This window comes from Streptomyces sp. NPDC051555, assembly GCF_044454405.1.
In the GTDB taxonomy this organism is placed as follows: domain Bacteria; phylum Actinomycetota; class Actinomycetes; order Streptomycetales; family Streptomycetaceae; genus Streptomyces.
Window position 1 is genome coordinate 522107 of record NZ_JBITDP010000003.1, and the last position, 42339, is coordinate 564445.

Genomic DNA, 42339 nt, shown 5'->3' on the forward strand with positions numbered 1-42339 from the left:
GGGCTTCACCGCCCCCGAGGGCAAGACCATGGGCCACGCCGGCGCCATCGTCTCCGGCTCCTCGGGCACCGCGCAGGCGAAGAAGGAGGCCCTCGAGGCCGCCGGCGTCAAGGTCGGCAAGACGCCGACCGAGACGGCGAAGCTGGCGCGCGAGATCCTGAACGCCACGGGCGCCTGATCCCAGCACCGGCAGTACGCGTACGGGCGTGGCCCGCACCCCTCGGGGTGCGGGCCACGCCCGTTTCCGCGTCCGCGAGGGCCGGCTGCCCCGTCGTTCGAGGCGCCCCCGGAGGGGTGCCGGATGGCGTGTGCGGCCGGTGTCGCCTCCGGCGGCGCCTCAAACGCCGGCGGGGCTGGATTCGCCCCGGCTCGGGGAAGCCGGCCCCCCCCCGGCGGAGCTGGATCTGCCCCGGCTATTCGCCCTTCGGGTGCAGCCGGTGGGGACCGGCCGCCGGCTCCGAGCGGAGCTTCTCGTGCAGTTCCCTGCTCGCGTCATTGAGCCGCGGCGGACCGTTGTGCGGGGCGGGCACGCCGGCGACCGTGGCCCCGGGGGCCGGCACCGGCTCGTACCGCGTGGGCGCCGTCACGGCCGTGTAGGCGGTCGCCGCCGCGATCGCCGCCGTCAGCCCGACGACCGCGCGGGTCCAGAAGCGGGTGCGGTGCTCCGAGGTGCGTCGGACGTCCACCGCCGGACGCGGTTCGAGGGACACGGCGGGCGCGAGCGAGCCCAGCCGTTCGCGCAGCAGCGCCGACTGCTTCTCCGGCGCTACGTCGACCAGCTCGGGCAACCGGTCGGCCAGCTCGGCATGCGCGTTGACCAGCCGGTTCCCGGCGGTCGGGGTGCTGGCCTCGGTCTCGGCGGCGGTGTCCGGGAGGTCGAGGCCGATGCCGTCGTAGAGCAGCACGGTGCGCCGGTGGGCCGGGGGCAGCGACAGCATCGCGTCCATGAGGATGCGGTCGGCGGGCTCGGCCGGGGGCTGGTCGGGGTGCCGGTGCGCCCGCCCGAGCCGGTGCCAGGGCGAGAGCGCGTGCTCGTACGCCGCCGCGCGCACCCACCCGACGGGATCGGGGTCGGTGGCGACCTCGGGCCACTGCTGCCAGGCCTGGTGGAAGGCGCGCTCGACGGACTCGCGGGCGAGGGTGCGGCGCCCGGTGAGCAGGTACGTCTGCCGTACGAGGGCGGGCGCGGCGTACCCGTAGAGCGCGTCGAAGGCTTCGGTGGGGGCGAGGGGCACCGGCTCCGGCCGGTCCCGGGCCTCGGGCGCGGCGGGGTCGGCGTCGGCTTCGGCGGCCTGTTCCGGTGCCGCTGCGGGCGCCGGGTCGGGTCGGGCAGCGGGAGCGGCTGTGGGAGGTGCCGGAGGTGCCGGAGGTACCGGCGTCGGGGGTCGGGCGGGGGCGGTCGGGGCCGGGTGGGGGGACCGGTGCCCGGTGGGGGCGGCGGCCCTGGTCTCGTGCCCGGGGGACCCGGCCGGGGGCTTCGCGGCCCGCTTGGCGGCGGCCTTGGGTCGGGTCTGGGCCGCGCCGGGCCGCGCAGCGCCGCCGGCCTTGGTGAAGGCCCGTACCGCCCCGGCGACCCGGAGGGCGGCGCCGGGCGTCCCGGCCGCGGAGTTGTGCACGGGATCGCCCGCGGCGCCGGTCACGGGGATGCGGGAGTCGTCGCCGTCGGCCACCTCGACCACCTCGGCCCCGTCCGCCCCGGTCAGCAGCTTGACGTACGCCTCGCGCTTGCGGCCCCGGGGGGCCGTGCGGCCGGTCTCCCAGGAGCGGACCGTGGAGGGGGTCACGCCGACGGCGGTGGCGACGTCGTCATGGGTCAGCTCGGCCGCCTCGCGCAGTCTGCGGCGTTCCTTCGGGGAGGGAAGGGCCAGCTCCGAGGTCGTCTCGATGCTTTGTGTCATGCCACACTCCCCGCGACCCGGCAGTCCTGGGCGAAAAAGTACATAAACGTATATTGAGCGACACCACGGGCATTCGCCTGTTACCCGCCCATAGCGCGTGTCGTTGGCACCATGGCGGGGTGACCCAAGTGACCGAACGCGGGACGTCCTTGCCGGCGGCGCCGCGGTCCGGCGGACGGCGCCGTTCCCCGGCGGCCGCCGCGTGCGTGCTGGGCGGGGCCGTTGCCGCCGGACTGGGGCTCGGCTGCGTCGCCGTCCTCGTCATCGTGCTGTGGATCAGCTCGCCGTACCCCGACAGCGGCCCCGGCGGGGCCCTGCACGTGGCGGCCGGGCTGTGGCTGCTCGCCCACGGGACCGAGCTGATCAGGTACGACACCTTGTCCGGGGTGCCGGCGCCGGTGGGGATCACTCCCTTGCTGCTGCTGGGCCTGCCCATCCTCCTCATGCGGCGGGCGGCGCGGCTCGCGACCGACGACGGGGGAGGCGGCGACGACGGCGCCGGCGCGGCCGGGGGTGAAGTGCTGTCCGCCGGCACGGTGTTCGCCGCGGTGCTCTGCGGCTACCTCGCCGTCGGGGCGGGCGCCACCGTGTACGCGGCCCGCGGGCCGGTGCCGGCCGATCCGCTCAGCGCGGCCTGGCACGTGCCGCTGGTCGCGGTGGTCTCGGCCGCCGCCGGGGTCTGGGCCGCCCGGGGCCGCCCGGGCGTGCGGTGGCCGGCCTGGGTGCCGAGGGGCGTGCGCAGGGCTTGCACGCGCCCCCGGTATGCGCTGGCGCTGCGGGCCGGGAGCGCGGGGGCGCTCGTACTCCTCGGCGGTGGCGCGCTGCTGCTCGCGGCCTCGCTGGCCTGGCACGCCGGGGAGGTCCAGACCTCGTTCCTGTCGCTGACCGGGGTGTGGTCGGGCCGCTTCGCGGTGCTGCTGGTGGCGCTGGGGCTGGTGCCGAACGCGGCGGTGTGGGGTGCGGCGTACGCGCTCGGGCCGGGCTTCGCCGTGGGCACCGGGGCGACCGCGACCCCGCTCGGCTTCGCGGGATCGCCCGCGATGCCGGGCTTCCCGCTGCTGGCCGGGCTGCCGCCGGAGGGGCCCGGCTCGCTGCTGACCTGGGCGGTGGGCGTGATCCCGGTGGCTGCCGGGCTGGTGGTCGGGTGGTTCGCGGTGCGGCGGGCCCGGGAGGTCTCCTACGCGGAGACCGCGCTGACCGCGGCGCTGGGCGGGGTGGTGTGCGGGTTGCTGCTGGGCGGGCTCGCGGCGATCGCCGGGGGGCCGCTGGGCTCGCGGGAGCTGGCCGACTTCGGTCCGGTGTGGTGGACGACCGGAGCGGCGGCGGCGGGGTGGACGGTGGGATTGGCGGTGCCGGTGGCGCTGTTGGTGCATGGGTGGCGCGAGCGTCCGGTGCGGTTGGCGCGGGCGGAGCGCGGGGAACGGGTGGGGCGTGCGGGGCGGGACGAGCCGGCGGGCAGCTGGCACGACAGCGGGGTGCGGGACCTCCGGTGGGCCGCCCTCCGCAAGGCCGCGGGCACCTTGGTCCCGGACTTCCCGGCCCCATGGACCCCACCGTCCCCGCCGCCTGCGTCGCCTGCGTCGTCCGTGCCTTCCGCGTTGACCGCGCCGGCGGGTGCGGTGGCCGGGCTCACGCCGGGTGCGGGTGCGGGTGCGGCTCCGGTGCTCCCGGCGGTTTCGGTGTCGGCGGTGGAGCCGGACCCCGTACGCCCCCCGGTACCGGGACCGCTGCACGGGGGCGACGTGGCCGCGACGCTGCGGGTGGCCCTGGAGGAACTGGCCGCCGACGCGGACCCGGGCGCACCCGATGGCCCGCGGGCGGTGGACCTGACCCCCGCGGTGGTGGGCGCACGGGTCATGACCAGGCGGGTGCCGCCGACGACCTAGCGGTGGCGGGCGGGCCCTGCGGGAGCTTTCCCCGACCCCGCCCCTTCCCGAAACCATGGGCTCCGCCCCTGGACCCCCGGCCCGTTCCGGGCGGGGTGCGTGGCCCCGGGCCCCGGCCCGTTCCGGGTCCCAGCCCCGGCCCCTGGCCCGTTCCGGGCAGGGCGTTTGGTCCCAGGCCCCGGCCCGTCCCGGGCCCCAGCCCCGGCCCCCCTGGCCCGTTCCGGGCAGGGCGTTTGGTCTCAGGCCCCGGCCCGTTCCGGGCGGGGTGCTTGGCGCCGGGCCCTGGCCCGTTCCGGGCCTCGGCCCCGACCCTTCCAGGTGGGGCCGGGGCCGAGGCCGGGGCCGGTTGGGCGTCGGTTACTGGGGGACCTTCAGGATGTCGCCCAGGAAGTTGTTCGGGAGCTGGGTGTTGCACTGGAGCTCGGCCGTGTGCGTGAGGGCGTCGTCGCGGCAGACGTAGAAGTCCTTGTACGCGATCTGCAGGCCGTAGGTGCCCAGGGCCAGGGCCAGCGCCAGCGTCGCGGTGACCAGGCCGCTGATCGCGGCCGCGCGCTGGGGGCGGGCCGCCGGGCCCAGGGAGGCCAGGCCGCTCTCGGCCGGGGCCGCGCCGGCCGCGCCGGTCGTGCCCGAGGCTTCGGCGGGCTCGGGGCGCTTGGCGCGCAGCGCGCTCACGCCCCAGTACAGCGCGAGCGCCCCCAGCAGCAGGCCCACCGACGGGATGCCGAACACGCCGAGGAAGAAGCCCCACATGCCCGCGAGCAGTGCGTACCGGGCGCGCCGCTGGACGGGGTCGGACGGGTCCCAGCGGGCCGGGCCGCCCCCGAGGCCGTCCGGTCCGCCGTCACCGCCGTCCCGGCCGCGGCGTTCCTGTTCGTCCGCGCCGCGCCTCGGCGCCCAGGGCTGGTCGGGGCGCCCCTCCGGGGGAGCCGCGAAGGGATTGTCCTGCTGGGGGGAGTCGTCGGGCGCGGACGGCGGTGTGGGAGAGGAGGGCTGACGGCGGTCCGGCATCGGGTGCGTTTCTTCCCCTGTGTGGTGGTGTGGTGGGAGGCATGTGGCTGCTGTGTCCGGTGTAAATGACCGTGAACGGCTTGTATGCCTGACGCTACCTGCCGGTCGTCCCCCCGTCCCTCGGGGGCCGTCCGGTGTGCCGGTATCGTTGCAGGCGGTCGGTGGCTTCGTATGGTCCCCCGTATATCGGGGTGCCCGAGTTTCGTACGACCGTACAAAGACGAAACCCGCATTCCGCAAGAAAGGGCCTCCCCATGGCCTCCTCCCGCCTGGTCGTGCTGGTCTCCGGCTCCGGCACCAACCTCCAGGCCCTGCTCGATGCCGTCGATCTGGGCGCCGAAGTCGTCGCCGTGGGGGCCGACCGCGAGAACATCGTGGGTCTGGAGCGGGCCGAGAAGGCCGGCATCCCCACGTTCGTGTGTCCCGTCAAGGGGTACGCCAGCCGCGCGGAGTGGGACGCCGCCCTCACCGAGGCCACCGCCGCCTTCGAGCCGGACCTGGTGGTCTCCGCCGGGTTCATGAAGATCGTGGGCGAGCGGTTCATCGACCGCTTCGGCGGCCGGTTCATCAACACCCACCCCGCCCTGCTGCCCGCCTTCCCCGGCGCGCACGGCGTACGGGACGCCCTCGCGTACGGCGCGAAGGTCACCGGGTGCACGGTCCACTTCGTGGACACCGGCGTGGACACCGGTCCGATCATCGCCCAGGGTGTGGTCGAGGTCCTGGGCGGGGACGACGAAGCCGCTCTCCATGAGCGCATCAAGGAAGTCGAGCGCACGCTGCTCGTCGATGTCGTGGGGCGCCTGGCCCGGCACGGCTACCGCATTGAGGGACGAAAGGTAACAATCCAGTGACCGCCGTAGAGACCGCAGAGAGCAACGACCCCGTGACGACCCAGCGGCCGATCCGGCGCGCCCTCGTGAGCGTCTACGACAAGACGGGACTGGAAGAGCTGGCCCGCGGCCTGCACGAGGCGGGCGTCACGCTCGTCTCCACCGGCTCCACCGCCTCGAAGATCGCCGCCGCCGGGGTGCCCGTCACCAAGGTCGAGGAGCTCACCGGCTTCCCCGAGTGCCTGGACGGCCGGGTCAAGACCCTGCACCCCCGCGTGCACGCGGGCATCCTCGCGGACCTGCGCCTGGAGGACCACCGCCGCCAGCTCGCCGAGCTGGAGGTCGAGCCCTTCGACCTGGTGATCGTCAACCTGTACCCCTTCCGCGAGACCGTAGCCTCCGGCGCCGACCCCGACGAGTGCGTCGAGCAGATCGACATCGGCGGCCCCTCGATGGTCCGCGCCGCGGCCAAGAACCACCCGTCGGTCGCCGTGGTGACCAGCCCCGGGCGCTACGCCGACGTCCTCGCCGCGGCCCAGGGCGGCGGTTTCGACCTGACCGCGCGCAAGCGGCTGGCGGCCGAGGCCTTCCAGCACACCGCCGCCTACGACGTCGCCGTGGCCTCCTGGTTCACGAATGCGTACGCTCCGGAAGAGGGCGCCGTGCTCCCCGAGTTCCTGGCCGGCGCCTGGGACCGCAAGGCGAGCCTGCGCTACGGGGAGAACCCGCACCAGGCCGCCGCGCTGTACACGGACGGTCAGCCGGGCGGCCTCGCCAACGCCGAGCAGCTGCACGGCAAGGAGATGTCCTTCAACAACTACGTCGACACCGAGGCCGCCCGCCGGGCCGCCTTCGACCACGACGAGCCCTGTGTCGCGATCATCAAGCACGCCAACCCGTGCGGCATCGCGGTCGGCGACGACGTCGCCGAGGCGCACCGCAAGGCGCACGCCTGCGACCCGCTCTCGGCCTTCGGCGGCGTGATCGCCGTCAACCGTCCGGTCACCGTCGCGCTCGCCGAGCAGGTCGCGGAGATCTTCACCGAGGTCATCGCCGCCCCGGCGTACGAGGACGGCGCGCTGGAGGTCCTCGCCAAGAAGAAGAACATCCGCGTCCTGAAGGTGGACGGCAGCCCGCACCAGCCGGGCGACCTCAAGCCGATCAGCGGGGGCGCGCTGCTCCAGCACTCGGACCTCTTCCAGGCCGAGGGCGACGACCCGGCGAACTGGACCCTCGCCACCGGTGACGCCCTGTCGGCGACCGAACTCGCCGAGCTGGCCTTCGCCTGGACGGCCTGCCGCGCGGTCAAGTCGAACGCGATCCTGCTGGCCAAGGACCGCGCCTCGGTCGGCGTCGGCATGGGTCAGGTCAACCGCGTCGACTCGGCGAAGCTCGCCGTCGAGCGGGCCGGAGCCGAGCGCGCGCAGGGTTCGTACGCCGCCTCCGACGCCTTCTTCCCCTTCCCCGACGGGCTGGAGATCCTGACCGCCGCGGGCATCAAGGCCGTGGTCCAGCCGGGCGGCTCGGTCCGTGACGAGCAGGTCATCGAGGCCGCGCAGAAGGCGGGCGTCACGATGTACTTCACCGGGACGCGCCACTTCTTCCACTGATCCCGGGAGAAGTGAGAACGGCGAAGGCCGCGACCCGCAGCGAGTGCGGGTCGCGGCCTTCGCCGTGTGCGGATCAGCCGGAACGCGTCAGAAGTTCCTGGGCCGGTTGAACCAGGCGGCGCCGTCGGCCTTCGCGAGGAAGACGATGATCAGGATCGACAGGATGGTGTGCACCAGGCCGATCAGGATGAACGGGTAGATGCCGAGCAGCGCCGTGATCGAGGCGAAGACGATGCCCGTGATGCGGATGGCGTTGCCGCCCTTGCCGAACTTCGCGCCGAGGAAGATGGCGACGATGCCCCAGATGAGGATCGCGACCGCGAAGCCGTACAGGGCCCCGGTCGGGAAGTCCTTGAGGGCGTCGAACTGGCTGTCCGCCTGGATGGTCGGGTCGTTCTTCGCCTTGTCGACGGCGGCGGCGGCGAGGATGAAGATGGCCGCGCCGATGACCTGGAACGCCGCGATGATGAAGAGCATGATGCGCGCGCCGGACACACCGCCCGGCATCGTCTGCGGAGCGCCCGAGTAACCGCCCGGGTACGCCGGGGCGCCACCCTGCGGGTAGCCGTAGCCGCCCTGCGGCGGGACGCCCTGAGGGGCCTGCTGCGGGTAGCCGTAGCCGGGCTGGCCGCCCTGCGGCTGCTGCTGCTGGCCGTACGGGTTGTTCGGGTCGCCGAAGCTCATGTTGGGGTGTTCCTCCGTAGAAGTGCGGGGACGCGTGGTCAGCACGGAGGAACTCTTGCGAATGCGGTCCGCCCCCCGGCACTGCCCGCGGCACTATTGCCGCCATCGTGGTCGGGTCCGGCCCGCATTGTCCAGTCGATTGGCGCTTGAGCACGCCACTTGTTGTGCAAGTGCAATGAACCGGGCACTGATGCGGGCGTCTTGGCCGGTCATCACGAGTGGTGCGAGTGGAACCGGGGGCGGTCCATCCGGGAGGATGGGTCCATGACCGCCCAGATTCTCGATGGCAAGGCCACCGCGTCCGCGATCAAGTCCGAACTGACGGCCCGCGTGGCGGCCCTCACGGCCCGGGGCATCACCCCCGGCCTGGGCACCCTGCTGGTCGGCGATGATCCCGGGAGCCGCTGGTACGTCAACGGCAAGCACAAGGACTGCGCCGAGGTCGGCATCGCCTCGATCCAGCGCGAACTGCCCGCGACCGCCTCCCAGGAGGACATCGAAGCGGTCGTCCGTGAACTCAACGCCAACCCCGAGTGCACGGGGTACATCGTCCAACTGCCGCTGCCCAAGGGCATCGACACCAACCGCGTGCTCGAACTGATGGACCCGGCGAAGGATGCCGACGGCCTGCACCCGATGTCGCTGGGCCGGTTGGTCCTGGGCGAGCCGGGCCCGCTGCCCTGCACCCCCTACGGGATCGTGGAACTGCTGCGGCACCACGGCGTGGAGATCAACGGCGCGCACGTGGTGGTGCTCGGCCGCGGGATCACCGTCGGCCGGTCCATCGGCCTGCTGCTGACCCGCAAGTCGGAGAACGCCACCGTGACGCTGTGCCACACCGGTACGCGCGACCTGCCGGCGCTGCTGCGGCAGGCGGACATCGTGGTCGCGGCCGCGGGCGTGCCGCACCTGGTCAAGCCACAGGACGTGAAGCCGGGGGCGGCGGTCCTCGACGTCGGCGTCAGCCGGGACGAGAACGGGAAGATCGTCGGGGACGTGCACCCGGGGGTCGCGGAGGTGGCCGGGTGGCTGTCCCCGAACCCGGGGGGCGTCGGTCCGATGACGCGGGCGCAGCTGTTGGTGAATGTGGTGGAGGCGGCGGAGCGGCTCGTTCCGGCGGCGGAGACCGCGTGAGCGGGGCGGACCCGCGGGGCAGCGGCAGGACCCGGGCGAAGCCGCCGACCGCGCCCCGGGCCCAGACGAGGGCCCCGGGCCCCGGTGACACCTCGGGCAAGGGCGAGGGCCCGGCCAAGGGCAAGGGCCCGGCCAAGGACCGGGCCGACGGCGACGGCTCCGCCGGGACGAGTGCCGGGGGCAGCGCCGAGCCCAAGGCCAACGCCAAGGCCGACGCCAAGGCTGAGCCCAAGGCCGAGCCCAAGGCGGTCGCGGAGCAGGGCGCCGCGCGCCCGTCGCGGCGGCCGCCCTCCGTCACGCGCGACACCGCCCGGCCCGAGGGCGGCGGCCGGGCGGCGCCCGGCGGCGCGCCCGCGCCGGCGCGCCAGTGGCCGATGCTGAGCGTGCTCGGGGCCACCGCCGCCGGGCTGCTCATCACCGCGTTCGGCTACTCCCGGGTCGGCTGCCTGTTCATCGGGGTGGCGCTGGTCGCCGCCGCGGTGATGCGGCGGGTGCTGCCGTCCGTGGGGATGCTCGCGGTGCGCTCCCGCTTCACGGACATGGTCACCTACGGCGTCCTCGGCGTCGCGATCATCCTGCTCTCGCTGGTGACGGAGCCGAAGCCGTGGCTGGAGATCCCGTTCCTGACGGACGCCGTGCGCTTCACGGTCCGCTGAGCCCGGCCCCGCCGGCGTCCTGAGGACCCGACGCCCGGCCGCCGCTGGGCGCCGGGGCGCCGAGCGCCGCCAGGGTCGCCAGGGTCGCCGCGATGGCGGGCTGCGCCTTGGCGCCCGTACGGACCAGCGCCTCGATGGTCCGGCCGCGTCCCGGCAGCGTGAGGATCGCGGTGCCGGGCGGCGGACCGTCGCACAGCAGCTTGGGCAGGATCGTCACCGCGTGCCCGGTGGCGACCAGCCACAGCGCCCCGCGTAGATCGCCGCAGTCGTGTTCGATCCGCGGGGTGAAGCCGGCGTTGCGGCACGCGTGCAGCAGCATCTCGCGGCAGCTGCTGGGCGCCGGCGCGGAGATCCACGCGTGGTCGCGCAGCGCCGCGAGCCCCTCCCGCGCCACGGCCGGCCGCAGTGCCTCCGGCAGCGCCAGGCAGAGCGGATCGTCGAACAGCGGCACCGAGGTGGTGCCGATCGCAGGTGGCTCGCCCAGCAGGTGGTAGTGGTAGGTGACGACCAGGTCCAGCTCGCGGCGGCGCAGCCGCGGGACGGCGTCCTCCGGCTCGGCCTGCACGATCCGGGGCCGCAGCAGCGGATGGCGCCGGGCCAGTTCCGCGACGAGCGGCGCCGCGACCGGCCCCAGGGCGCTCGGCGCGCAGCCGATGCTCAGCTCTCCGCTGAGGTCGTCGTCGAGCGCGCGCACCGCCCCCTCGGCGCGCTCCAGCGCGGCCAGGACGTGCTCGCACTCGGCCGCGAGGGCCGCTCCGGCGGCCGTGAGCCGCAGCCCGCGCCCCTCGCGCCGCATGAGCGAGGCGCCCGCCTCCGACTCCAGGGCCCGCAGCTGCTGGGACACGGCGGACGGGGTCACGCCGTGGAGATCGGCGACCGCGGTCACCTTTCCGTGTTGTGCCAGGTCACGAAGGATCACCATGCGCTTCACATCAAGCATGAGTTCATCTTAATGATGGTTGAAGCCTGAGTAGCTGGACTTCACAGTCTTTCCCGCGTCATCCTCGGTCCATGAAGATTCTGCTGATCGGCGCGAACGGAACACTCGGACGAGCGGTCCACACGGCCCTGCGGGAGCGCGACCACGAGGTCGTCACCGCTTCCCGCAAGGACTCGGACTTCTTCGTCGACATCACCGACCCCTCATCCATCCGCTCCCTCTACGACCAGGCGGGCCCGGTCGACGCGGTCGCGAGCGCGGCGGGCAGCGTCCCGTGGAAGCCCGTGGGCGAGCTGACCACCCAGGACATCCGGGCCGGTCTCGAAGGCAAGGCCGTCAGCCAGATCGAGCTGGTCCTCCAGGGCCTGGAGCGGCTGCCCGCGCACGGTTCGTTCACGCTCATCACCGGCATCCTGGCCCGCGAGTTCCTGCTCACCGGTGCGGTCTCCTCCCTCGCCAACGGCGCCGTCGAGGCCTTCGTCCGCGCGGCCGCCATCGAGCTCCCGGGCCGCCAGCGGATCAACGCGGTCAGCCCGACCGTCTTCGAGGAGTCCATGGACGTCTACGGCGACACCTTCGCCGGATTCGACGCGGTCCCGGTGGGCCGGGCCGCGGCCGCCTACGTGAAGTCGATCGAGGGCCACCAGACCGGACAGGTCTTCCGGGTCGGATAATCACCCGGACCGGGATCATTCGCTGATCATCCGTTGCGTGGATAACCGCACTGCGTAAAGCCGAACCATGACCGTGCCTTCCCGGCTCCGCCCGGGGAATGCACAGTCGGTAGGTATCTCTGGAATTTTCCGGATTACGGAGGAGCAGTGATGAACGCAACGGATGACGGCTCGGGTACAGGCGCGACCCCCCGGGTGCTGAAGATCGGGCTCGTCGGGGGATTGAGCTTCCCGTCGACGATCACCTACTACTACCGCATAAACCGCGAGATCAACAGTCGGCTCGGTCTCGCGCATTCTCCGCGCATCGCCCTGGAGAGCCTGGACTTCCAGCCGATGGTGGAGGCGATCGCGGCCCGGGACGGCGACTCGGTGGCCGGCCAGATCGCGGGCGCCGCGCGCCGCCTGCAGGCCGGTGGCGCCGACTTCTTCGCGATCTGCTGCAACACCGTCCACGAGTACGCCGACCTGGTCACCGCGCAGACCGACCTCCCGCTCATCAACATCTGCAAGGTGACCGCGGCGGAGACCGAGCGCCTCGGCTTCACCAGGATCGGGCTGCTGGGTTCGGCCTTCTCGATGGAGGAGTCCTTCTACCGCGACGAGTTCACCGCCCGCGGCATCGAGGTCGTCGTCCCCGAGGCGGACGACCGGGCCTTCATGCAGTACTCCATCGAGCGCGAGCTGTGCACGGGCACCATCTCCCAGGCCACCCGCGACCGCTTCCTGCGGATCTCCAACGACGTCCTCGCGCAGGGCGCGCAGGCGCTCGTCCTGGCCTGCACCGAGGTGCCGTTGGTGGTCCGACCGGAGGACTTCGACGCCCCGGTGATCGACACGGTCCACGTGCACACCGAGGCCATCGTGGAGTACGCCCTCGCCCACGCCGGGGCGGCGGAGCCGGTCCCCGCCGCCGAGGCGGCCACCGCGGGCGCCGGGCGGTCGTGATGCGCGCCGTCCACGTCAAGATGACGGTCGCGACGGTCCTCCTCGGCTCGTACCTCGTCGCGAGCAAGCTGATCCTGCGCGAGGTGCCGGTCTTCACCGCCACCTTCGTGCGCCTGGTCGCCGCGGTCGTGGTGCTCGCCGTGTACGTGCGGCTGCGGCCCCCGGAGCGCGGCGGCGCGCGGCCCGCCCGGCCGGGGCGCCGCGACACCGCGGTGCTCTTCGCGCAGACCCTGCTCGGGGTGTTCCTGTTCAGCGTGTTCGCCATGTACGGGGTGAAGTTCACCGGGGCGATCGAGGCCGGCGTGCTCCTGGGCATGGTGCCCATCTCGATCAGCCTGGTCGCCGTCGTCTTCCTCGGCGAGCGGCTGACCGGGCGGCGCGGGCTCGGGATCGCGCTGGCCGTGCTGGGGGCCGTGAGCATCAACGTGATGAGCGGCGGCGGGCACACGGCCGGTGCGCACGCGGCGCTCGGCGTGCTGCTGCTCGTGTGCTCGGTGCTGTGCGAGGCGGTCTTCGTCACCTTCGGCAAGCTGTTGCGGACGCCCATCGCGCCCGCCCGGCTCTCGCTGATCCTGTCGGTGGCCGGGGCGCTGATGTTCCTGGTGCCGGCGGGCTTCGAGTCGCACTGGGGCGCCTCCCTGGCCGGGGTGGGGTGGCAGACCTGGGCCCTGATGGCCTACACCGGGGTCGCCATCAACGGCGTCGCGGTCGTGCTCATGTACGACAGCCTCGACAGCGTGGACACCACGGTGGTGGCGGCCTTCACGGCGCTCACCCCGGTCAGCGGCGCCGTCCTGTCCGTCCTGCTGCTCGGCGAGCAGCTGCGCGCCTACCACCTGGTCGGCATGGCCCTGGTGGTCGGCGGGGTCTTCGTCGTGGCCAAGGACAAACCGGCCGCGCAGAAGGGAAAGGAGGCCGTCCCGCCGCCGGCGGGAGCCGGCCCGGAGGAATCCGCGGACAGACCTCCTGCGTATTCCGGCAATGCGGTTAGCTGAACCTTGAGAGCCCTTCTCCCGGGTGTCCCGGACACGGCAGAGTCTTGTTTAGGACGAGACTCTCAAGAAGGGAACGGTAACAATGGCCACTGCCCTTGCTGCCCCTCTCATTTCCGCCGTATCGGGTTCCTCGAATTCCTTTGACCAGGAACTCGCGAACGACCTGCTCAAGGCTTTTCCGCAGTCCGGACCACACGACCGCGAAGTGCGGCTGAAGCTCTTCAAACGACTGCACGCCCACTACGTCGCCTACATGGCGGGGCCCGAGGACTTCTCCTCGATCCCCCGGCTCAACGGCGACCCGGGCATCACGGCGATCGAGGACGCCTGGCTGTCCTGGGAGGACGGCCAGGTGGACTTCGCCACCCTGCCGAAGACGGGTACGGAGTTCCGCAGCTGGTTCCTGACCACCGCGGACCAGCACACCCAGCCCGAGTTCTGTGCCTACCTCGCCGACGAGGCCGACCTCAACGAGATCGCCCTCTTCTTCATGGGCGAGGAGCTCGTCGACAGCAAGTTCGACGACCTGATGGCCATGGTGCAGATCGGTACCCAGGGCCCCACCAAGCTCACCATCGCCGAGAACTACTGGGACGAGATGGGCGAGGGCAACATCGAGCACATCCACACCCGGATGTTCGAGCACTCCGCCCAGTACATGCGCACGCACCTGGCGAAGTCCGGCATCGACTACTCCAACCTCCAGTTCCCCGAGGCGTACGAGAACGCCTCGCTGCTCCTCCAGTACGGCATCCACCGCCACCTCAACCCGCGCGCCCTCGGCGCGATGGGCGTCCTGGAGCAGAGCGCCTCGCCGCGCTTCCAGGCGATGGTCGACGGCTGCCGGCGCCTCGGCGTCCCGGAGGACGTCATCGACTACCAGCGGATCCACGTCCACGTGGACGCCGATCACGGCGCCGAGTGGTTCGAGGGGGTCTTCGTACCGCTCGTGGACCGCTCGCCCGGTCTGCTGCGGGAGATCTCCCTCGGCGTGCTGACCCGGGTGCGCGTGGCCAACGGCTACTACTCCCGCATCTGGGACGCCATGAAGGCACTCCGCTAGCAGCCGGGGCCCGTGAGGGCCGGGACAGCCGACAGGGAACGTCGAGAACGGGTGGAATCGATGCCGATCGCAGAAATACCCCGGAAGCCGCAGCTCCTGTACGCACGGGCCCGCGTGACCGGGAACGACCAGAGTGTCTACATCATCAAGCTGTTCGTCGCCGCGGCGCTCGTCGCCGCGGGCGTCGTGCTCACGGCGCAGGACGGACTGCTGCCCTCCGCGGCGGGGGTCGTGCTGCTCGCCGCCGTCTACACGCACATGGTGGAACTCCAGCACCAGGCGCTGCACCACACCGCCTTCACCTCCGCCAAGCCGCACCGGATCGTCGGGATCCCGCTCGGGCTGCCGCTGCTCGTGTCGTACACCCACTACCGGGTGCGCCACCTCCAGCACCACAAGGCGCTCGGGACCCCGCAGGACTCGGAGTTCTTCGGCTTCGACACGCGGGCGCCCCTCACCTGGGGGATGTTGGCCCGCGGCGCCTTCGACTACTCGCGGCTGTACGTGATCGGCCGCGAGATCGTCCGCAGCTGGCGGGGCACCTGGGAGTACGACGCCGGGGACATCTCGGACCGCAGGCGCGGCGAGATCATGTCCGAGTACCGGTGGATGGCCGTCCTGCCCGTGGTCGCGGTGGCCCTGGCGCTGGCCGGTTACGGCGGGCCGGTGCTGGAACTGTGGGTGCTGCCGTTGCTCGTCGCGGCGCCGATGCACTTCTTCCTGGAGCTGCCGGAGCACATCCTGTGCGACACGGAGACCACGGACGTGCTGCGCAACACCCGCTCCATCACGGGGAGCTGGTTCAGCACCTGGTACACCAACGGCAACAACCTGCACGTCGAGCACCACGCGGCGATGACCGTGTCGATCAACCGGCTGCGGGCCCGGCACGACGAGGTCACCACCCTGGCGAAGTACGTCGACCGCAGCTACCCGGCGTTCTTCCTGTCGGTGGCGAAGGAGGCGATGCGCAACGCGCGCCGCTCGCCGGAAGCCGTGGCCGAGCAGGCCGAGGCCGCCAGGGAGGTCCGTACGCCCGTGACCGTCCCGACGTCCGTCCCGGCGCCGGTGTCGGTCGGGGCCGGAGCCGGGGCGCACCGCTCCCGGGAGGGGTCGGAATGAACCGGCGGCCCGTCCAGGTGCAGGGGCCGGCGATCCATCTGGCCGCCGCGGTCTCCGCCCAGCGGATCCCCGGTCTGATCAGCGCTTCCTTCATCGGCAGCCAGATCCGGCTGGAGGTCCCGGAGGCCGAGTTCAGCATCTGGGTCGGGGCGCACGGACCGGCCGGGTTGGAGCTGCGGATCGAAGCGGTGTTCCGGGAGCTGGGCCAGGACCGCGCGGCGGGCGGCACCTGGTGGAACACCTGGGACCTCACGGTGGGCGACCCGGACGCCCCGGGTCCGGTGCTCGTGGCCGAAGCCGCCGGGCCGGACTGCCCCCGGGTGCGGGGGTGCGTACCGGCGGAGCGCACCGCGCGGGCCCTGTCCGGGGAGATCGCCGTGGCGCGCAGGAAGTTCGCCGACCTGCTGGCGGAAGCCAGGCAGCAGGGGCGGGCCGCGGCCTGAACGGCCGTCCGAACGGGTGCACCGGCCGGGGAAATCCGGCCGGTGCACCCGTTCGTGTGCCACGGACCACACGGACCCGGCGCATGGGCCGGTCCAGGGTCGGATAGCCTGACGGCGGATGTCTCTTCACGTCAAGATTCAGTGCGGATATGGAGCGGCGTCCGCCCGCACAGGGGGCGGTGACGCCCCACCGCCAGCTGTCCAACGGAGAAGGCCATGACCCGCACTCCCGTGAATGTCACCGTTACCGGCGCCGCCGGCCAGATCGGCTACGCGCTGCTCTTCCGCATCGCGTCCGGTCACCTGCTCGGCCCGGACGTGCCGGTCAACCTGCGCCTCCTGGAGATCCCGCAGGGCCTCAAGGCCGCCGAGGGCACCGCCATGGAGCTCGACGACTGCGCCTTCCCGCTGCTGCGCGGCATCGAGATCACCGATGACGCCAACAAGGCCTTCGACGGCGCGAACGTCGCCCTCCTGGTCGGCGCCCGCCCGCGCACCAAGGGCATGGAGCGCGGCGACCTGCTCGCGGCCAACGGTGGCATCTTCAAGCCCCAGGGCAAGGCCATCAACGACAACGCCGCGGACGACATCAAGGTCCTCGTCGTCGGCAACCCGGCCAACACCAACGCGCTCATCGCGCAGGCCGCCGCCCCGGACGTACCGGCCGAGCGCTTCACCGCGATGACCCGCCTCGACCACAACCGCGCGATCTCGCAGCTGGCCGCCAAGACCGGCGCCGCCGTCTCCGACATCAAGCGCCTCACCATCTGGGGCAACCACTCGGCCACCCAGTACCCGGACATCTTCCACGCGGAGATCGCGGGCAAGAACGCCGCCGAGCTGATCGCCGACCAGGCCTGGCTCGCCGACGCCTTCATCCCGACCGTCGCCAAGCGCGGCGCGGCGATCATCGAGGCCCGTGGCGCGTCCTCGGCCGCCTCGGCCGCCAACGCCGCCATCGACCACGTGTACACGTGGGTCAACGGCACCGCCGAGGGCGACTGGACCTCCATGGGCATCCCCTCGGACGGCTCCTACGGCGTGCCGACCGGCATCATCTCGTCCTTCCCGGTCACCACCAAGAACGGCACGTACGAGATCGTCCAGGGCCTGGACGTCAACGAGTTCTCCCGCACCCGCATCGACGCCTCCGTGGCCGAGCTGGTCGAGGAGCGCGACGCGGTCCGCGAGCTGGGCCTCATCTAGTCGCGATCTGTCGCCGTCCAGGCGCACAGCCGCACCCCGTACGTCCCTTGCGCCCCGGCCAAACCTGGCCGGGGCGTTTTGGCTTGGATTCGACTGTCCGGGCAGGTGAAAGAACCCTAAGGTCGCCCGGTGACCGACCTCCCTGTTCCCCACCAGCCCACACCCGCCGACCGCGGCGGCGCCGGTGACGACGTCCGGGGCGGCCGCTCCCCGGTGCACCCGGCGCTCAGCGAAGCGGGCCGCATGCTGTGCGCGGGCACCTACATCGACGCCGGCTACCGCGACCAGGTGATCAACGAGCTGTACGTCCACGAGGAGCGCATCGTCGCCCCCTCGTACGGCTTCGACGCCGCCCGCGTCCTCGCCCACGCGCTGCGCGCCCGCCGCGCGGAACTGGGCTGGGCCGCCGGGATGGTCGGCGCCTGGCTCGTCGGCATGGTCCTCACCGGCGGCGCGCTCATCGCCCTGCTGCTGCCCTTCCTCCTGATGAGCCTGTCCGGCTGGCTGCGCGCCCAGGACAACCGTCTGGTGCGCATCCTGGGCGTGGTGCTGCGCGTCTACACCTGGGCGCTGATGACCGTCCTGATCGTCGCCCTCGTCGGCGTGGGACTGGCCGCCGATGATGCCTTCGGCCCGCTGGGCGCCGTCGGCGCCGACGCCCTCCTGAACGGCTTCACGGGCTCCGTCACCGGTTCCGGTTCGGGCGACTCCTTCGCCTCCGGCTACGAGGACTACTCCGCCGGCTCCTCCGGGAGCCAGGCGTCCGCCGCGCTGTGGTGGGTGCTCGCCGTCTTCCTCGCCCTGGTCGCGCTCGTCTGGCTGCAACGCGGCCAGGCCGCCCGGGCCATCGCCGGGGAGCTCTCCCCGCGCCGGTACGCCGACCTCGCGGGCGACCCCGCCGAGGCCGCTCCCGGCGAGCGCTTCGGCCGGATCCGCGGCCGGATCCGGGTCGAGCAGCACAACCCGCTGATCATGTACAACATCAACGACCCGTTCTGCGGCGCGGGCGAGCCCTTCCGCCCGTGGCACCTGTCCGTGGAGCTGCGCCCGCGCGAGGACCTCGGCCCCGACCGCAAGGCCGTCCCGCTCACCAACAGCGACATCGTGCGCCGGATCGTCCCGCTGCTGCACGCCCTGCGGGTGCCCTCGCCGCACGGCTCCCCGGCCGCGGAGGCCGCCGTACTGGACCGGATGCGCGAACTCGTCGTCGACGAGTGCGTGTTCCTGCCCGGCGGCGGGCTGCCGCACCGCGACGCCGTCCCGCTCACCCCGGACACCTGGGCCGAGCACATGGGCGCCGCCATAGAGGAGGGCGGCGAACGCCGCCGCCACTTCCTGCGCATCCGGGTGGGCGGTTGGGACGAGAACCTCGTCGTCACCCTCTTCGTCCGCGTCCACACCCAGGGCGGCATGATGATGCTGGAGGTCGCGCCGCACGTCCTGCTGCCGCTGCGCGTCGTCTTCCAGAACGCCGACGCCGACGCCCACCGCTACCTCCACAACAACTGGCTCGGCAAGGCCGCGTGGGCGCTGCGCCACACCCCGCGCTCGCTCGCCTCTTCCGTCGTCATCCTCGGCCGCGGCATCGCCAGTTGGTGGCGGATCGTCACCGGCGGCCACGGCGGCGCCCTCCCCGAGGGCCCCGGCCTCTCGGTGCGCGAGCTCGCCTCCCAGGACAGGGGGTCGCTCTTCCATCTCATGGACCTCGACCGGTACTTGAAAACCCTTCAGGACCGGGTGGTGAGCGGTGTGACACTGGCCCTGCACGAAGCGGGCTGGCACACCGAGGAGTTCGCCCAGCGTGCGGTCGTGGTCGCGGAGGGCGGCACGTTCATCCAATCGGTGAACAACAGCGCCTTCAGCGTCGGCGGCAGCGGACACACCAACACCACCAACCCGGGCAGGAGGAGGAGCAGCGGTGGCCATCAGCGGTGAGCAGGAGCACGCGCGGCAGCACGGCGGGAACGACTCCGGACGGGGCGTCCGGATCGGCGACGTCAGCGGCAGCAGTTTCAGCATCGGCGGCAGCAACAACACCAACACGGTCAACCACGGGGCGCCGGCGCCCGCGCCCGGCCCCGAGGAACTGCTGGAGGCGGTACTGGACCTGCGCGCCGCCCTCGTCCGGCTGCCGCGCGGGGCGGACCGTACGGCGCTCGACACCGAACTGGACGAGGTCGCGGGCGAGCTGGAGGGCGCGGACGCGATCCGGCCCGGACTGGGGGAGCGGCTGCGCGCGGCCCTCACCCGCTGGGCCCCGCTCGTCGAGCCGCTGAACGCGGCGACCGCCCTCGGCGCCCTGCTCGTGTCGCTGGGGGGCTGAGCCGTGCCCCCCGCCGCCCCGGGCGCACCCCGCTGGGACCCGCAGGCGCAGCGCTGGGTCTGGGACCCCGCGTCCGCGCCCGCCGCGCCCTCCGCGGCGCCGCCGACCGCCCCGCCGACGGTGCCCGCGCAGCCCGTCGAACCACCCGCGCAGCCGCCCGCCGCGCCCCCGTACGGGGTGCCGCCGGCGCACCCGGGGTACGGGCCGCCGGACCCCGGGTCGCTGCCGCCGCTCCCGCCCGCCTACACGCAGCAGCTGCCCGTGCAGCAGCCCCCGTACGGGCCGCCGCCGCTCGTGTACCCGGGCGGCGGCGCGGGCGGGGACGGGCCGTCGCGCCGCTGGATGACCCCGGCCACGGCGGGCATCGCGGTGGCCGCCGTCGTGATCGGCGCGGCCGTCGTCTGGTTCGTGCTGCGCGACACCGGCGGCTCGACCCCGGACCAGGCGCAGGGCACCGCCACGCCCACCGTCTCGGCCCCGGCCTCCGGGGAACCGACGGGGACGCCGTCGGCCTCGGCCTCGCCCTCGCCGTCCGCCTCGGCCTCGCCCAGTGCGAGTACGAGCGCGAGCGCGTCCGCGGGCGAGCACGTGAACGTGACCGACCCGAAGGGCTTCACGGTCGCCGTGCCCAAGGGCTGGAACCGCGACGACCCCGGCAACGGCATCTTCTACCGCTCCGCCGACCGCTCCTCGCTGCTCCAGATCTTCCAGGTGGTCGAACCGGAGCTGAGCCCCCTCGACGCGGTCAAGGGGGCCTCGGCCGACCTGCGCAACCGCACCACCGGCTACACCGAGATCAGGGTCGGCGCGGCCCCCGGCGGCTCGGGCGCCTGCGAACTGGTCTACGAGTACGACAGCGCGGAGTCGCACGGCCGCCGCCGGGGCGTCGAACGGGTCTTCTACGCCCAGGACGGCAAGAAGTGGGCCCTGCTGTCCGCCGGACCCGCCGCCGAGTGGGACACCGTCCAGGCCCACCTCACGGCAGCCGTGGCGGCCTTCCACCCGTAGGTCGCGGGGTCGGGGGTACCGGGCTCCGGCCCGGGAGCCCCGACCCGCGCGGATCGCGGGGTCAGCTCTTGTACATGCCCGGGGTGTAGTGGCCCGGGACCAGGCGGGTGGTGACGCCGAAGCGGTTCCACACGTTGATCGTCGCGATCACGGCGATCAGCTGGGCCAACTCGGCCTCCTCGAAGTGCTTCGCGGCCGTCGCGTACACCTCGTCGGGAACGAAGCCGTCGGTCAGGACGGTCACGGCCTCGGTCAGCTCGATCGCGGCCAGCTCCTTCTCGGTGTAGAAGTGCCGCGACTCCTCCCAGGCGCTGAGCAGGACGATGCGGTCGACGCTCTCGCCCGCCGCGATCGCGTCCTTGGTGTGCATGTCCAGGCAGAAGGCACAGTGGTTCAGCTGCGAGGCACGGATCTTCACCAGCTCGACGAGGGCCGGGTCCAGGCCCTTCTTCGAGGCGATCTCCAGGGCGAGGACCGCCTTGTAGACCTCGGGGGCGAGCTTGGCGATCTGCATCCGGGGGGTGTGCTCGGGGGCGTGGTGGTCGTGTGCGGAGTGCTGTGCGTTCGTGGTCATGGATCCACCGTACGCAGTGGGCGGCCCACCGCTATGGTCCATGTTCATGACGGATTCATGGGCCACTTTCGGCGCTGACCTGCATCTCGAACTGGTCGCGGGACGCGGCTTGCGGGCCGGACTCACCGAATCGCTGCGCGAGGCCGCGCGGGGCGGGCGGCTCGCCCCCGGCACCCGGCTCCCCTCCTCCCGTACCCTCGCCGCCGACCTCGGAATCGCCCGCAACACGGTCGCCGAGGCCTACGCCGAACTGGTCGCAGAGGGCTGGCTCACGGCCCGCCAGGGCTCCGGGACCCGGGTCGCCGAGCGGGCCCGCCCGCGCCGGGCCGCCGCGCCGGCGCCGGTACGCCGTCCCGCGCGCCGGGGGCCCTCGTACAGCCTCATGCCCGGTTCCCCGGACCTCGGCGGCTTCCCCCGCGCGGCCTGGCTCAGCGCCGCCCGGCGGGCGCTCACCGACGCCCCGAACGAGGCCTTCGGCTACGGCGGAGACCCGCGCGGACGGGTGGAGCTGCGGGAGGCGCTCGCCGGGTACCTGGCCCGGGCGCGCGGGGTCCACGCCGACCCCGAACGCATCGTGCTCTGCTCCGGCTTCGCGCACGGACTGCAGCTGATGACCCGGGTGCTGCGGGCGCGCCGGGTCCGGGAGGCGGCCGTGGAGGCGTACAGCCTGGACGTGCACCGCGACCTCCTCGCGAGCGGCGGGCTGCGGACCCGGCCCGTGCCGGTGGACGACTGCGGGGCGCGGACGGCGGAGCTCGCCGGGACGGCGGCGGGAGCCGTGCTGCTGACCCCCGCGCACCAGTTCCCCACCGGGGTCGCGCTGACGCCCGGGCGGCGGGCGGCCGCCGTCGACTGGGCGCGGTCCACCGGGGGCCTGATCCTGGAGGACGACTACGACGGCGAGTTCCGCTACGACCGGCAGCCGGTCGGCGCGCTCCAGGGCCTCGACCCGGACCGGGTGGTCTACCTCGGCACCGCCAGCAAGTCCCTGGCGCCGGGGCTGCGCATGGGCTGGATCGTCGCGCCGCCGGGGCTCGTGGACGAGCTCCTCGCGGTCAAGGGCCGTACCGACTGGACCTCCAGTGCGCTGGACCAGCTGACGCTGGCGCAGTTCCTCACCTCCGGGGCGTACGACCGGCACGTGCGCGGCATGCGGCTGCGGTACCGGCGGCGGCGCGACGAGCTGCTGGCGGCGGTGGGGGAGCGGGTCGCCGTGTCCGGGATCGCGGCGGGGCTGCATGCCGTGCTGGACCTTCCCGGGGGGACGGAGCGGTCGGTGATCCAGGCGGCCGCCTGGCAGGAGCTGGCCCTGGAGGGCCTGCGCCGCTTCCGGCACCCCGACGCCGACATGCCGCCGCGCGACGCCCTGATCGTCGGCTACGGCACCCCCTCCGACAGCGCCTGGACCCCGACCTTGGCAGCCTTGACGGCCACCCTCCCTTAGGGCCCGGCCCGTCCAGCCTCGCCGGCGGGGCTGGTTCGGCCCGATTCAGCCTCGCCGGCGTTTGAGGCGCCGCCGGAGGCCCCACGGCCCGCAGCCGGGTGATTGGCCGCCTGACCCGGCCGGGTGGCCGGTGTTGCCTCCGGCGGCGCCTCAAACGCTGGCGGGGCTGGGTTCGGCCGGGCTGGATTCGGTAGGGCCGGAGGTCGGGCCTCCGGCGGCGCCTCAAACGCCGGCGGGGCTGGGTTCGGCCGGGTCCGGCGGGGGTGGTTCGCCGAAGCGGGCCAGGGCCAGGGCGCCCGATACGGCTACCGCGAAGCCGAGGACGGCCAGCCAGGCCAGGCCGTCGCGGGTGCGGTCGCCGAGCCACACCACCCCGACCACCGCCGGACCGATCGTCTCGCCCAGCACCAACCCGGCCGTGGCCGCCGTCACCGAGCCGCGCTGCAAGGCCGAGGTCAGCAGCAGGAACGCCGCCCCACCCCCCACCAGCAGCGCGTACGTCGCCGGGTTCGCCACCAGCGCCCCCGGCGCGAAGCCGTCGATCAGCCGGACCGCGACCTCCACCACCCCGAAGCCCGTCCCCGCCCCCAGGCCCAGGACCAACGCCCGCGCCCGGTCCGGCAGCCGTCCCGCCAGCGCCCCCACGAGCAGGACCGCCGCCACGACGCCCAGCATCGACCACTTGAGCGCCGTACTCCCGGGCCGGGAGCCCTCCGCCCCCGAGGCCAGCGCCAGCAGCGCGAGGCCGAGGCAGACCACCCCCACCGCACCCCACTCCGTACCGCTGAGCCGGACCTTCAGCAGCCGCGCCGCGACCACCGCCGTCACGGCGAGGCTGGCGGCCAGCGCCGCACCGGCGGCGTAGATCGGGATCGAGCGCAGGGCGATGATCTGGAAGACGAAGCCGATCCCGTCCAGGCCGAGGCCCGCCAGGTACCGCCACTGCCGCAGCGCCCGCAGCAGCAGCGCCGGGTCCACCCCCGACCCCGTCCCGGGCTCGGCCGCCCGCGCGGCCACCGCCTGGAGCACGGAGGCGGTACCGAAACAGACCGCAGCCGCCAGCGCGCACACCATCCCGATCAGCACGGGACCCACTCTGGCACCCTCCCGCCGCCGTCGCCGGACGCAACCCCGGCAACGGCGGCCCGGGAACGGGCCGGCTAGATCCAGCCGTGGTCGCGGGCCAGCAGCGCCGCTTGGAAGCGGTTCGTCGCCCCCAGGCGCTGCATCAGGTCCGCCACGTACTTGCGGTACGTACGGACCGAGACGCCCACCTCACGCGCCCCGCTCTCGTCCTTCTCCGCCTCGTACATGGTGGCCAGCACCTTCCGCTCGATCTCGCTCAGCCCGCCCCCCGGGCCCTGCCGGGAGGCGACGGCCTCCGCCAACGGCACGGAGTCCGACCACATCCGCTCGAAGAGCGAGACCAGGTTGGCGACCAGCCCCGACTCCCGGATCACCAGGGCGCCCAGGCGCGGGTTCTGCGGGTCGATCGGGGTCAGCGCGGCCGCCCGGTCGAAGACCAGCATCCGCTCCAGCGGCTTGTCCGAGATCCGGATGTCCGCCCCCATCGCCGAGATCTCCTGGAGGTAGGCCAGCGTCGGCGCGTCCTCCACGGCCACCGGCCGCATGATCGTGCGCATCCGGATGCCCCGCCGCAGGATCCGCGCGTCCAGCGGCCGGGACGCGGCGATGCTGGCCGGGCTCAGCGCCCCGTGCGGTTGGGTGGTCAGCCCTTCCTCCCGGGTGAAGAACGTCAGCTCGTCGATCACCGCCCGGACGTTGGGCGTCCCCTCGACCCGCTCGATCGCGGGCCGCTCCGACGCCCCGCGCGCGACCGGTCGTACCGCGTCCCGCTCGGCCAGCAGCGATTCCACGAGCCGCTGCTCGGCGGCCACCCGCCTCAGTTCCTCCTGCCGTTCCCGCAGCCGCAGGTCGATCAGCCGCTGCACGGCGATGGCGGGCGGCGCCGGCCGGACGTTGCCGTTGTCGGCGAGGGAGGTCAGCTCCATCGACTCCAGGCGCCCCAGCCATCGCTCCACCTCGGGCGCCGGAACGCCGAGGTGGTCGGCGAGGACCGCGGGCGTGCCTTCCGTGAGGCGGAGCAGGCATCTGTACAGGTCTTCGTCCTCTGGTGACATCCCCAGATGCGTGAGGCTTCCGGCGCGCAATGGTTCCCCCTTGTGGTGCTGTTCCCGTGCGGTCAACACGGTGGCCTGATCATAGGAACGCGGACACCGGCCTGACCATGGGTAACGGAATGATTCGCACCGCTCTGACCCGCCGACTTCGGTGCAACTTGCTGCACCGGCGGGCGCAGGAAGCTGCGTCGGGAACACCGCCACCGAGGGCCTTCCACTCGGCAGTCTTCTCCTTGTCGGAACAACGGCGATCCACACAGGGGGAAATGATGAAGAAGACCACGCGCACCGGACGCACCCGCATCACCTCGGTCATCGCGGGATTCGCGGTGGCGGCCGGAATCGCACTCTCGGGGCCCTTCATCCACCCGCCCACGCACGACGGGTCCACCGCCGCCGTCGCCGCGGTCAAGCCGCCGGTCGACCGGCAGGAAACCTTCGACTGGATCTGACTGGATCTGACTGGATCTGATCCGACAGTCGCCACCCCACGCAATGACAACCGACGAGGAAGGAAGAGGGGCGACACCATGACCGCGTATTCGGTACTCGTACCGTTCCTGCCGCGCAGGCCGGAACAGATCCTCCCCTACGCCGGCCTCGTCCAATGGACCCACGCCCAGCGGCTCTGGCAGGGACAGTCCGTGATGGTCGAACCCCACCACGGGTTCGTCCACGCGGCCGGTGCCGGCTTCCGGGTCCCGACCGGGCTGGGCGTGACGCTCATGCCGCTGCGCCACCCCTACGAGGCCGCGCTCCAGGCCCGCTCGCTGGCCCTGGCCACCGGGCAGCCGGTGATCGCGGGCTTCGGACCCGGGGCGCCCTCCCTCCAGCAGGCCCTGCGCGGGGCCCCGTACCGCAAGCCACTGACCGCGGCCCGCGAGTACCTGACGGCCGTGCGCGGCCTGCTGGCGGGGGAGGTGGTGCGGATGGCGGGGGAGTACGTGACCTGCGAGGCGCAGCTCGCCCCCTTCCCCTCCGCTCCGGTGGAGCTCGGGCTCGGCGTGCTGCGGCCCGCCATGGCACGGCTCGCCGGAGAGGTCGCCGACGTGGCGATCACCTGGCTGACCCCGGCCGCCTACCTGCGGGACACCGTGCTGCCGGCGCTGCGCGAAGGCGCGGCCAAGGCCGGCCGGCCGGTGCCGCGGCTGACGGCGATCGTGCCGCTGGCGCTCGCCCGGACCGACCGGGCACCGGGTGAGATCGCGCTGGCCAGCAACGCCGCGCACCTGGGACTGCCGCACTACGTCGACATGCTGCGCAAGTCCGGGATCGGCATCACCGGCACGGACCCGGCGCTGGACGCGCGGGCCCTGGTCGAGGGGCGCGGATTCCTCAGCGGCGACACCGGGGAGATCCTCGCGCAGCTGAAGGAGTACGAGGACGCGGGCGTGGACGAGGTCGTCCTCAACGTCACCGGCGTGGCCAACCTCTACGGCCCGCAGGCGGCGACCGAGGAACTCAAGACCCTCCTCGCCGCGCTGGCCTGACCCGCCCGGCTCCACCACACGACCGGCTCCACGACCCCGCGCCGCCCGGCTCCGTGCTGCCCGGCTCCGGCCGGTGCCCATCCGACGCGCGCACCGCGTCCACCCAATCGCTTCGCTTCGCATCGCTTCGCTTCGTATCGCTCGTATCGCTCGGTAGTGCTTCGCATTCCTTGAAGGGGGAGTCATGGCGGGAATCAAACGGCATCTGATGCTCTGGGGTACCGGAAAGCCGGGTGCGGAGCATTCCGCGACGGGCGCCGCGACGGTCGTCCTGGAAAATCCGGACCACCTCTCCACGCTGCTCGGCTCGGACCTCGTCGGCCCGGACTCCGTGGTGTTCGTACCCGGTCATGCCGAGGGCACGGACGCGCCGGACGGACCCGCCGTGACCGGTTACGAGGGCTCGCTCAGCGAGCCCGGCGCCGAATGCTCCCTCGGCACCGACTTCTACCTCCAGATCCAGAACTACGGGATCAGCGCCTACATGTCGGTGGTCGGCCCGACGCTGATCCGCGTCGCCGACGACATGGACCTCGACTCCTACCTCGCCGACGCCGACGAGGCCCGGCGGGCGGGCATCTTCCCCGACTTCCTGACCAACCCCGTCATCCAGCTCGCCGACCTGCCCGCACTCGGCGCCGGTACGGCCGGTGACGGTCCGCGCCGCAGGCTGTACGTCGACCAGGACGGCGCCCTGTCCACCGCCCCGGGCGGCGCCCGGCTGGGTGTCCTCGGCGAGGACGACCTGGACCGCGTGGAGGCCCGCTGGCTGCTGCCGGACGGCGCCGGAGCACCGGAACAGGTCGCTCAGCGGCCCTGGTTGGGGCGCTACCTCGCGGCGGTCGGCGCGGTCCGCGACCTGCGGGCCCGCGGCGTGGTCGACGTACGGGTCTCCGGATTCGGCGGGCGCCTCGGCGTCGCCGCGACCGCCGCCGCGGCGGCGACCGGACCGGCCGACACCGCCGACGCGCTGCTGCCGCTGCTGCTGTGGTCGGGCGAGCACGCCTTCGTCCACGACCCGGCGAGCGGGCGCACCTTCGGCCTCGACCCGGCCGCCGCCGCCCTCGCAGAGGTGCTGCTGGTGTCCGGCTCGGTGGCGGCGGGCTCCGCCCACGCCGACCGGACGGGCCTGGAGCGGGTCGCCGCGTACTTCGCGGGCGCCGGGATCGACCTGGGCACGGCCGCCGGCGACCCGGCGGCGCCCCGCGACGAACGCGTCGGCGAACTCGTGACGGCGGGGCGCTGAAAGCCATGACGACGATGACGATGACGACGGCCATGACGACGACGATGACAAAGACGACTGGGCCCATGACGGAGGAGGGGCACCGCCTCCCCACCCCCGCCGACGTCCCCGGACGCGCCGGCGAGCTGCTGGCCTCCCTCGGCGGACGGGCCGTGCTCTGCGACCTGTACGACGCCGTGGGCGCCTCCGTCTACCACGACCTCGCCGGCACCGGCACCCACGAAGTGCGCGAACTGCTCACGCTGGTCCGCCGCATCCCGGGCCCCGTGCTCGACCTGGCGGCCGGCTCCGGACGCCTGACGCTGCCCCTCCTGGCCCTGGGCCGCGAGGTCACCGCGCTGGAACTCTCCTCCTACATGCTGGAGTTGCTCGACCAGCGACTGGCCGCGGCGCCCCCCGCCCTGCGCGAGCGCTGCCTGCCCGTACGGGCCGACATGAGCGACTTCGCGCTCGGCCGCCGCTTCGGCGCGATCGTGCTGGGCACCACCACCATCTCCCTGCTCGGCCCCGAAGGCCGCGTCGGGCTGTACCGGGCGGTGCGCGAACACCTGGAGCCCGGCGGCCGGTTCCTGCTCTCGACGGTCGACATGACCACCACCGGGACCGACCCGACCGAGGCCGCCGAGGCCGCCGAGGCCGACATGGAGATCGTGACCGACAGCGGCCGCGCCTACCGGCTCTTCGAGCACTGGACGCCGGACTCCGGCAGCCGCACCGTCACGCTCTTCCCCGCCGTGATCGCCGACACCGGTCCCGTGGAGGTCTGCACGACCACCATCGGCGTCCTGCCCGTCGCGCTGCTGGAGGCCGAACTGGCCGCCGCCGGCTTCACGATCAGCTCCCGCCACCCGCTGCCCGCCGTCGGCGAGCGCCACCACGACGTACTCCTGGAGACGGAGGTGACCCCGTGAACGGGACAGCACCCGGGACCGCAGCTGCCGGCCACCACCCGCTGTGGCCGTCCCTGACCCCACCGCACGACCAGGGCCGCGACGACCTCTGCGCGGTGTCCGCGCACGGGGTCCGGGTCCGCTTCGCCGACGGCCGCGAACTGCTCGACGGCTCCAGCGGCCTGTGGAACACCAACCTCGGCTACGGCAACGAGGAGATCGCCAGCGCCGCGGCGGCGGCGCTGCGCGAAGCCTCGTACCTCTCGGTCTTCCGCTACGAGAACACCTACGCCCGCCGGGCCGCCGAGGCCCTGGTCGAGGCGGCCGGCCCCGAACACTACGGACGGGTGCTGTTCTCCACCTCCGGCGGCGCCGCCAACGACCTCGTCATGAAGGTCGCCCGGCAGTACCACGCACTGCGCGAACAGCCGCGGCGCAAGGTGGTCGTCGGCCTGCGCGGCAGCTACCACGGCCTGACCTACGGCAGCTTCGCGCTCACCGGCGACGACCTCGGGCAGCAGCTCTACGGGGTCGACCAGCGCCTCGTGCGGCACGTCACCCCCAACGACCCGGCCGAACTGGGCACGCTCATGGCCCGCCAGGGCGCCCAGATCGCGGCCGTCGTCGTCGAGCCGGTGCTCGGCAGCGGCGCCGTGCCCCTCACCGAGGAGTACCTCGCCGAGCTGCTGCGGCTGCGCCGGGAACACGGCTTCCTGCTGGTCGCCGACGAGGTCGCCACCGGCTTCGGCCGCACCGGCAGCCTCTTCGCCTCCCAGCAGTGGGCCGAACAGCCCGACCTGCTGGTCTCCTCCAAGGGACTCACCAACGGCACCAGCGCGGCGGCCGTCGTGATCGCCTCCCACCAGGTGGCGGCGGCCTTCACGGACGCCGGCGCCGTCCTCACCCACGGCGAGACCCAGGCCGGCACCCCGGTCACCTGCGCCACCATCACCGCGACCCTGGACGAGATGCGCCGCCTCGACGCGGTCGCCCTCGGCCGAAGGCTGTCGGCCCGGCTCGACACCGCACTGGACGCGCTCGTCGACGGCCACCCCCGGGTGGCCGCCACCACCGGCCTGGGCCTCTTCCGCTCCGTCCGGCTGTGCGACCCGGACGGGACCCCCTTCCCGCAGGACCAGGTGCACGCCCTGGTCCAGGCGATCCGGGAGGCCGGCGCCATCGTGCACCCCGGGGTGAACGGCGTACAGCTCTTCCCCGCCCTCACCTACACCGACGCCGACCTCAACGAACTGCTGGCCCGCGTCGTCGCCGGACTGGAGATCCACCTGGCACGGACGGCCGCCCCGGCGGTCGGGGTCCCGGCGTGAGCGCGGGCTGGCACGCCCCGGCCCAGCAGCTCATCGGCTGCGAGAGCCTGGGCGCCTGGTTCACCGGCCGCCCCGAGCGACAGATCACCGTCCTCGTGGACGAGGCGGTCGCATCCGCCCCGGTCACGGCCACGGTCCGCGCCCTGCTGGCGGGGGATCGCTACCGGACGCGGGTGCTGGAACTGTCCGGCCCCGGCGACCTGGAATCGGTGGTCGACCTCGCCCACCGGCTGGCGGACGCCGAGCTGGTGGTCGGGATCGGCGGCGGTTCCCTGCTCGACCAGGCCAAGCTGGCCGCCCTGATACGGACCAACCCCGACGCGTACGCCCGCCTCACGGTGCCGCAGCGCAGCGGGCTGCTGATCCTCGGCCCGCGGACCGCGCACGGGCTCCCGCTGGTCGCCGTACCCACCACGGTCGGCACCGGCACCGAATCGAGCGGGGTCGCCTGCCTCGGCTATCCCGGCCAGGGCAAGCGCCTCGTGATGGGGACCGCGCTGCGGCCCAGGGCCGCCGTCCTGGACCCGGCCGCCACCGCCACCCTCGACGACGAACTCATCGCCGAGGGGGTCCTCGAAGCGCTCTTCCGCGCGGTCAGCCCGTACGTGGGCGACCACCGGGAGCTGCCGACCGAGGACGCGTTGGTGGAGACCATCGCCGAACGGCTGGTGCGGCTGGGCCACGAGGTGCGCGACGCGCGCCGCGCCGGCCGCCCCACCGACGACCGGCTGCGGCTGGAGATCGCCAAGCTGAGCGCGCTCAGCCACGCCGAATGGGCCCACCTGGGACGCGACTTGTACGCGGTCAAGGGCTGGCTCATCGCCAACGAGCTGTCCTCCGGGCTCGGCGTGCGCAAGATGACCGCGGTCGCGGCGATCCTGCCGCACCTGTGGCGGGCCATCTCCGCGGGCGATTCGAGGCTCGGCTCGGCGGTCCGACTGGAGCGCCTGTGGTCCCGGCTGCGGGCGACCGAACCCGACGCCCTGCCCGCCGACCCGGCGGCCGGCATCGAAGCCCTCGTCGACTCCTGGGGCATCGAGCGCGGCATCACCGCGGGCCCCGACCGGCTCGCCGACATCGCGGGCCGCACCGTCCGCGCCTGGGGCGCCGGTCTGCCGATGCTCGGCGGCCTGCGCACCGGCGAGGTGTACGGCCTGCTGGCCGAGGTCGCGGCCTGAAACCCACGGCCCGGCCCCACGGCCCGGCCCCATGACTTCCGCACCCGCAGGCACCGCCGCGGGGTGCGGTCGAAAGAGCACGAACCATCCACACGGAACAGGAGCTTTCCCATGCAGGAGAACCTCGCGATGGACGCCTTCCCCGCCCTTGAGCTCGGTATGCAGGAGCTGGAGGCCATGGAGGCGCCGGGTTGGTGGACCGGTATCGGCATCGGCGCCGGTGCGGTCGTCGCCTCCGCGGCGGCTTACGGCAGCTACGTCGCCTCCGCGGCGATCATCGCCACCTGAGTCGACCAGCACCACCCACCGCACCACCCACTGAACGACCCACACGGAACAGGAGCTTTCCCATGCAGGAGAACCTCGCGATGGACGCCTTCCCCGCCCTTGAGCTCGGTATGCAGGAGCTGGAGGCCATGGAGGCGCCGGGTTGGTGGACCGGTATCGGCATCGGCGCCGGTGCGGTCGTCGCCTCCGCGGCGGCCTACGGCAGCTACGTCGCCTCCGCGGCCATCATCGCCACCTGAGCCGACCGGTAGGACCCACCGCACGACCCACTGAACGACCCACACGAAAAAACAGGAGCACACCACCATGCAGGACCTTCTGAAGCAGGACGCCGCCACCACCCTTGAGCTCGGCATGCAGGAGCTGGAGGCCATGGAGGCCCCGTCGTTCTGGTCCGGTTTCAAGCAGGGCCTGGTCATCAGCGGCATCGCCGTCGCGAGCGCCACGCTCGCCACCTGATCGCACCGGTAGCCCCGGCTACCGACGGTTCGCAGGACCGGAACTCCGGTCCCCCAGGGTGACTCGGTCCCGTGGCGGTGGCGCAAGCCACCGCCGCGGGCCCCCTGCACCCGGATCACGCACCCGCATCACGCACCACACGCACAGAGCTGAAGGAAGAGGGAGCCACCATGTCGAAGGAGAATCCCCGCAAGGGGTCGAACGGCCAGCTGGGCACCACCGCCGCGCTGCTCGCGCTGGCCATGGCCGTCGCCAACGCACAGCTGTCCGGGGCCGCGCTCATCGCCGCCATGACGGTCATCGGTCTCGGGCTGATCGGCTGCGCCGCCAAGCTCGGCGCGAACGTCGCCGCGAGCAAGCGATGAGCGCCGCCGGTGTCGTCCGCGCCACGGGCCTGACGAAGGAGTTCGGCCGGTTCACGGCCGTGCAGGACGTGACCTTCGAGGTCCGCCCGGGCCGGGTGACCGGACTGCTCGGGCGCAACGGCGCCGGCAAGTCCACCTCCCTGCGCATGCTGCTCGGCCTGGTCCGTCCCACCTCAGGCTCCGCCACCGTCTTCGGCCGGCCCTACACCGAACTCCCCGACGCCGCCCGGCGCATCGGCGTCTGCATGGACGGCATCGGCCCGACCCCCGGTGCCAGTGGCCGCCGCGACCTGCGCATCTGGGCCCGCACCCTCGGTGTCTCGAACGCCCGCGTCGAGGAGGTGTTGGACCGCGTCGGCCTCACCGACAGCGCCGACCGCTCCGCCAAGGGCTACTCCACCGGCATGCGCCAGCGCCTGGCGCTGGCCACCGCCCTGCTCGCCGACCCCGAACTGCTCGTCCTGGACGAGCCGGCCAACGGCCTCGACCCGGACGGCATCCGCTGGCTGCGCGACACCCTGCGCGCCCTGGCCGCCGAGGGCCGCACCGTCCTGGTCTCCAGCCACCTCCTCGCCGAGGTCGAACAGACCGTGGACGACGTGATCGTCGTCCAGCGCACCCTGCGCTTCGCGGGCACCCTCGCCGAGCTGACCTCCGACGGCGCCGAGCGCCTCGAAGACCGCTTCTTCACGCTGGTGGACGGGGACGCCGGGACCAGCACGCGCACCGAAAGGCTCTCCCATGCGTAACGTCCTCGCCGGCGAGTGGATGAAGGCATGGACCGGCCGCAGCTGGCTGATCCTGCTCTCCGCCGGGATCTTCATGTCCCTCCTCACCTGCTTCGGGTACGCCTCGTCGGGCGACCAGAAGATCGCCCTCGGCCAGAGCACCGCCGCCGCCGTCACCGACGACATGGCCCAGGCGTGGATGATGACCTTCCTGATGGCCGCCGTGTTCGGGGGCATCCTCGTCACCCGCGAGTACACCTCCGGCGCCGTCGCCCGCTCGGTGCTGCTCAGCGGCGGCCGGCTGCGGCTGCTGTCCGCCAAGGCCCTCGTCGCCACCGCGGCCGGCCTCCTGAACGGCCTCCTCGCCGCGGGCCTCGCCCTCCTGTGCGCCTTCACGCTGCCGGGCCACTTCGGCTACGACGGCGACTGGACCGGACACACCACCCGGATCGTCCTCGGCGTGGTCGCCGTGAACGTGATCGCCGCGCCCTGGGGCGTGCTCCTCGGCTGGATCATCCGCAACCAGCTCGCCACCGTCGTCACCGTCATCGGGCTGACCCTCCTCGTCGAACCGGGCCTCCAGCAGCTCGTCCCGGAGGTGGCCGCGTACCTGCCCACCATCGCGATGAGCTCCGTCTACCTCGACGGCAAGCCCGAGCTGCTCTCCGTACCGCTCGCGCTCCTGGTCCTCGCCGGTTGGCTCGCCGCCGCCGCGGTGGCCGCCCGCCAGTCGCTGCTCTCCCGCGACGTCATCTAAGGCGTGATCCAGACATGTCCCCCAAGACGCTGATCCGGAAGGCACCGGCCGAGCAGGCCGCCGCCGCGGACCGTGACCCCGCGCTCCTGGAGCGCCCGCGCGTCGCCGCGAACGTGGAGATCCACGAGCCCGTCGAGACCGGCGCCCCCTGGGTCCTCCAGCGCGGCGAACACCAGCACTTCCGGCTCCAGCCCGATCTGGCGCGCCTGGTGCGGGCGATGGACGGCTCCCTCGACCACGTCGGCCTCGCCGCGGTCCTCGGCCCGCCGTGGACCGCGCACCACGTCGGCCTCGCCGTGGACAAGCTCGCCGAGAGCAAGGTCCTCGACGACGGCACGCCCGTGGAGCGCCACAGCAGCTGGTTCCGGTTCGTCCCGCCGATGACCCTCCAGTTCACGATCCTGCGCCCCGAGCGACTGCTGGCCCGCCTCGCACCGGTCATCCGGCTGCTCGCCGGACGCGCCTCGGCCACGATCGCCACCCTGTTCGTCCTGGGCGGCGTACTCGCCCTGGCGCTGCTGACGCCCGAGGTCGACGCGGCCCTGGGCCGGCCGCTCCCCTTCTCCGCCTACTTCGGCGTGATGATCGGGGTGCTCGCCACCACCGCCGTCCACGAGGTCGGCCACGGCGCGGTCCTCACCTACTACGGCGGCCGGCCCAGCCGGATGGGCTTCATGCTCTTCTACATGTCGCCCGCCTTCTTCTGCGACGTCTCCGACGGCTGGCGGCTCTCCCGCAAGGAGCAGCGCGTCCGGGTCGCCCTGGCGGGCATCGCCACCCAGAGCGTGATCGCCGGCGCCGCGGCCCTGACCGCCCTGGCGCTCGGCCCTTCCGACCTGCGCGACGCCGTCCTCGTCTTCGCGGTCGCCACCTACACCAGCGGCGTCGTCAACCTGCTGCCCTTCGTGAAGCTCGACGGCTACATCGCGCTCATGAGCCACCTGGACGTCCCGCACCTGCGCGACCGGGCCATGACCGACGCCCGCCGCTTCCTCGCGAAGATCCTCTTCGGCGGCCGCGACTACGCCCGCGAACTCGGCGACCGGCCCTGGGCGGTGGCCTTCGGACTGGCCTGCATGGCCTTCCCCCTGTACGTCGTCGCGGGCGCCCTGACCCTCTGGTCGGACCTGCTCCAGCGGCTCGGCGCCGTCGGCACCACCGTCGTCCTGCTGGCCGTCTGCTACCTCGTCTACCGCCTCGGCCTCGGCTTCACCCGCCTCGCCGCCGAGGGCCGCACCGCCGGGGCGCCGCTGTGGCGCACGGTCGCCGCGGGCCTGCTGCTCACCGGCGCGGCCGGCGCCGCGCTGGTCTTCGTCACCGTGGCGCACACCGTCTCCGCCGGGTACGTCGCTCAGGACCAGGGACGCGTCGCGCTGGTCCTGCCGAGCAGCGCCGACCTCTCCGCGATCCGCCCGGACGCCACGGTCCGCCTCTACCGGGCCGGACTGATGACCCGTGAGCAGACCGGCACCGCGCGCGTCGCCGCGCTGACCCGCACCGAGACCACCGCGCCCCTGTCGGCCTTCCTGCCGGTGGCCGCCACCCCGCTGGAACTGCCCGTCACCACGCTCCCGCTGACGGTCGACCGGCTCCCCGCCGACCGCACCGGAGCCGCCCGCGTCGACCTCGGCAGCCTGCCGCTGGGCGAGTGGCTGTACGAGAAGTACGTCGCCCCGATCTGGCGCCGGTAACTCCCCGGCACCAGCACCAGCACCAGCACCAGCCGGCACCAGACCCCTTCCCGTCCCCGTCACGAACGGAGCGCACCATGGACCTTCGCTACATGACCTACTGCCAGCCCGGCAATCCGTTCTACGACGTACCGGCCACCGCCGCCGCGGACGCCAGCGCGTTCCCGGCGGTGACCGGCCCCCTCCCCGAGGGCTGGACCCGCACCGACAACACGCACTGGCTGCTGATGACCCCGCCCGCCACCGTGCTGCCCGGCCAGGGCTGGAAGATCCACGTGTCGGCCACCCTGGAGAACGCCGACCGGATCCTCGACCTGGTCCGGGACTTCTGCGTGGCGGAGCGGGTCACCTTCAAGTTCATCCGCAGCGCCGGCATCCTCAAGCAGCGCAACAGCAAGTACGGGGACCGCGGCAGCAGCGGCAAGTTCTTCACCATCTACCCCGTCGACGAGCCCCAGTTGGAGCGGATCCTCACCGGCCTCGGGGACCTCCTCGACGGCGAGCGGGGCCCCACCATCCTCAGCGACCTGCGCTGGCGCTCCGGCCCGCTGTACGTGCGCTACGGCGGCTTCGTCGCCCGCCTGGGCCGCTCCGGGACCGGCGAGCTCGTGCACTGCATCGAGGACCCCGAAGGCCGCCTGGTGCCCGACGTGCGCGGCCCCTCCTTCCGGCCCCCGGCCTGGGTGGAGCTGCCGGGCGTGCTCCACGACGCCCTCGCCGCCCGCAACGCGGCCACCCTCCAGGACTTCCCCTTCCGGGCCACCAAGGCCCTCCACTTCTCCAACGGCGGCGGCGTCTACCAGGCCACCGACACCCGTGACGGCAGCGCCGTCCTGCTCAAGGAGGCCCGCCCGCTGGCCGGGCTCGACGAGGACGGCTGTGACGCCGTGGCCCGGCTGGAGCACGAGCACTGGGCCCTGGAGCAGCTCGCGGGCCTGGACTGCATCCCCCCGGTGGTGGACTACCGCAAGGGCCACGAGCACTGGTTCCTGGCCCGGGCGTACGTGGAGGGCAAGCCGCTCGCCCGGGAGCTCCTGAGCCGCAACCCGCTGGTCAACGACGACCGCGCGCAGGGCGCGTACGCCGCGTACACGGCCTGGGCGCTGAAGATCGTCGAGCAGGTCGAGCGGGGCGTCGAGGCCATGCACGCCAGGGGCGTCGTCTTCGGCGACCTCCACCCCAACAACATCCTGGTCCGGCCCGACGACACCATCGCCTTCATCGACCTGGAGACCGCGACCCCGGTCGACTCCGAGTCCGCGCAGGCCATCGGCGCCCCCGGCTTCCGCGCCCCCACCGGGTACCGGGGCACGGCCGTCGACCGGTACGCCCTCGCCTGCATCCGGCTCGGCGTCTTCCTGCCGCTCACCGTCATGGCCACCTGGTCCGCGGCCAAGGTGGACCAGCTGATCGGCCTGGTCACCGAGAACTTCCCGGTGCCCGCCGACTTCGCCGACCGGATCCGCGCGGACCTCGGCCCGGACCCGCACCCCGGCCAGTCGGCCGAGGACGACCCCGAGCCCCTGTGGACCGCGCCCACCCGCCCCGACTGGCCCGCGCTGCGGCGCACCCTCACCGACGACCTGCTGGCCAGCGCCACCCCGCAGCGCGCGGACCGGCTCTTCCCGGGCGACGTGGAGCAGTTCTCCGTGCCCGGCGGCGGCGCCACCTTCGCCTTCGGCGCGGCCGGAGTGCTGTGGACGCTCGCCGAGCTGGGCCGGACGCCCGCCGAGGAGCACGTGGCCTGGCTGACCGACGCCGTCGACCGCGCCACCGACATGCGGCCCGGCTTCTACGACGGGCTGAGCGGTGTCGCGTACGCCCTGGACCGGCTCGGCCGGGCCGACGCGGCCGCCGCCGTCATGGAGCGGGTGCGCGCGACCCCGCTGGACGACCTCGACCACGGCCTCTTCGGCGGGCTCGCCGGAATCGGCCTGACCCAGCTGCACTTCGGGGATGCCGAGGGGGCCGCGCGGACCGCCGCGCTGATCGCCGACCAGGCGCCCGGCGGGGGCGCGGGCCGCCGCCGGCCCGGTCTGCTGCACGGCGCGGCGGGCGGGGCGCTGTTCCTGCTCCGCCTGTACGAGGCCACGGGTGACCCCAAGTACCGCCACGTGGCGGGGGAGTTGGTACGGCACGACCTCGCCGAGGTGGGCTGGTCCGAGGACAGCGACCCCGCCGGGTCCGAGGACGCCGCCTGGAAGGTGCCGTTCCTGGCCTTCGGCGGCGCCGGACTGGGCATGGTGCTCCACGAGGCGGCGCGCCACCTGCCCGACCCGGAGTTCCTCCGGGCGCGGGACGCGCTGCGGGAGCAGGTCGGCCCGTCCTTCATGCTGAACGCCGGCCTCTTCCACGGCCGCGCCGGGGCGCTGCTGGCGCTGCGCCACCTGCACGACGCGTCCCCGGCCGCCGACCGGGCCGTCCTGCGGCACCTGGACGCCCTCGGCTGGCACGCCGTGCGCTGCGACGGCCACCTGGCCTTCTTCGGCGACCACACCCTGCGCCTGTCCACCGACGTGGCGACCGGAACGGCCGGTGTCCTCCTCGCGGTGGAGACCGTGCTGGGCAATGCTGAACTCGGCCTGCCGTTCCTCGCACCGGCCCCGCGTTGACCTGCAAGGAGACCGAGATGCCCAGCACCACCTACCACCTCGTCGTCGCCCCCGACGGCCGCGGCCCCGAGGGCGCGGCGCCCGAGCTGGCGGCCGTGCGGCTGATCTCGTTACTCCCGCCGGACTGGGGCTACGCGCCCCGGTACCCCGACGGGACGGTGTCCCTGGTGCTGACCCCGCCGCCCGGGACCACCGACGAGGGCGCGCACGCCCTCTTCGGGCGCGCACTCGCCGACCCGGGCCTGCGCGGCTGGAGCTGGGTCAACGGACCGGCCTGAAGGATCATGACCATGAATGGCCGGATTCCATCGGTGGGCGCGTCGCACTAGGGTGGCGGCCAACACTGCCGGCAGGGGGAGCCCGTCCATGGACATCAGCAGCGGTACGACGCGACGGCGGATGCGCTCCGGCGCGGTCGCCCTCGGCGGCGTGGGACTGCTCGCCGCCTCCCTCGTCGCCTGCGGTTCCAGCGACCAGCCCGACAAGCGGTGCGTGTCGAAGACCTCGCTGGACAAGCTGGACAGCAAGGAGTGCCGCAGCGGCGGCCGCGGCACCTACTACTACGGCGGCACCACCGGCAGCAGCGGCAAGGTCACCGGCGGCAGCTTCGACAAGTCGGCGGTCAGCCGCGGCGGCATCGGCGGCGGCTCCAAGAGCGGCTCCAAGAGCAGCGGCGGCTGAGCGTGCGCCGCCACACCATCGAGCCCCGCCCCGACTGGCAGCGGACCGTCGAGGAGCAGGGGCTGGTCTACCCGCTCACCCGCTACCCCGACGACTCCCTGCGCCCCTACTGGGACGAGAGCGCGTACTACTCCTTCACGCTGCCCGAGGTCGAGGCGCTCGAAGACGTCGTCGAGGAGCTGCACGCCATGTGCCTGGCCGCGGCCGCGCACATCGTGGAGCACGACCGGTTCGCCGACCTCGGCATCACCGACCCGCGCCTTGCCGCGCTGATCGGCGAGTCCTGGCGGCGGCGCGCCGAACAGCCCTTCCTCTACGGCCGTTTCGACCTGCGCTACGACGGCGCGGGCGGCCCGGCCAAGATGCTGGAGTACAACGCGGACACCCCGACCTCCCTCGTGGAGGCGGCCGGTCCGCAGTGGTTCTGGATGGAGGAGCGCTTCCCCGGCGCCGACCAGTGGAACTCGCTGCACGAGCGGCTCGTCGAGGCCTGGCGCCGCCAGGCCCCGCTGCTGCCGCCCGGGCCCGTGCACTTCGCGCACTCCGAGGCGGACGAGCTCGGCGAGGACCTGATGACCGTCGCCTACCTCCGGGAGACCGCCGAGCAGGCCGGGCTCGCGACCGAGGCGCTGCCGGTCGAGCAGATCGGCTGGGACCGGCTCTCGGGCCGGTTCGTCGACGAGAAGCTCCGCTTCATCCGCAGCTGCTTCAAGCTCTACCCGTGGGAGTGGCTGGCCGAGGACGACTTCGGCCCGCAGGTGCTGGACACCCTCGACCTCGGCGGAGCCAGCGGCTCCACCCTGTGGATCGAACCGCTCTGGAAGATGCTGCTGTCCAACAAGGCCCTGCTGGCGGTCCTGTGGGAGCTGTACCCGGACCACCCGAACCTGCTCCCCGCCTACCTCGACGGCCCGCGCGAGCTCGCGCACACCACGGGGTACGCCGTGAAGCCGCTGCTGGGCCGCGAGGGCGCCGGGGTCACCCTGCACCCCGTCGGCGCGCCCCCGTACGAGCCCCCCGCCGAGCCGGACGAGGACGACGCCGGCGACGGGCGGGTGTGCTTCCAGGGCCTCGCCCCGCTGCCCGACTTCGACGGCAACCGGGTGGTGCTCGGCGCCTGGGTCGTCGAGGACGAGGCCGCGGGGCTCGGCATCCGCGAATCCGCGGGGCCGGTCACGGACGAGTACGCCCGCTTCCTGCCCCACGTGATCCTCTAGGTCTACGCGGACAGCACGGCGCGCAGCTGGTCGAGGCCCCAGTCCAGGTCCTCCTTGCTGACGACCAGCGGCGGTGCGATGCGGATGGTGGAGCCGTGGGTGTCCTTGACCAGGACCCCGCGCTCCATCAGCTTCTCGGAGATCTCCCGGCCCGTGCCGAGCGCCGGGTCGATGTCCACCCCGGCCCACAGCCCGCGCCCGCGCACGGCGGTCACCGCGCCGCCGCCCACCAGCAGCCCCAGCTCCCGGTGCAGGTGGTCGCCCAGCTCGGTGGCGCGCTGCTGGTACTCGCCGGTGCGCAGCATCGCGATCACCTCCAGGGCGACCGCGCAGGCCAGCGGGTTCCCGCCGAAGGTGGAGCCGTGCTCGCCGGGGCGGAAGACCCCGAGCACGTCCCGGTCGCCGACCACCGCCGACACCGGCACCACCCCGCCGCCGAGCGCCTTGCCCAGGATGTAGAGGTCCGGCACGACCCCCTCGTGCTCCAGGGCGAAGGTCTTCCCGGTCCGCCCGAGACCCGACTGGATCTCGTCGGCCATGAACAGCACGTTCCGCTCGCGCGTCAGCTCCCGTACGGCCGCCAGGTAGCCCGGCGGCGGCACCAGCACCCCCGCCTCGCCCTGGATCGGCTCCAGCAGCACGGCGACGGTGGTGTCGGTGAGGGCCGCGGCGAGGGCGTCGAGGTCGCCGTAGGGGACGATGTCGAAACCGGGCGTGTAGGGCCCGTAGTGGTCGCGGGCCTCGGGATCGGTGGAGAAGGACACGATGGTCGTCGTGCGGCCGTGGAAGTTGTTCGACGCGACGACGATCCTGGCCTGGCCGTCGGGGACGCCCTTGACCTCGTAGCCCCACTTGCGGGCGGTCTTCACGGCGGTCTCCACCGCCTCCGCGCCCGTGTTCATCGGCAGCACCAGCTCCTTGCCGCACAGCGCGGCCAGTTCGCCACAGAAGTCGGCGAAGCGGTCGTGGAAGAAGGCGCGCGAGGTGAGCGTGACCCGCTCCAGCTGCGCCTTCGCCGCGTCGATCAGCCTCCGGTTGCCGTGGCCGAAGTTGAGGGCCGAGTAGCCCGCGAGCATGTCGAGGTAGCGCTTGCCCTCCACGTCGGTCATCCACGCGCCCTCCGCCGAGGCGACGACGACGGGGAGCGGATGGTAGTTGTGCGCGCTGTGCGCGTCGGCGGCGCTGATCGCGGCCGCAGTGGCGGCATTGCTCTGGGCATCGGTCTGAGTCGACACGGGGTCTCCGTTTCGTCCGTGCGGGCAGTGACGAGGGTGGCGTCATTGTCTATCTCGCTCGCGATGCGGACGGGGAAACATCGAACGTGGCGCGGCCGCTAAGCTGGGCGGCACGCACGGCGACTGGCGTACGGAGAACCAACTCCGGGGGAGTCGTGCGCGCACGACCGCATCAAGGGCCGCTCGCCTGGGCCTCGCGGGGACGAGATCTGACATCGACCCCGGAGGAGCCGCCATGTCCGCGAGCCGCCACCCCGCCCTTTTCGCGACCGACCCCGAACTCGCGTCGTTCGTCGCGGCGGAAGAGCAGTTGCAGGCCGACACCCTGCGCCTGATCCCCAGTGAGAACTACGTGTCCGCCGCCGTCCTCGAAGCGTCCGGCACCGTGCTGCAGAACAAGTACAGCGAGGGCTACCCGGGCCGCCGGTACTACGAGGGTCAGCAGAACATCGACCGCGTCGAGGCCCTCGCGATAGAGCGGGCCAAGGGGCTCTTCGGCGTGGACCACGCCAACGTCCAGCCCTACTCCGGCTCCCCGGCCAACCTGGCCGTCTACCTGGCCTTCGCGCGGCCCGGCGACACCGTGATGGGCATGGCCCTGCCGATGGGCGGGCACCTGACGCACGGGTGGGGGGTCTCCGCGACCGGGTCGTGGTTCCGGGGCGTGCGCTACGGCGTCCGCGCGGACACGGGCCTGATCGACTTCGACGAGGTCCGTGACCTGGCGCTCAAGGAGCGGCCGAAGGTCATCTTCTGCGGTGGCACCGCGCTGCCGCGGACGATCGACTTCGCGGCCTTCGCCGAGATCGCGAAGGAGGCCGGGTCGGTGCTGGTGGCCGACGTGGCGCACATCGCGGGCCTGATCGCGGGCGGTGCGCACCCCAGCCCCGTCGCCCACGTCGACGTCGTCTCCACCACCACGCACAAGACGCTGCGGGGGCCGCGCGGGGCGATGCTGATGTGCCGCGAGGAGCACGCGAAGGCCATCGACAAGGCGGTCTTCCCCGGGCTCCAGGGCGGGCCGCACAACCAGACGACCGCGGGCATCGCGGTGGCCCTGCACGAGGCGGCGCAGCCGGCCTTCGTGTCGTACGCGCACGGGGTGGTCGCCAATGCGAAGGCGCTGGCGGCGGCGCTGCTGGAGCGGGGCTTCGACCTGGTGTCGGGAGGCACCGACAACCACCTGATCCTGATGGACCTGACCTCGCGGGGGGTGCCGGGGAAGGCGGCGGCGAAGGCGCTGGACCGGGCGGGGATCGTCGTGAACTACAACACGGTGCCGTTCGACCCGCGCAAGCCCTTCGATCCCTCGGGGGTGCGGATCGGGACGCCGTCGCTGACCTCGCGGGGGCTGCGGCCGGAGCACATGCCGGTCGTCGCCGACTGGATCGCGCGGGGGGTCGCGGCCGGTGCCGCCGGTGACGAGCCGGCCCTGGCCACCATCCGCGCCGAGGTGACCTCCCTCATGTCCGACTTCCCGGCCCCGGGCCTCCCCTTGTCCTGACCGGCCCCGGGCTCGCCGGCCGTCCGCGCCCCGTCGGCGGGGCTGGCCCACCCCTCAGCCCCGCCCCGCCCCCCCCCCCC

Annotated in this window: 43 protein-coding genes and 1 riboswitch (1 of these 44 running past the window's edge); of the genes, 35 read left to right on the plus strand and 8 right to left on the minus strand. The window is 73.3% G+C overall.

Annotated elements, in window-relative coordinates; genetic code table 11:
- On the plus strand, positions 1–178 hold the final stretch of the coding sequence (sucD, locus tag ACIBEA_RS10825) for a succinate--CoA ligase subunit alpha (protein ID WP_399259482.1). 716 nt of this gene lie to the left of the window's left edge; the window shows 178 of its 894 coding nt (coding positions 717–894); its start codon lies beyond the left edge, outside the window; it ends in the stop codon at positions 176–178.
- 235 nt (positions 179–413) lie between these two features.
- Here sucD and ACIBEA_RS10830 read toward each other — a convergent pair whose 3' ends face one another.
- The gene (locus ACIBEA_RS10830) at positions 414–1898 is read right to left on the minus strand and encodes a helix-turn-helix domain-containing protein (RefSeq protein ID WP_399259483.1); all 1485 of its coding nucleotides are present in this window, start codon (positions 1896–1898) and stop codon (positions 414–416) included.
- A gap of 119 nt (positions 1899–2017) precedes the next feature.
- On the opposite strand from ACIBEA_RS10830, the gene ACIBEA_RS10835 reads away from it, so the two are divergent.
- Positions 2018–3784, plus strand: coding sequence for a DUF6350 family protein (locus ACIBEA_RS10835; protein ID WP_399259484.1), 1767 nt, complete (start codon positions 2018–2020; stop codon positions 3782–3784).
- Positions 3785–4141: 357 nt separating this feature from the next.
- Here the strand turns inward: ACIBEA_RS10835 and ACIBEA_RS10840 are convergent, their stop codons facing one another.
- On the minus strand, positions 4142–4792 hold the full coding sequence (locus tag ACIBEA_RS10840; protein WP_399259485.1) for a hypothetical protein: 651 nt from the start codon (positions 4790–4792) through the stop codon (positions 4142–4144).
- 254 nt (positions 4793–5046) lie between these two features.
- Here ACIBEA_RS10840 and purN point away from each other — a divergent pair, with 254 nt between their 5' ends.
- Both purN and purH read left to right on the plus strand, forming a co-directional pair.
- Positions 5047–5646 carry a phosphoribosylglycinamide formyltransferase gene (purN, locus tag ACIBEA_RS10845; protein ID WP_399259486.1) on the plus strand — a complete coding sequence of 200 codons (600 nt, stop codon included), beginning with the start codon at positions 5047–5049 and terminating at the stop codon, positions 5644–5646.
- Complete coding sequence (gene purH, locus ACIBEA_RS10850; protein ID WP_399259487.1) at positions 5643–7235, plus strand: bifunctional phosphoribosylaminoimidazolecarboxamide formyltransferase/IMP cyclohydrolase; 1593 nt, start codon at positions 5643–5645, stop codon at positions 7233–7235. The genes purN and purH overlap by 4 nt, the downstream gene beginning before the upstream one ends.
- Positions 7236–7322: 87 nt before the next feature.
- Here purH and ACIBEA_RS10855 read toward each other — a convergent pair whose 3' ends face one another.
- Positions 7323–7919 carry a hypothetical protein gene (locus ACIBEA_RS10855; RefSeq protein ID WP_399259545.1) on the minus strand — a complete coding sequence of 199 codons (597 nt, stop codon included), beginning with the start codon at positions 7917–7919 and terminating at the stop codon, positions 7323–7325.
- A gap of 264 nt (positions 7920–8183) precedes the next feature.
- Here ACIBEA_RS10855 and ACIBEA_RS10860 point away from each other — a divergent pair, with 264 nt between their 5' ends.
- Together ACIBEA_RS10860 and ACIBEA_RS10865 are read left to right on the plus strand one after the other, a co-directional pair.
- On the plus strand, positions 8184–9053 hold the full coding sequence (locus ACIBEA_RS10860) for a bifunctional methylenetetrahydrofolate dehydrogenase/methenyltetrahydrofolate cyclohydrolase (protein ID WP_399259488.1): 870 nt from the start codon (positions 8184–8186) through the stop codon (positions 9051–9053).
- Positions 9050–9709 (plus strand): DUF3017 domain-containing protein, encoded by a 660-nt coding sequence (locus tag ACIBEA_RS10865; protein WP_399259489.1) that lies wholly within the window; start codon positions 9050–9052, stop codon positions 9707–9709. The genes ACIBEA_RS10860 and ACIBEA_RS10865 overlap by 4 nt, the downstream gene beginning before the upstream one ends.
- Here the strand turns inward: ACIBEA_RS10865 and ACIBEA_RS10870 are convergent.
- A complete protein-coding gene (locus ACIBEA_RS10870) occupies positions 9696–10649 on the minus strand; it encodes a LysR family transcriptional regulator (RefSeq protein ID WP_399259490.1) in 954 nt (317 codons plus the stop codon). The genes ACIBEA_RS10865 and ACIBEA_RS10870 overlap by 14 nt on opposite strands.
- 71 nt (positions 10650–10720) lie before the next feature.
- Between ACIBEA_RS10870 and ACIBEA_RS10875 the strand changes: the two genes are divergently transcribed.
- From ACIBEA_RS10875 to ACIBEA_RS10920, 10 genes are all read left to right on the plus strand, one after another.
- Positions 10721–11323, plus strand: coding sequence for a short chain dehydrogenase (locus ACIBEA_RS10875; RefSeq protein WP_399259491.1), 603 nt, complete (start codon positions 10721–10723; stop codon positions 11321–11323).
- Between the two features lie 150 nt (positions 11324–11473).
- Positions 11474–12271 (plus strand): aspartate/glutamate racemase family protein, encoded by a 798-nt coding sequence (locus ACIBEA_RS10880; RefSeq protein ID WP_399259492.1) that lies wholly within the window; start codon positions 11474–11476, stop codon positions 12269–12271.
- Complete coding sequence (locus tag ACIBEA_RS10885; RefSeq protein WP_399259493.1) at positions 12271–13266, plus strand: DMT family transporter; 996 nt, start codon at positions 12271–12273, stop codon at positions 13264–13266. The genes ACIBEA_RS10880 and ACIBEA_RS10885 overlap by 1 nt, the downstream gene beginning before the upstream one ends.
- A 205-nt stretch (positions 13267–13471) precedes the next feature.
- Complete coding sequence (locus ACIBEA_RS10890) at positions 13472–14329, plus strand: iron-containing redox enzyme family protein (RefSeq protein ID WP_399259494.1); 858 nt, start codon at positions 13472–13474, stop codon at positions 14327–14329.
- 60 nt (positions 14330–14389) lie between these two features.
- Entirely contained in the window at positions 14390–15451 is a 1062-nt protein-coding gene (locus ACIBEA_RS10895; protein ID WP_399259495.1) for a fatty acid desaturase family protein, read from the plus strand.
- Positions 15448–15894, plus strand: a complete 447-nt coding sequence (locus tag ACIBEA_RS10900) for a hypothetical protein (protein ID WP_399259496.1) — start codon at positions 15448–15450, stop codon at positions 15892–15894. The genes ACIBEA_RS10895 and ACIBEA_RS10900 overlap by 4 nt, the downstream gene beginning before the upstream one ends.
- 216 nt (positions 15895–16110) lie before the next feature.
- Positions 16111–17100, plus strand: a complete 990-nt coding sequence (locus ACIBEA_RS10905) for a malate dehydrogenase (protein ID WP_399259497.1) — start codon at positions 16111–16113, stop codon at positions 17098–17100.
- Positions 17101–17229: 129 nt separating this feature from the next.
- A complete protein-coding gene (locus ACIBEA_RS10910; RefSeq protein ID WP_399259498.1) occupies positions 17230–19035 on the plus strand; it encodes a hypothetical protein in 1806 nt (601 codons plus the stop codon).
- A complete protein-coding gene (locus ACIBEA_RS10915; protein ID WP_399259499.1) occupies positions 19019–19423 on the plus strand; it encodes a hypothetical protein in 405 nt (134 codons plus the stop codon). The genes ACIBEA_RS10910 and ACIBEA_RS10915 overlap by 17 nt, the downstream gene beginning before the upstream one ends.
- Positions 19424–19426: 3 nt before the next feature.
- On the plus strand, positions 19427–20431 hold the full coding sequence (locus ACIBEA_RS10920; protein WP_399259500.1) for a hypothetical protein: 1005 nt from the start codon (positions 19427–19429) through the stop codon (positions 20429–20431).
- A gap of 61 nt (positions 20432–20492) precedes the next feature.
- Here the strand turns inward: ACIBEA_RS10920 and ACIBEA_RS10925 are convergent, their stop codons facing one another.
- Entirely contained in the window at positions 20493–21005 is a 513-nt protein-coding gene (locus ACIBEA_RS10925) for a carboxymuconolactone decarboxylase family protein (protein WP_385787802.1), read from the minus strand.
- A gap of 46 nt (positions 21006–21051) precedes the next feature.
- Between ACIBEA_RS10925 and ACIBEA_RS10930 the strand changes: the two genes are divergently transcribed.
- Positions 21052–22449: a PLP-dependent aminotransferase family protein gene (locus ACIBEA_RS10930; protein ID WP_399259501.1), complete on the plus strand. Its 1398-nt coding sequence runs from the start codon at positions 21052–21054 to the stop codon at positions 22447–22449.
- A gap of 222 nt (positions 22450–22671) precedes the next feature.
- Here ACIBEA_RS10930 and ACIBEA_RS10935 read toward each other — a convergent pair whose 3' ends face one another.
- A complete protein-coding gene (locus tag ACIBEA_RS10935) occupies positions 22672–23523 on the minus strand; it encodes a hypothetical protein (protein ID WP_399259546.1) in 852 nt (283 codons plus the stop codon).
- Between the two features lie 86 nt (positions 23524–23609).
- Positions 23610–24590 (minus strand): LuxR C-terminal-related transcriptional regulator, encoded by a 981-nt coding sequence (locus ACIBEA_RS10940; RefSeq protein ID WP_399259502.1) that lies wholly within the window; start codon positions 24588–24590, stop codon positions 23610–23612.
- A gap of 269 nt (positions 24591–24859) precedes the next feature.
- Between ACIBEA_RS10940 and ACIBEA_RS10945 the strand changes: the two genes are divergently transcribed.
- The 17 genes from ACIBEA_RS10945 to ACIBEA_RS11025 all read left to right on the plus strand — a co-directional run bounded on the left by ACIBEA_RS10945 (position 24860) and on the right by ACIBEA_RS11025 (position 39520).
- A complete protein-coding gene (locus ACIBEA_RS10945) occupies positions 24860–25042 on the plus strand; it encodes a hypothetical protein (RefSeq protein ID WP_399259503.1) in 183 nt (60 codons plus the stop codon).
- Between the two features lie 78 nt (positions 25043–25120).
- The gene (locus tag ACIBEA_RS10950; RefSeq protein WP_399259504.1) at positions 25121–26080 is read left to right on the plus strand and encodes an LLM class flavin-dependent oxidoreductase; all 960 of its coding nucleotides are present in this window, start codon (positions 25121–25123) and stop codon (positions 26078–26080) included.
- Positions 26081–26264: 184 nt separating this feature from the next.
- Complete coding sequence (mpaB, locus tag ACIBEA_RS10955; RefSeq protein WP_399259505.1) at positions 26265–27326, plus strand: daptide biosynthesis RiPP recognition protein; 1062 nt, start codon at positions 26265–26267, stop codon at positions 27324–27326.
- A 5-nt stretch (positions 27327–27331) separates the two neighbouring features.
- Entirely contained in the window at positions 27332–28237 is a 906-nt protein-coding gene (gene mpaM, locus ACIBEA_RS10960) for a daptide-type RiPP biosynthesis methyltransferase (RefSeq protein ID WP_399259506.1), read from the plus strand.
- On the plus strand, positions 28234–29544 hold the full coding sequence (mpaD, locus tag ACIBEA_RS10965) for a daptide-type RiPP biosynthesis aminotransferase (protein WP_399259507.1): 1311 nt from the start codon (positions 28234–28236) through the stop codon (positions 29542–29544). Before mpaM ends, mpaD begins: the two co-directional genes overlap by 4 nt.
- Positions 29541–30722, plus strand: a complete 1182-nt coding sequence (mpaC, locus tag ACIBEA_RS10970) for a daptide-type RiPP biosynthesis dehydogenase (protein WP_399259508.1) — start codon at positions 29541–29543, stop codon at positions 30720–30722. The genes mpaD and mpaC overlap by 4 nt, the downstream gene beginning before the upstream one ends.
- Positions 30723–30833: 111 nt before the next feature.
- Complete coding sequence (locus ACIBEA_RS10975) at positions 30834–31010, plus strand: daptide-type RiPP (protein WP_399259509.1); 177 nt, start codon at positions 30834–30836, stop codon at positions 31008–31010.
- A 62-nt stretch (positions 31011–31072) separates the two neighbouring features.
- Complete coding sequence (locus ACIBEA_RS10980) at positions 31073–31249, plus strand: daptide-type RiPP (protein ID WP_399259509.1); 177 nt, start codon at positions 31073–31075, stop codon at positions 31247–31249.
- 67 nt (positions 31250–31316) lie between these two features.
- On the plus strand, positions 31317–31469 hold the full coding sequence (locus ACIBEA_RS10985; RefSeq protein ID WP_354379882.1) for a daptide-type RiPP: 153 nt from the start codon (positions 31317–31319) through the stop codon (positions 31467–31469).
- 170 nt (positions 31470–31639) lie between these two features.
- Positions 31640–31834: a hypothetical protein gene (locus ACIBEA_RS10990; RefSeq protein WP_399259510.1), complete on the plus strand. Its 195-nt coding sequence runs from the start codon at positions 31640–31642 to the stop codon at positions 31832–31834.
- A complete protein-coding gene (locus ACIBEA_RS10995; protein WP_399259511.1) occupies positions 31831–32583 on the plus strand; it encodes an ABC transporter ATP-binding protein in 753 nt (250 codons plus the stop codon). The genes ACIBEA_RS10990 and ACIBEA_RS10995 overlap by 4 nt, the downstream gene beginning before the upstream one ends.
- Positions 32576–33319: an ABC transporter permease gene (locus tag ACIBEA_RS11000; RefSeq protein ID WP_399259512.1), complete on the plus strand. Its 744-nt coding sequence runs from the start codon at positions 32576–32578 to the stop codon at positions 33317–33319. Before ACIBEA_RS10995 ends, ACIBEA_RS11000 begins: the two co-directional genes overlap by 8 nt.
- Positions 33320–33333: 14 nt before the next feature.
- Positions 33334–35010: a daptide biosynthesis intramembrane metalloprotease gene (gene mpaP / locus ACIBEA_RS11005; protein ID WP_399259513.1), complete on the plus strand. Its 1677-nt coding sequence runs from the start codon at positions 33334–33336 to the stop codon at positions 35008–35010.
- A gap of 77 nt (positions 35011–35087) precedes the next feature.
- Positions 35088–37622 (plus strand): class III lanthionine synthetase LanKC, encoded by a 2535-nt coding sequence (lanKC, locus tag ACIBEA_RS11010; protein WP_399259514.1) that lies wholly within the window; start codon positions 35088–35090, stop codon positions 37620–37622.
- A gap of 17 nt (positions 37623–37639) precedes the next feature.
- On the plus strand, positions 37640–37900 hold the full coding sequence (locus tag ACIBEA_RS11015; protein WP_399259515.1) for a hypothetical protein: 261 nt from the start codon (positions 37640–37642) through the stop codon (positions 37898–37900).
- Between the two features lie 88 nt (positions 37901–37988).
- Positions 37989–38303, plus strand: coding sequence for a hypothetical protein (locus ACIBEA_RS11020; protein ID WP_399259516.1), 315 nt, complete (start codon positions 37989–37991; stop codon positions 38301–38303).
- Between the two features lie 2 nt (positions 38304–38305).
- The gene (locus ACIBEA_RS11025) at positions 38306–39520 is read left to right on the plus strand and encodes a glutathionylspermidine synthase family protein (RefSeq protein ID WP_399259517.1); all 1215 of its coding nucleotides are present in this window, start codon (positions 38306–38308) and stop codon (positions 39518–39520) included.
- Between the two features lie 2 nt (positions 39521–39522).
- Here the strand turns inward: ACIBEA_RS11025 and rocD are convergent, their stop codons facing one another.
- On the minus strand, positions 39523–40755 hold the full coding sequence (gene rocD / locus ACIBEA_RS11030) for an ornithine--oxo-acid transaminase (protein WP_399259518.1): 1233 nt from the start codon (positions 40753–40755) through the stop codon (positions 39523–39525).
- A 109-nt stretch (positions 40756–40864) separates the two neighbouring features.
- A riboswitch (ZMP/ZTP riboswitch) is annotated at positions 40865–40955 on the plus strand.
- A gap of 35 nt (positions 40956–40990) precedes the next feature.
- Between rocD and glyA the strand changes: the two genes are divergently transcribed.
- Positions 40991–42259 carry a serine hydroxymethyltransferase gene (gene glyA / locus ACIBEA_RS11035; protein WP_399259519.1) on the plus strand — a complete coding sequence of 423 codons (1269 nt, stop codon included), beginning with the start codon at positions 40991–40993 and terminating at the stop codon, positions 42257–42259.
- The last annotated feature ends 80 nt before the right edge of the window (positions 42260–42339 follow it).

Coding starts and splice junctions, on each gene's coding strand:
- glyA (WP_399259519.1), top strand. CDS start 40,991: ATGTCCGCGAGCCGCCACCCCGCCCTTTTCGCGACCGACCCCGAACTC.
- ACIBEA_RS10925 (WP_385787802.1), bottom strand. CDS start 21,005: ATGACCACGAACGCACAGCACTCCGCACACGACCACCACGCCCCCGAG.
- ACIBEA_RS10830 (WP_399259483.1), bottom strand. CDS start 1,898: ATGACACAAAGCATCGAGACGACCTCGGAGCTGGCCCTTCCCTCCCCG.
- ACIBEA_RS10935 (WP_399259546.1), bottom strand. CDS start 23,523: ATGGTGTGCGCGCTGGCGGCTGCGGTCTGTTTCGGTACCGCCTCCGTG.
- ACIBEA_RS11020 (WP_399259516.1), top strand. CDS start 37,989: ATGGACATCAGCAGCGGTACGACGCGACGGCGGATGCGCTCCGGCGCG.
- ACIBEA_RS10950 (WP_399259504.1), top strand. CDS start 25,121: ATGACCGCGTATTCGGTACTCGTACCGTTCCTGCCGCGCAGGCCGGAA.
- ACIBEA_RS10885 (WP_399259493.1), top strand. CDS start 12,271: ATGCGCGCCGTCCACGTCAAGATGACGGTCGCGACGGTCCTCCTCGGC.
- ACIBEA_RS10975 (WP_399259509.1), top strand. CDS start 30,834: ATGCAGGAGAACCTCGCGATGGACGCCTTCCCCGCCCTTGAGCTCGGT.
- mpaP (WP_399259513.1), top strand. CDS start 33,334: ATGTCCCCCAAGACGCTGATCCGGAAGGCACCGGCCGAGCAGGCCGCC.
- ACIBEA_RS10995 (WP_399259511.1), top strand. CDS start 31,831: ATGAGCGCCGCCGGTGTCGTCCGCGCCACGGGCCTGACGAAGGAGTTC.
- lanKC (WP_399259514.1), top strand. CDS start 35,088: ATGGACCTTCGCTACATGACCTACTGCCAGCCCGGCAATCCGTTCTAC.
- ACIBEA_RS10940 (WP_399259502.1), bottom strand. CDS start 24,590: ATGTCACCAGAGGACGAAGACCTGTACAGATGCCTGCTCCGCCTCACG.
- ACIBEA_RS10930 (WP_399259501.1), top strand. CDS start 21,052: ATGACGGATTCATGGGCCACTTTCGGCGCTGACCTGCATCTCGAACTG.
- ACIBEA_RS10860 (WP_399259488.1), top strand. CDS start 8,184: ATGACCGCCCAGATTCTCGATGGCAAGGCCACCGCGTCCGCGATCAAG.
- purN (WP_399259486.1), top strand. CDS start 5,047: ATGGCCTCCTCCCGCCTGGTCGTGCTGGTCTCCGGCTCCGGCACCAAC.
- ACIBEA_RS10870 (WP_399259490.1), bottom strand. CDS start 10,649: ATGCTTGATGTGAAGCGCATGGTGATCCTTCGTGACCTGGCACAACAC.
- ACIBEA_RS10900 (WP_399259496.1), top strand. CDS start 15,448: ATGAACCGGCGGCCCGTCCAGGTGCAGGGGCCGGCGATCCATCTGGCC.
- ACIBEA_RS10880 (WP_399259492.1), top strand. CDS start 11,474: ATGAACGCAACGGATGACGGCTCGGGTACAGGCGCGACCCCCCGGGTG.
- ACIBEA_RS10905 (WP_399259497.1), top strand. CDS start 16,111: ATGACCCGCACTCCCGTGAATGTCACCGTTACCGGCGCCGCCGGCCAG.
- ACIBEA_RS10895 (WP_399259495.1), top strand. CDS start 14,390: ATGCCGATCGCAGAAATACCCCGGAAGCCGCAGCTCCTGTACGCACGG.
- ACIBEA_RS10980 (WP_399259509.1), top strand. CDS start 31,073: ATGCAGGAGAACCTCGCGATGGACGCCTTCCCCGCCCTTGAGCTCGGT.
- mpaM (WP_399259506.1), top strand. CDS start 27,332: ATGACGACGATGACGATGACGACGGCCATGACGACGACGATGACAAAG.
- ACIBEA_RS10985 (WP_354379882.1), top strand. CDS start 31,317: ATGCAGGACCTTCTGAAGCAGGACGCCGCCACCACCCTTGAGCTCGGC.
- ACIBEA_RS10990 (WP_399259510.1), top strand. CDS start 31,640: ATGTCGAAGGAGAATCCCCGCAAGGGGTCGAACGGCCAGCTGGGCACC.
- ACIBEA_RS11000 (WP_399259512.1), top strand. CDS start 32,576: ATGCGTAACGTCCTCGCCGGCGAGTGGATGAAGGCATGGACCGGCCGC.
- mpaB (WP_399259505.1), top strand. CDS start 26,265: ATGGCGGGAATCAAACGGCATCTGATGCTCTGGGGTACCGGAAAGCCG.
- ACIBEA_RS10840 (WP_399259485.1), bottom strand. CDS start 4,792: ATGCCGGACCGCCGTCAGCCCTCCTCTCCCACACCGCCGTCCGCGCCC.
- ACIBEA_RS10875 (WP_399259491.1), top strand. CDS start 10,721: ATGAAGATTCTGCTGATCGGCGCGAACGGAACACTCGGACGAGCGGTC.
- ACIBEA_RS10855 (WP_399259545.1), bottom strand. CDS start 7,919: ATGAGCTTCGGCGACCCGAACAACCCGTACGGCCAGCAGCAGCAGCCG.
- ACIBEA_RS11015 (WP_399259515.1), top strand. CDS start 37,640: ATGCCCAGCACCACCTACCACCTCGTCGTCGCCCCCGACGGCCGCGGC.
- ACIBEA_RS10945 (WP_399259503.1), top strand. CDS start 24,860: ATGAAGAAGACCACGCGCACCGGACGCACCCGCATCACCTCGGTCATC.